General features: G+C 61.9%; 48 protein-coding genes and 2 pseudogenes (1 of these 50 only partly in view). 19 read left to right on the top strand and 31 right to left on the bottom strand.

What is annotated here, in order from left to right; genetic code table 11:
• Positions 1–94: 94 nt before the first annotated feature.
• Genes M5B99_RS09800 through M5B99_RS09790 form a run of 3 tightly spaced genes read right to left on the bottom strand, consistent with a single transcriptional unit; the run spans position 95 to position 4,193 of the window.
• Positions 95–1,429: an MFS transporter gene (locus M5B99_RS09800; RefSeq protein WP_248803842.1), complete on the bottom strand. Its 1,335-nt coding sequence runs from the start codon at positions 1,427–1,429 to the stop codon at positions 95–97.
• A 41-nt stretch (positions 1,430–1,470) separates the two neighbouring features.
• Complete coding sequence (locus M5B99_RS09795; protein ID WP_248803841.1) at positions 1,471–3,012, bottom strand: class I adenylate-forming enzyme family protein; 1,542 nt, start codon at positions 3,010–3,012, stop codon at positions 1,471–1,473.
• A 2-nt stretch (positions 3,013–3,014) separates the two neighbouring features.
• Complete coding sequence (locus M5B99_RS09790; protein ID WP_248803840.1) at positions 3,015–4,193, bottom strand: acetyl-CoA acetyltransferase; 1,179 nt, start codon at positions 4,191–4,193, stop codon at positions 3,015–3,017.
• Positions 4,194–4,342: 149 nt separating this feature from the next.
• Between M5B99_RS09790 and M5B99_RS09785 the strand changes: the two genes are divergently transcribed.
• Complete coding sequence (locus tag M5B99_RS09785; protein ID WP_248803839.1) at positions 4,343–4,915, top strand: LuxR C-terminal-related transcriptional regulator; 573 nt, start codon at positions 4,343–4,345, stop codon at positions 4,913–4,915.
• A gap of 5 nt (positions 4,916–4,920) precedes the next feature.
• Positions 4,921–5,100, top strand: a pseudogene (locus M5B99_RS09780) (peptidase); the annotation flags it as partial.
• Between the two features lie 19 nt (positions 5,101–5,119).
• On the opposite strand, the gene M5B99_RS09775 reads toward M5B99_RS09780, so the two are convergent.
• The gene (locus M5B99_RS09775) at positions 5,120–6,091 is read right to left on the bottom strand and encodes a LysR family transcriptional regulator (RefSeq protein ID WP_248803838.1); all 972 of its coding nucleotides are present in this window, start codon (positions 6,089–6,091) and stop codon (positions 5,120–5,122) included.
• A gap of 101 nt (positions 6,092–6,192) precedes the next feature.
• On the opposite strand from M5B99_RS09775, the pseudogene M5B99_RS09770 reads away from it, so the two are divergent.
• Positions 6,193–7,416, top strand: a pseudogene (locus tag M5B99_RS09770) (MFS transporter).
• Here M5B99_RS09770 and M5B99_RS09765 read toward each other — a convergent pair.
• Both M5B99_RS09765 and M5B99_RS09760 read right to left on the bottom strand, forming a co-directional pair.
• Positions 7,413–7,631 (bottom strand): hypothetical protein, encoded by a 219-nt coding sequence (locus M5B99_RS09765; protein WP_248803837.1) that lies wholly within the window; start codon positions 7,629–7,631, stop codon positions 7,413–7,415. The pseudogene M5B99_RS09770 and the gene M5B99_RS09765 overlap by 4 nt on opposite strands.
• A 60-nt stretch (positions 7,632–7,691) precedes the next feature.
• On the bottom strand, positions 7,692–8,501 hold the full coding sequence (locus tag M5B99_RS09760; protein ID WP_248803836.1) for a class I SAM-dependent methyltransferase: 810 nt from the start codon (positions 8,499–8,501) through the stop codon (positions 7,692–7,694).
• 383 nt (positions 8,502–8,884) lie between these two features.
• Here M5B99_RS09760 and pnuC point away from each other — a divergent pair, with 383 nt between their 5' ends.
• The 3 genes from pnuC to M5B99_RS09745 all read left to right on the top strand — a co-directional run bounded on the left by pnuC (position 8,885) and on the right by M5B99_RS09745 (position 12,133).
• Positions 8,885–9,478 carry a nicotinamide riboside transporter PnuC gene (gene pnuC / locus M5B99_RS09755; RefSeq protein ID WP_248803835.1) on the top strand — a complete coding sequence of 198 codons (594 nt, stop codon included), beginning with the start codon at positions 8,885–8,887 and terminating at the stop codon, positions 9,476–9,478.
• 173 nt (positions 9,479–9,651) lie between these two features.
• Positions 9,652–11,250 (top strand): lactate dehydrogenase, encoded by a 1,599-nt coding sequence (locus tag M5B99_RS09750; RefSeq protein ID WP_248803834.1) that lies wholly within the window; start codon positions 9,652–9,654, stop codon positions 11,248–11,250.
• A 397-nt stretch (positions 11,251–11,647) separates the two neighbouring features.
• Positions 11,648–12,133, top strand: coding sequence for a Spy/CpxP family protein refolding chaperone (locus M5B99_RS09745; RefSeq protein WP_248803833.1), 486 nt, complete (start codon positions 11,648–11,650; stop codon positions 12,131–12,133).
• A 55-nt stretch (positions 12,134–12,188) separates the two neighbouring features.
• On the opposite strand, the gene M5B99_RS09740 is transcribed toward M5B99_RS09745, so the two are convergent.
• Positions 12,189–13,103 (bottom strand): LysR family transcriptional regulator, encoded by a 915-nt coding sequence (locus tag M5B99_RS09740; protein ID WP_248803832.1) that lies wholly within the window; start codon positions 13,101–13,103, stop codon positions 12,189–12,191.
• 122 nt (positions 13,104–13,225) lie between these two features.
• Entirely contained in the window at positions 13,226–14,149 is a 924-nt protein-coding gene (locus tag M5B99_RS09735) for a LysR substrate-binding domain-containing protein (RefSeq protein ID WP_248803831.1), read from the bottom strand.
• A gap of 267 nt (positions 14,150–14,416) precedes the next feature.
• Between M5B99_RS09735 and M5B99_RS09730 the strand changes: the two genes are divergently transcribed.
• A complete protein-coding gene (locus tag M5B99_RS09730) occupies positions 14,417–14,890 on the top strand; it encodes a helix-turn-helix domain-containing protein (RefSeq protein WP_248803830.1) in 474 nt (157 codons plus the stop codon).
• Positions 14,891–14,968: 78 nt separating this feature from the next.
• Here M5B99_RS09730 and M5B99_RS09725 read toward each other — a convergent pair whose 3' ends face one another.
• Positions 14,969–15,538: a flavodoxin family protein gene (locus tag M5B99_RS09725; RefSeq protein WP_248803829.1), complete on the bottom strand. Its 570-nt coding sequence runs from the start codon at positions 15,536–15,538 to the stop codon at positions 14,969–14,971.
• Positions 15,539–15,866: 328 nt separating this feature from the next.
• On the opposite strand from M5B99_RS09725, the gene M5B99_RS09720 reads away from it, so the two are divergent.
• Entirely contained in the window at positions 15,867–18,668 is a 2,802-nt protein-coding gene (locus tag M5B99_RS09720; RefSeq protein ID WP_248803828.1) for an ATP-binding protein, read from the top strand.
• Here M5B99_RS09720 and M5B99_RS09715 read toward each other — a convergent pair.
• Positions 18,615–20,111, bottom strand: a complete 1,497-nt coding sequence (locus M5B99_RS09715) for an ATP-binding protein (protein WP_248803827.1) — start codon at positions 20,109–20,111, stop codon at positions 18,615–18,617. The two genes, M5B99_RS09720 and M5B99_RS09715, sit on opposite strands and share 54 nt — an antisense overlap.
• Positions 20,112–20,296: 185 nt before the next feature.
• Entirely contained in the window at positions 20,297–21,247 is a 951-nt protein-coding gene (locus M5B99_RS09710) for a GlxA family transcriptional regulator (protein WP_248803826.1), read from the bottom strand.
• Positions 21,248–21,470: 223 nt separating this feature from the next.
• On the opposite strand from M5B99_RS09710, the gene M5B99_RS09705 reads away from it, so the two are divergent.
• A complete protein-coding gene (locus M5B99_RS09705) occupies positions 21,471–22,193 on the top strand; it encodes a pirin family protein (protein ID WP_248803825.1) in 723 nt (240 codons plus the stop codon).
• 52 nt (positions 22,194–22,245) lie between these two features.
• Here the strand turns inward: M5B99_RS09705 and M5B99_RS09700 are convergent, their stop codons facing one another.
• On the bottom strand, positions 22,246–23,148 hold the full coding sequence (locus M5B99_RS09700) for a LysR family transcriptional regulator (protein ID WP_248803824.1): 903 nt from the start codon (positions 23,146–23,148) through the stop codon (positions 22,246–22,248).
• 106 nt (positions 23,149–23,254) lie between these two features.
• Between M5B99_RS09700 and M5B99_RS09695 the strand changes: the two genes are divergently transcribed.
• The 4 genes from M5B99_RS09695 to M5B99_RS09680 all read left to right on the top strand — a co-directional run bounded on the left by M5B99_RS09695 (position 23,255) and on the right by M5B99_RS09680 (position 30,239).
• Complete coding sequence (locus M5B99_RS09695) at positions 23,255–24,238, top strand: aldo/keto reductase (RefSeq protein ID WP_248803823.1); 984 nt, start codon at positions 23,255–23,257, stop codon at positions 24,236–24,238.
• Between the two features lie 191 nt (positions 24,239–24,429).
• Positions 24,430–25,956, top strand: a complete 1,527-nt coding sequence (locus tag M5B99_RS09690) for an efflux transporter outer membrane subunit (protein ID WP_248803822.1) — start codon at positions 24,430–24,432, stop codon at positions 25,954–25,956.
• Positions 25,957–26,057: 101 nt separating this feature from the next.
• On the top strand, positions 26,058–27,167 hold the full coding sequence (locus tag M5B99_RS09685) for an efflux RND transporter periplasmic adaptor subunit (RefSeq protein WP_248803821.1): 1,110 nt from the start codon (positions 26,058–26,060) through the stop codon (positions 27,165–27,167).
• A gap of 12 nt (positions 27,168–27,179) precedes the next feature.
• Positions 27,180–30,239, top strand: coding sequence for an efflux RND transporter permease subunit (locus M5B99_RS09680; RefSeq protein ID WP_248803820.1), 3,060 nt, complete (start codon positions 27,180–27,182; stop codon positions 30,237–30,239).
• A gap of 12 nt (positions 30,240–30,251) precedes the next feature.
• Here M5B99_RS09680 and M5B99_RS09675 read toward each other — a convergent pair whose 3' ends face one another.
• Positions 30,252–31,121, bottom strand: a complete 870-nt coding sequence (locus M5B99_RS09675; protein ID WP_248803819.1) for a LysR family transcriptional regulator — start codon at positions 31,119–31,121, stop codon at positions 30,252–30,254.
• A gap of 109 nt (positions 31,122–31,230) precedes the next feature.
• On the opposite strand from M5B99_RS09675, the gene M5B99_RS09670 reads away from it, so the two are divergent.
• The gene (locus M5B99_RS09670) at positions 31,231–32,292 is read left to right on the top strand and encodes an alkene reductase (RefSeq protein ID WP_248803818.1); all 1,062 of its coding nucleotides are present in this window, start codon (positions 31,231–31,233) and stop codon (positions 32,290–32,292) included.
• A gap of 117 nt (positions 32,293–32,409) precedes the next feature.
• On the opposite strand, the gene M5B99_RS09665 is transcribed toward M5B99_RS09670, so the two are convergent.
• From M5B99_RS09665 to M5B99_RS09655, 3 genes are all read right to left on the bottom strand, one after another.
• Complete coding sequence (locus M5B99_RS09665) at positions 32,410–33,285, bottom strand: DNA/RNA non-specific endonuclease (RefSeq protein ID WP_248803817.1); 876 nt, start codon at positions 33,283–33,285, stop codon at positions 32,410–32,412.
• 160 nt (positions 33,286–33,445) lie between these two features.
• Entirely contained in the window at positions 33,446–33,991 is a 546-nt protein-coding gene (locus M5B99_RS09660; RefSeq protein ID WP_248803816.1) for a DUF4123 domain-containing protein, read from the bottom strand.
• The gene (locus M5B99_RS09655) at positions 33,988–34,596 is read right to left on the bottom strand and encodes a hypothetical protein (protein WP_248803815.1); all 609 of its coding nucleotides are present in this window, start codon (positions 34,594–34,596) and stop codon (positions 33,988–33,990) included. Before M5B99_RS09655 ends, M5B99_RS09660 begins: the two co-directional genes overlap by 4 nt.
• Before the next feature lie 271 nt (positions 34,597–34,867).
• On the opposite strand from M5B99_RS09655, the gene M5B99_RS09650 reads away from it, so the two are divergent.
• From M5B99_RS09650 to M5B99_RS09640, 3 genes are read left to right on the top strand one after another with little or no spacing between them, the layout of a single operon-like run.
• On the top strand, positions 34,868–36,811 hold the full coding sequence (locus M5B99_RS09650) for an IucA/IucC family protein (protein WP_248803814.1): 1,944 nt from the start codon (positions 34,868–34,870) through the stop codon (positions 36,809–36,811).
• Positions 36,801–38,012, top strand: coding sequence for an MFS transporter (locus M5B99_RS09645; RefSeq protein WP_248803813.1), 1,212 nt, complete (start codon positions 36,801–36,803; stop codon positions 38,010–38,012). Before M5B99_RS09650 ends, M5B99_RS09645 begins: the two co-directional genes overlap by 11 nt.
• A 14-nt stretch (positions 38,013–38,026) precedes the next feature.
• On the top strand, positions 38,027–40,147 hold the full coding sequence (locus M5B99_RS09640; RefSeq protein ID WP_248803812.1) for a TonB-dependent receptor: 2,121 nt from the start codon (positions 38,027–38,029) through the stop codon (positions 40,145–40,147).
• Positions 40,148–40,176: 29 nt separating this feature from the next.
• Here the strand turns inward: M5B99_RS09640 and M5B99_RS09635 are convergent, their stop codons facing one another.
• Positions 40,177–41,031: a LysR family transcriptional regulator gene (locus M5B99_RS09635; RefSeq protein ID WP_248803811.1), complete on the bottom strand. Its 855-nt coding sequence runs from the start codon at positions 41,029–41,031 to the stop codon at positions 40,177–40,179.
• 101 nt (positions 41,032–41,132) lie between these two features.
• Here M5B99_RS09635 and M5B99_RS09630 point away from each other — a divergent pair, with 101 nt between their 5' ends.
• Positions 41,133–41,762 carry an FMN-dependent NADH-azoreductase gene (locus M5B99_RS09630; protein WP_248803810.1) on the top strand — a complete coding sequence of 210 codons (630 nt, stop codon included), beginning with the start codon at positions 41,133–41,135 and terminating at the stop codon, positions 41,760–41,762.
• Between the two features lie 359 nt (positions 41,763–42,121).
• On the opposite strand, the gene M5B99_RS09625 is transcribed toward M5B99_RS09630, so the two are convergent.
• The 6 genes from M5B99_RS09625 to M5B99_RS09600 form a co-directional block, all read right to left on the bottom strand.
• Positions 42,122–43,435: a purine-cytosine permease family protein gene (locus M5B99_RS09625; protein WP_248803809.1), complete on the bottom strand. Its 1,314-nt coding sequence runs from the start codon at positions 43,433–43,435 to the stop codon at positions 42,122–42,124.
• 111 nt (positions 43,436–43,546) lie between these two features.
• Positions 43,547–44,521, bottom strand: coding sequence for a biotin-dependent carboxyltransferase family protein (locus M5B99_RS09620; protein ID WP_248803808.1), 975 nt, complete (start codon positions 44,519–44,521; stop codon positions 43,547–43,549).
• On the bottom strand, positions 44,518–45,390 hold the full coding sequence (locus tag M5B99_RS09615) for a 5-oxoprolinase subunit B family protein (protein ID WP_248803807.1): 873 nt from the start codon (positions 45,388–45,390) through the stop codon (positions 44,518–44,520). The genes M5B99_RS09620 and M5B99_RS09615 overlap by 4 nt, the downstream gene beginning before the upstream one ends.
• Positions 45,387–46,760 carry an acetyl-CoA carboxylase biotin carboxylase subunit gene (locus M5B99_RS09610; protein WP_248803806.1) on the bottom strand — a complete coding sequence of 458 codons (1,374 nt, stop codon included), beginning with the start codon at positions 46,758–46,760 and terminating at the stop codon, positions 45,387–45,389. Before M5B99_RS09610 ends, M5B99_RS09615 begins: the two co-directional genes overlap by 4 nt.
• A gap of 10 nt (positions 46,761–46,770) precedes the next feature.
• Positions 46,771–47,016, bottom strand: coding sequence for an acetyl-CoA carboxylase (locus M5B99_RS09605; protein ID WP_248803805.1), 246 nt, complete (start codon positions 47,014–47,016; stop codon positions 46,771–46,773).
• 92 nt (positions 47,017–47,108) lie between these two features.
• Positions 47,109–47,867: a 5-oxoprolinase subunit PxpA gene (locus M5B99_RS09600; RefSeq protein WP_248803804.1), complete on the bottom strand. Its 759-nt coding sequence runs from the start codon at positions 47,865–47,867 to the stop codon at positions 47,109–47,111.
• Positions 47,868–47,992: 125 nt separating this feature from the next.
• Between M5B99_RS09600 and M5B99_RS09595 the strand changes: the two genes are divergently transcribed.
• Positions 47,993–48,910 (top strand): LysR family transcriptional regulator, encoded by a 918-nt coding sequence (locus tag M5B99_RS09595; RefSeq protein WP_248803803.1) that lies wholly within the window; start codon positions 47,993–47,995, stop codon positions 48,908–48,910.
• Between the two features lie 58 nt (positions 48,911–48,968).
• Here the strand turns inward: M5B99_RS09595 and M5B99_RS09590 are convergent, their stop codons facing one another.
• The 8 genes from M5B99_RS09590 to M5B99_RS09555 form a co-directional block, all read right to left on the bottom strand.
• Positions 48,969–49,772 carry an IclR family transcriptional regulator gene (locus tag M5B99_RS09590; protein WP_248803802.1) on the bottom strand — a complete coding sequence of 268 codons (804 nt, stop codon included), beginning with the start codon at positions 49,770–49,772 and terminating at the stop codon, positions 48,969–48,971.
• A gap of 127 nt (positions 49,773–49,899) precedes the next feature.
• Positions 49,900–50,865, bottom strand: coding sequence for an L-arabinose ABC transporter permease AraH (gene araH / locus M5B99_RS09585; protein WP_248803801.1), 966 nt, complete (start codon positions 50,863–50,865; stop codon positions 49,900–49,902).
• A gap of 18 nt (positions 50,866–50,883) precedes the next feature.
• Positions 50,884–52,398, bottom strand: coding sequence for an L-arabinose ABC transporter ATP-binding protein AraG (araG, locus tag M5B99_RS09580; protein WP_248803800.1), 1,515 nt, complete (start codon positions 52,396–52,398; stop codon positions 50,884–50,886).
• A gap of 86 nt (positions 52,399–52,484) precedes the next feature.
• The gene (locus M5B99_RS09575; protein ID WP_248803799.1) at positions 52,485–53,486 is read right to left on the bottom strand and encodes a substrate-binding domain-containing protein; all 1,002 of its coding nucleotides are present in this window, start codon (positions 53,484–53,486) and stop codon (positions 52,485–52,487) included.
• A 69-nt stretch (positions 53,487–53,555) separates the two neighbouring features.
• On the bottom strand, positions 53,556–54,374 hold the full coding sequence (locus M5B99_RS09570; protein WP_248803798.1) for an SDR family oxidoreductase: 819 nt from the start codon (positions 54,372–54,374) through the stop codon (positions 53,556–53,558).
• Between the two features lie 50 nt (positions 54,375–54,424).
• Positions 54,425–55,303 (bottom strand): SMP-30/gluconolactonase/LRE family protein, encoded by an 879-nt coding sequence (locus M5B99_RS09565; protein ID WP_248803797.1) that lies wholly within the window; start codon positions 55,301–55,303, stop codon positions 54,425–54,427.
• A gap of 28 nt (positions 55,304–55,331) precedes the next feature.
• Positions 55,332–56,480 carry a galactonate dehydratase gene (gene dgoD / locus M5B99_RS09560; protein WP_248803796.1) on the bottom strand — a complete coding sequence of 383 codons (1,149 nt, stop codon included), beginning with the start codon at positions 56,478–56,480 and terminating at the stop codon, positions 55,332–55,334.
• A gap of 48 nt (positions 56,481–56,528) precedes the next feature.
• Positions 56,529–57,044: the 3' portion of a 2-dehydro-3-deoxy-6-phosphogalactonate aldolase gene (locus tag M5B99_RS09555; RefSeq protein ID WP_248803795.1), read on the bottom strand. The gene runs 105 nt beyond the window's last position; only the last 516 of its 621 coding nucleotides appear in the window; the start codon falls outside the window, past its right edge — the gene reads right to left on this strand; the stop codon is at positions 56,529–56,531.

Genomic DNA, 57,044 nt, shown 5'->3' with positions numbered 1-57,044 from the left:
ATAGCGATTTTTCAGGCGACAACGATGTCGACTATCAGACCGCATCGCCAGCAAGCCGGCGCCTACAGGGGTTTGCGGCGTTCTCAAATACTCATTAACTGCTCGGCATTGGCGTTGCCACGCCCGGCATGGCTTGCCGGACCCTGCCGGTGCTGGCGACAAAGTCCCCCTGACGCAGCAGCACCAGCGCGATCAGCGATACCACCCCCGTGCCGACATAGAAGTACCAGGGCGAGGTAATGTCTCCGGTCATTTTGATCAGCCAGGTGGAAATCAGCGGTGCGCTGCCACCGAATACCGCCACCGGAATGTTGTACGCCACCGCGATGCCGGTAGAGCGGATACGCGTGGGCAACAACTCGCTCATCAGCGCGTAGGTCGACGAGGCATAGAGCCCGAAGAGGATAGCCACCGCCATCAGCGGCCAGAAAAACGAGGCCGCCGTCGCCGTCGGTGCCGACTTGAACAGCCAGTACATCGCCAGGGTCGCCAGGGTGCCCACCACCAACAGGAACGGCTTGCGCCCGTAGCGGTCGGTGAACGCGCCGCCGAACGGCATGACAAAGGCCGCCGAGAAGCTGGCGGTGAAGACGTAGAGCAGGGTCGTGCCGCTGTCGAACTTGAGAATGCTCGACATATAGGTCGAGGCAAAGGTCAGCACCAGGTAGAAGATCGAGCTGTGCAGGGTGATGATAAAGAACACCAGGGCAATCGCCCGTTTCCACTGCCAGACTTCCCGCAGCGGCGCCTTCGAGGTCTGCCCGGCCTGTAGCAAGGCGAGGAACTCGGGGCTGTCTTCCAGCTTCAGGCGGATGTACATCGAGATCAGACCCAGGGGCGCGGCCAGCAGAAAGGGAATACGCCAGCCCCAGTCCTGCATCAGCTCCGCACCCAAGGTCCAGGTCATGCCGTTGACCACCGCGCCGCCCAGCAACAGACCCAGCACCGCCGTGACCATCAGCCAGCAGGTGGCAAAACCACGCCGTCCGGGGCCGGCGTATTCGGAAATGAAACTGGTGATGGTGCCGATCTCGCCGCCGGCGGAAAAGCCCTGCACACAGCGGATCAGCACCAGCAGAATCGGCGCGGCGATCCCCAGCGTCCCGTAGGTCGGCAACAACCCCAGCAGGCAGGTGGAACCGGCCATCATCACCAGCACCGTGATCAGGGTCTTGCGCCGGCCGATCTTGTCCGCCAGCGGACCGAAGAACAACCCGCCCAGCGGTCGGATGAAAAAGCTCAGGGCAAAGGCGGCGAAGCTGGCGAGCAGACTGGTGGTAGGGTCGTCGGAAACGAAGAACGACCTGCCGATATATACCGCGAGAAAGCCGTAGACGCCGTAGTCATACCACTCGATCAGGTGGCCCGAAGTCGCACCGATAAACGCCCGGCGCCGTTGCCGGGCCGGGTCTGTGTGTTGCATACCCATAGAAGGGACTCCTGTCTGATGACTATCCATAAAGGGGGGGTTCAGGGAACAAGGGTGCCATCGGCGCCGGCCTTCAACCACAGGCGCAACTCGGTCTTGAGGACCTTGCCGTAGCTGTTTCTCGGCAACGCACTGCGAAACACGTATTTCTTCGGTTTCTTGAACGAGGCCATGCGCTCGATAAACCAGGTATTGAGCGACGACTCGTCAAGGGTCCCGGCCATGCGCGCGACCACGAACGCTACCACCGATTCGCCCCACTGTGCATCCGGTTCACCGACCACACAGACTTCAAAGACCCCCGGGTGTTGCGCCAGCACTTCCTCGACTTCCCGCGGATAGACGTTGCAACCGCCGGAAATGATCACGTCCTTGGAGCGGTCGGTGAGGGTCAGGTAGCCGGCATCGTCGACAAAGCCCACGTCACCGGTCAGCAACCAGCCCTCCACCAGAGTCTGGCGGGTCGCCGCCTCGTTACGCCAGTAGCCCTGCATGACAGTGGGCCCGCGCACGGCGATTTCACCCATCCGCCCGGACGGCAATGGCAGGTGCCCGGGGTCGAGGATGCTGATTTCCACGCACGACTGGGCCCGTCCCACGGACGCGGCCAGCAAGGCCCAGTCGGGGTGCTGGCGGTCGGCGATCAACTCCCTGGACAAGGCGCTGATGGTCATCGGGCTCTCGCCCTGCCCATAGATCTGCACCAGCCGTGGGCCGAAGGTGTCGAGGGCATCCTCCAGGTCCGCCAGGTACATGGGCGCGCCGCCGTAGACGATGGTCTTGATGCCCTCGCCGCCATAACCCTGCCGGCGGGCCTGCTCGACCATGCGCTTGAGCATGGTCGGGGCCGCGAACAGGCTGATGTTGCCCAAGCCACTCGCCAATGCGAACAGCTCGTCGGCCCTGAACCCTCGGGACTCCGGGACCACATGCCGTGCGGCGCGGCGCACATGGATAAAGTTGTAGAGGCCGGCGCCATGGGACATCGGCGCCGCATACAGCACCGCATCCTCGGCGCTGACCGGATCGACATCCAGCGGATAACACAACGACATCGCCGTCAGGTTGCCATGGCTGAGCATCACCCCCTTGGAGCGACCGGTGGTGCCGGAGGTGTAGAACAGCCAGGCGAGGTCATCGGCCTGCCGCGGCCAAGGCGTGAGCAACTGCGTCGAAGCGGTCGAGGCGAACTCGCCCATGTCCTCGCGATCCAGCTCTCGACAGCCCGACAACGGGGTATCCGGCGCGAACACCTGGCCGCCATCGGTGAAAATCAGCCGGGCCTCGGCGTTCTCGACAATCCACCCCGCCTCCACCGGGTGCAGCTTGCAGTTGATCGGTACCGCCACGGCGCCGACCCACCAGACGGCGTAGAGCAGCTCGAGGTATTCACAGCAGTTCTTCATGAACAGCGCGACACGATCGCCGGGAACAATCCCCTGCTCGTTGACCAGGTACGCCGCCCGGTGCCGGACCAGGGCGACAAAGGAAGCATAGTTGGCGACTTGCCGCTGCCCTTCGAACAAGGCCGGACGCTCCGGGCAACGCAGGCCGGCATCGTTCAGCCAATTGGCGATATTCATGCTCAGCTCCTGCGTGCCTGAAGGACCGAGGCGTAATTGGCGACCGCCATGCCGCCCATATTGAACACCAGGCCGAACTCCGGATTCGCCGCGGCCAGGCCGATGGGCTCGCCGGTCAGTTGGCGAAAGGCCAGGGCATGCATCGAGACCCCGGTCGCGCCCACTGGGTGGCCCTTGGCTTTGAGTCCACCGGAGAGGTTCACCGGCAACCGTCCGCCGGGGCGCACGGTGCCGTCATCCAGAGCCCGATGCCCCTCGCCCCGGGGCGCCAGGCCCATGGCCTCGTAGATCAGCAATTCGGCGATGGTGAAACAATCATGGACTTCGGCAAAACCGAGGTCGCCAAGAGTCACACTGGCACTGCGCAGGGCCGCATGGATCGCCCGCTGCGGTCCTTCGAACGCGAGGATGTCGCGGCGCGCGATCGGCAGGAGATCATTGACCTGGAAGGTCGAACGGATCCGCACCTCACGGCGGAACTGCCGGGCACGCTTGGCCGAAGCCAGCACAATGGCCGCCGCGCCATCGCTGATCAACGAACAATCGGTCAGGCGCAGCGACGGCGCGACATAGGGATTGCTCTGCGAGACGTTGTTGCAGTGTTCGAAATCCATCACCCGATGCATCTGCGCCAGGGGGTTGGCCATGGCATTGGCGTGGTTCTTCGCGGCGATGGCGGCCATGGACGCCATGGGGCAGTGGTAACGCTCACGGTACTGCTGCGCGGCAAGGCCGAACAGTTGCGGAAAACTCAGGCCGGCCTCCTCGCTGTCGTTCTGGTACCCGGCACCGGCCAGGGCCCGGGTGACCTCGGCGGTGGAGTTGGCGGTCATCTTCTCGGCGCCCACCACCAGCACCAATTCGGCGGAGCCCGAGAGAATAGCGTTGATCCCCGCCTGGATCGCCGCCGAGCCTGACGCACAGGCGTTTTCACAGCGGGTGGCGGGTTTGAAGCGCAGCCCCGGATCGGCTTGCAGCAGCAGAGAACTGGCAAAGCCGTCCGGAACCATGCCCGAATTGAAATGCCCGAGGAACAGCGCATCGATTTCGGAAGCGGAGATCGCGGCGTCGGTCAGTGCCTGGCGGGTCACTTGAACGATCAGATCTTCCAGGGTAGAACCGTCAAGACGGCCAAATCGCGAGTGGCCGGCCGCAACAATCGAGACACAATCATGAATCATGGTGATTTTCTTCTTGGCATGGATCAGGCATTGCTTACAATGGCGCACCGCAGGTACCGCTCGCCAGTTAGTACAATTACCTACCTGGGTACGTAGCGGCCCGGGGCTGGAAATCGCCAGAATCGGACAGACCTTGAGGCAGGATGCCAATGACCGTCTTCACGCAACAACTGAAAGACCTTCAGCGCCTGGCCTTCATGGTCTCGCCCGCAGCGCAATTGATCACCGGCAATCGCGTGATGCTCGATTGCAACGAAGCCTTCCTGGAATTGTTCGGCTACCCTCGCGAAGAGCTGCTGGGGCAGTTGACCCTGCTGATCTACCCGTCCCAGGCGGACTACAAGACCATCGGCAATCGCAGCCTTGGCTGGTTGCGCCGCAGCAAGAGCAGCTCCTACGCCGATGAGCGTTTTATGCAGCACAAGAACGGCGAGGTGTTCTGGGCCAGGTCCCAGGGCTATACCCTGACCCCGGATGATCCGTTCAAGCTGATGGTCTGGCACTTCGAGCGCCTGGACCGGGCGCATCACGCCACGGTGGACCTCACGCCGCGGGAACGGGAAGTGTCGATGCACATCGTCAACGGGCTGACCTGCAAGGAAGTGGCCCGCAAGCTGTCGATTTCCCATCGGACCGTGGAAGTCCATCGTGCCCGCCTGATGAAAAAGATGCAGGCCAAGAACAGCGCGGAGCTGGTGTCGAAGATCATTTTTGTCGATTGAGGTCAAAGGCCACGGTCCTCCATTCGCGTTTCCTGGTCCATCCGATGAGCTGGTATTTCAGCCAGCACTCGGTGGGCCAGCAACGGCTACGGGGGCACTTGTCGAGCCTGGACATTGACCTGGCGCGCTACGTGAATATCCACCAGATCGAAACCGCCGACGCCGCGACCCGGCTGGATATATTCAAAGGTGGGGGCAGTTGAATCATTGGGCGTTGCGGCTATCAGGCCAGACCTGAGCACGCGGTGCCGGCAGATCGCGCAGCAGTTCATCCGAGGCCTGACTGAAGCGCTCCACGAGGAAATCCAGCAGCGCACGCACCCGGGGCACCTGATAGCGGTTGGCGTGCAATACGGCATAGACGCCCGCTTCGCAGATGCTGAAATCCGCTAACAGCGCTTTCAGCGTACCAGCGCGGATGTCTGCGGCAGCATCCCAGATGGTCTTGCGCGCAATGCCGCGACCGGCCAGGGCCCAGGCTCGGGCAAGCGCACTGTCGTTGGTTTCCCAGGCCTGCTCCAACGGCACGGTATGACTCCATTCCTGCTGATCCACCAGAAAGTGGAACTCATTCAAGGGTCCCGCCGAAGTCACCAGCACGATGAATTGATGCCCGGACAGTTGCGCCGGAGTGCCGGGTTCACCCTGCCGTGCCAGGTAGTCGGGCGAGGCGCACAGCACTCGCCAGTTGGGTGCCAACTGCCGGGCCACCAGCGAACCGTCGCTGGGTCGCCCGAAGCGGATCGCCAGATCCACATCGTCTTGCAGCAGGTTCGACAAGGAATCAGAAAGTGTCAGGGCGATGCTCAGTTCCGGATGCCGCGCACAGAAGATCTCGAGCCATTGGTTCAGCAGGTTGCGCCCGAAATCGGCGGACGCCGAAATCCGCACTTTGCCGCGCACGCCCTGCTGACTCGCCTGAAGCCCCGCCTCCGCGTCGTCAATGGCGCGCAAGGCTACCGCGCAGTGTTGCAGGTAGAATCGGCCCTCGTCGGTCAACCGCAATTGCCGCGTGGTGCGATCGAACAGTCGGGTCCGCAGCGCCGTCTCCAACTTGATCAACCGCGCACTCGCGGCCGCCGGCGAAAGCCCGTGCTTGCGCCCGGCCACGGACAAGCTGCCGAGGCTGGCTGCCTCAACGAACAAACGCATGTCACCCAATCGGTCAGTAGCCATTTTAAATACAGATTTGAAAGATCATCAAATATTACGCCAATTATCAAATTCAGGAAAAGCCAGCAGACTCGCCTCTCCTTCAGCAATCGAGGCACACACTAATGACCGGCAAGCAACAGAGCGCGGCGGGCATGACCACTGCGGCCGCTGTCGAGCGGCTCCCCCTGACCGCCCTGTTGGCGCTGACCCTGGCCAGTTTTATCGCCACCGCCAACGAAACCCTGCCCGCCGGCCTGCTCCCGCAGATCGCCCAAGGCCTCGGCGTCTCACAGGCCTGGGCCGGTCAGTTGGTGACCTTGTGCGCCCTGGGTTCGGGGTTGGCGGCGATTCCCCTGACCATCGCCTTCGCGGGCTGGCGACGTCGGCGGGTCCTGCTGCTGGCAGGCGGTGCTTTCCTGATCTGTAATGCGGTGACCGCGTTGTCGCCCTACCTGGCATTGACACTGCTGGCGCGCTTCATGGCCGGCGTCGCTACCGGCCTGGCCTGGAGCCTGCTGGCCGGTTATGCCCGACGCCTGGTGCCGCCCCAGTTGCAGGGCCGCGCCATGGCACTGGCCATGCTCGGCATACCGCTGGCGCTGGCGTTGGGTGTGCCGCTGAGCACCTGGCTCGGCACCCTGTTCGGTTGGCGTGGCGTCTTCGCTGTTCTGTCCGGCCTCAGCCTGGTGCTGATCATCTGGGTACTGCTCAGAGTGCCGGATTATCCCGGGCAGGCGAGCGCTCGACGACTGTCGATGCGCAAGGTCCTGGGCACGCCCGGCGTACGTCCGATATTGGTGGTCGTGATGCTCTGGATCATGGCGCACTACACCCTTTACACCTACATCGCACCGTTCCTGGCGGCCATTGGATTGGCTGATCGACTGGACTGGGCATTGCTGATATTCGGCCTGGCCGCCCTGGGCGGTATCTGGATGACCGGCCTGCTGGTTGATCGCTGGTTGCGCGGTCTAGTCCTGCTCAGCCTGGGGGCTTTTGCCCTGGTCTCGCTGATACTGGGTTTCGGCGACACGCCGACCAGCGTGACCTTCATTGGCATCGCCGTGTGAGGGTTGAGCTTCAGCGGTGCGCCGACGCTACTGCAGACCGCCCTGGCCGATGCGGCCGGCGACGGCGCCGAGGCAGCCCAGTCGATGCTGGTGACCGTCTTCAACCTCGCGTTCGCCGCCAGTGGCGTGCTCGGGGGGGTGTTACTGGAAACCCTGGGGGCGGCGGCTTTTCCCAGGGTGCAGTTGGTCTTGCTACTGATTGCCCTGGTCGTGGCCTCGGCAGCCAGGAAGCATGGGTTCAAGGCCGGGCGGCGGCACCCGGACAGACTGTTTTAATATGCCCAGGTCAACTGATGCCCCCTGAACCAGTCAACCCCTAGTGCCTGGCCAGCTCCATGATCATGCGGCTCAGCAGATAGATCCGCGGGGCGTTGCGCATCGGCCTGGATCTGTTTATGGGGTCCGGCGCTCCAGGCCGGGGCGGTGAAACCGCAGGCGAGCGCCAGGCCGAGGGTGGTGGCCAATACGGTGCACGGGAGATTGAAGATCATGAACGGATCCTTGTTTTCTTGCGGCCGCGTTGCTGTTCGAATGCTTGCCTAGCGGCTACTTCATCCTTGCGACATCTTGATGCCTGTCAGGGTGTAACACATCGGCACCTCCCAATAACCGTCTTCATAGATGTCGTAGATCTCTTCTCGGTTGGAGTGCGGGTACTCCGAGAAATGACTGATGCGCAAACCGGCACTGATAGCGCCGGTGATGATTTCGCCGAGGCCATGAGGATGCCAGTAGCTGCAGACGCCGTTGGTCTCGGCTTGGCCTTCGTAGACGATGGCCTTGTCTTCAACGACTGGGCCGGTCTGGAAGTAGGAACTGGAAATTCTCCACGGATCGGTAGATTCAGGGTCCAGCATCTCCAGGAAGGGATGGGTCTCGTAAATCACCAGCGTGCCGCCCGGTCTGAGAGTCTTCGCCGCGTGGACGAAGAATGCCTTGATGTCCGGCATCCAGTTCAGGACGCCAATAGTGATCAGGGCGACGTCGAAACCCTCGTGCAGATCGGCCGGCAACTCATGCACATCGGATTCGACGAATGTCGGTGCATGCGGGGAGCGTGCGGTCAGCTCGCGTGCCTGATCGAGAAAGGCCGAGGCCTGGTCCAAGCCCACGACAGTTCGGGCGCCCAAGGCAAATAACGAAAGCGATTCGCGGCCGTTGTTGCAGCCCAGCTGGATAACGTCCTTGCCGGCAATCCCGACTTCAAGCAAGCGCTCGGTCAGGGTTGCATCCAGGCATGAAAAGTCCGGCATGCCGACGGACTCCAGGAGAGTCGCCCAGGCGCGGCTGCTTTTGTGGTGCTCGGCGGAGGCGTTCCAGGCGTCTCGATTACTGGTAATGACGCTCTTGGCGGATGACATGCTCTAGCTCCCTTAGAATGATTCTTCGTCTGCAATAAACCTTGCCCGAGCTGTCTAGCCCGGTGCGTACACTACGGTCGCCAGTCCAATGCAGAGTCGAAAGATCGTCAGAGCGTACGTCAATTGACCAACACTAGGAAGGCGGCAGGACTCCCCCTTCTCCCGGCTATCAGGGTGCGCGCAATCGTTGTTGCCCACTATGGGGGATAGAAGATTGGACGGGGCCGCCTCCTCAAGCAATGCATCCACCACTGCACGCGCGCCTTCCACCAGAATGTACGGCAATTCATTGATAAGTATCGACTTCGACACCAAACTAGGCCGAGCTCTCGCCCAGTGACGGGTCAAGCCACCGCCATTGCCGGCGTCAAGGAATCCCCCACATGTCCACACTTGAAATCATCGCTGTCCTGGTCAATGTTCTCGGCGTCTGGCTTACCGCCCGGCGCATTCGCTGGTGCTGGCCGGTCGGTGTCATCGCCGTGTTGCTCTACGCCTGGATTTTCTACGACGCCAAGTTGTATTCCGATACGCTGCTGCAGGGCATCTTCGCCGTGTTGCAGGGTTATGGCTGGTGGCGCTGGAGCCAGGGCGGGCTGAGCGAGGGCAAGGTCCATGTGGCCCGGTTGTCCTTGCGCGAAGGCCTGCTCGGCTTGCTTGGCGGTGCCGTGGGCGCGGTGCTGCTGGGCGGCCTGATGGTCCGCTTTACCGATGCGGCGGTGCCGTGGGTCGACGCCTCGCTCACCGCCTTCAGCCTGGTGGCCAGCGTCTGGGCGGCGCGCAAGTATGTCGCCAGCTGGTGGTTGTGGATCGTGCTGGACGTGATCTACGTCGGCCTGTTCCTGTTCAAGGACCTGCAGCTGACGGCCGCGTTGTACGCCGGCTTCGTGGTGCTGGCGATCTATGGCCTGCGGGCCTGGCAACAGGACCTGAGTGACCAGGAGCTGCAGTCCCTACCTGCGACGAGTGGGCTCTAGTCGATCATCATGGTGCCATGGAAATCCGGGGACAGAGTCTTGGGGCCTTCGATTACTGGCGCTTGACGTATTGAACAAAAGCGCCCTGACCTGCCACTGACAGCTTAAAGATATTTGTGTCGGCGTCGATACACTCCTGTACATAGAATAATTCTCTTGCCCCAGGAGGTTCCATGACAGGGATATCGTCGATCAATGTCTTGACGCTGAACCCTTCCCAGCTTGTTGGTAATCCGCCGGCTGGCGTCCCGTCCGTCGAAACCACCGCTGCCGTTTCCGCACCGGCGTCCAGCGTGATTCTCGGCCAGAGCAATGTGGTCGAAATCAATACCTACAATGCCCGTGGAGCCTTGCCCAACGCCGCGCAGCTACCCGCCTGGGAAAGCAGCCCGCTGGACAAGGTGTCGTTCACGATGGGCGGCAACCTGAGCAACAGCTCCAACTCCAACTCCGCCCGCCTTGCCGGCCTGGGTGCGGCGTTGCTGTCGCAGTTGGCCGAGGGCAGGAAGAATATCTCGCAATCGGTTGTCCAGCAGCCCGGCAGCAAACCGCTTAACGCCGCCGAACTGGCGGCCGCGCAAGCCAAACTGCACAGCAACAATGCCGACAGCACGATCAGCCTGACCCTCAAGACCGCCAGCGGCAAAACCGTGACCTTGAGCCTGGCGAATCAGGACGGTGGAATGGCCGTGCAGGCCCAGGTGGAAGGCGGCGAGCTCACGGATCAAGAAAGTGCGGCCCTGGCCAAGATGGCCAACGGCTTCCAATCCGCGATCGACGGTTTGACCGCCGAGCCGCCTCAACTGAAGTTGGATGCCCTGACCCAGTTCGACTCGAAGGTATTTTCGTCGGTCGACCTGAGCACCAAGCTCAAGCTTGACGACAAAAACGTCCAGACCCTGGAGTTCCACGCCGACAGCCAGAAACGCTCGGTGAGCATGAGCGGCCCTTCAGGTGATCTGCAACTGTCCGTGGACCTGAAGAGCCAGGCCATTCTCGGCAATGCCAATCAACAGGCCAAGGCGCTGCAGAGCTACCTCAAGCAGATCGATGCCGCCGTCGCGCGGGGTCACGCTGACCGCGATTTGATGTCGATGTTCAAGGATGCGTTCTCCTCCCTCAACAGCAACTATCCCGCCACTCGAGCGAGCTCTACGCCGGCAACCGTCGACCCGCTTGCACCCAGTACTCTGGACCGCAACCTGTTGACCGGCCTGGCGGACTTCTCCGCGTCGATGACGCAGACAAGCCAAGCGAGCAACCCGATGCATCCCAGCGAGCGCGATACCTTCGCCTATAACGTATCGCAAACCACTCGACTCAAAGGCAGTGATCCGCAGAATCGCGCCATTGAGCAGGACCAGCAATCGAGCCTGAACGCCAGCTATCACCAGGCCCTGTCCGCGGGCCAGAAGCTGAAGCTGACCAGCAATGCGGACTCGCAGAACTACCTGTTCTACCAAGTCAGCGACACCGCCAACAGCCAAACCAATATCGCTTATGAAAAGGGTGAGTTGACCCGGGCGTCGGTGAGCCAGTCGGCCAGCCAATCCACCCGGATTTCCAAATACGTGATGGGCCATCTGGTGGAGCGGACAAACACTCCCGTCAACACATCGAAGACCCAGAGCTTTCTCGACGTGCTGGAACGGGCCTTGCACCCGGAGAAGGCGGACAAGACGCCCTCGGGCGTCGCGCACTTGAAGGAACTCCTGGCCGGCCTCCAAGACAAGGTACTGCTTGATTCATACCCGAAAAAAATCAACAGCTGACCCCGGCTACAAGGGCAACAGGGCGGGCTTTACCCGCCCCGTTGCCGTGGACCTAGCTGCGATATTCCTGACTTCCGCCTCGCTCGTGGTCGTAGTAGCGGCCATGTTCATGCCCGCCACCGTGCCCGCCATCATGCCAATACGGCCAACAGCCCCCCAACAGAAGGGCGCCGGAAAGTACCAGGATCCATAGGGTTGTGCGTTTCATTTGATCGTTCTCCAGTGCAACGGATTAGCGGCTGCTCTGATTGCCATGGGCAAGTGTCATTGGCACAGCAAAATCCCTGAATGCCGGGTAAAGAACGATGACATGCCAACGGCAGTTCGTCGGTTCGCTGCCGCGCTTAGTGGTAAGGTTGCAGATATAGATGCCGCCCCTTAATCCGGATAGACGAATATGAAAAACTTCGCATTCAAAGCGGGCATGCCCGCCGTGTTGATGCTGGCCGCCCTCAGCGCTTCTTTCTCGACACAGACGATGGCGGCAAGCAGCTCTGACGCCGTCTCGCAGGTGGCCGCCCGTCACGCCAAAAAATACGAAGACCTGGTGGAAAAGCGGATCAACGAACTGCACGCCAAACTGAAGATCACCGACAAGCAGTCCGTCCAGTGGGAGGCCTATGCGAAAACCATGCGTGACAATGCGCATGTCATCGACAAGGCCTATCTGGAGCGGGCGCAGAAGCAGCCTTCGTTGAATGCCGATGAGGCAATGCAGTCCTATGCCAGGCTGGCCCAGATGCACGCGGACAATCTGCATAAGCTTGCCACTTCATTCAGCGCGCTGTACGGCACGCTTTCCGCCGATCAGAAAAAGACCGCCGATAAACTGTTTCGCAGTGAGCGCGGGGAGCGGCGCGAAGTCGCGGACAGGTTTCATTGATGGGTGCTGCGCGTGCCTTGGCGAACAGAGCCGTCCAGCGGTTCCGGGGGCGCACTCAAGTGTGCCGTGCGTCTGGACCGGGGGTAACACTGCAATCCAGTCGTTCACGCAAGAACTCGATCAGCGCCCGTACCGGCCGAGAGCCCTGGCGATGCTGCGGATAAACCGCTGATAACGCCAACGGTTCAGGGCAGAACTCATCCAGCACCGATACCAGCCGCCCATCCTGCAACGCCGAGGCGACAATGAAGGTCGGCAAATAGGTAATGCCCATGCCGGCGATGGCCGCGTCCTTGAGCAACTCACCATTGTTGACCCGCATCCTTCCCGTGACATTGACGATCAATGGCTTGCCCTGCCCTTCGAAACGCCACTGCACCTGGCGGATGTGGCCGTAAGGCAGGCAATCATGCCCCCGCAAATCCTCGGGTCTGGCCGGAGTGCCGCGCTCGGCCAGGTAAGCGGGACTGGCGCAATAGACCCGCTGGATGGAACCGATACGCCGGGCAATCAGCGTCGAGTCTTCCAGCACTCCAATCCGCAAGGCCAGGTCGTAACCCTCACCGAGCAAATCTACCGGTCGGTCGCTGAGATCGACTTCAACCGTGACGTCTCGATAACGCCGCAAAAACGCCGGCAATACCTCGCCCAAATGCGCCATGGCAAACGACAGCGGAGCGCTCAAGCGAATAGTGCCACGGGGCTCGATTGTCTGGCCGGCGATGCCCTGTTCCACTTGCTCGATTTCGCCGAGCAGACGCACAGCCGACTCGTAATAACTCTGCCCCAGGGGTGTCATGTCCAGCCGCCGGGTCGAGCGATTGATCAGGCGCACGCCCAGGCGCTCCTCCAGTTGCATCAGACGCCGGCTGACAAACTGCTTGGACAGGCCCAATTGATCCGCCGCGGCGGTGAAACTGCCGGAGTCCATGACCTGGCAAAAAATACGCATATCTTCGAACGGGTTCATTGTCACGCCCTGGTTGACAGTCAACCACGTTATAGCGGCTTTTCTCCTTTCTGGCAGCTGATCAATCGATGTCCATGGCGCGTTTGCTGTCCGGACGAAATCGGCGTCGGCGCAACGGCGTCCTATGCGCTTGTGATGTTCAAGGGTTCCGACATGTACTGACTGATCCGCGAACGCAGCCAGCGTTCGGCCGGGTCGTTGTCGTGCACGCCGCTCCAGGCCATCGACAACTGCGCCGCTTCGATGGGAAACGGTGGTTCTTCAGCTCTCAAGGAGCAGCCTTCGACCAACGCGCAAGCCGCATAGTCGGGCACGGTGGCGATCATTTCGGTGCCGGCGAGCATCGCCCGTAAACCACTGAATTGCGGAACTCCCAAGACAACGCGCCGGGTGCGGCCGACCTTGGCCAGGTCAAGATCGATGTTGCCGCTCAGGTCGCCGGAAAACGACACCATGGCGTGGGGCCGCCGACAGTACTCATCGAGCGTCAGCGCATCGGGGCGATTGTCACCGCGCAACACCTTGCAGGCGATATCGCGCAGCTTCCTGCGCTTGGCATTGGCCGGCAGTTCGGTGGTGTAACTGACGCCCACGGAGATTTCCCCGGACGCCAGCAAGGCCGGCATCAACAGGTAATTGGCCCGACGCACCACCACCACGATCCCCGGCGCCTCCAACTGCAGCTGACTCAACAATGGTGGAAACAGGCCAAACTCGGCATCGTCCGAGAGGCCGATGCGAAACACCTCGCAGCTCGTCGCCGGATCAAAGGCCTTGGCCCGGCTGACGGCTCCCGAGATGGTGTCCATCGCCGGTTGCAGCTCCTTGAGAATCGCCAATGCTCGCGCCGTCGGCTCCATCCCGCGGCCATTGCGCAACAGCAGCGGGTCGTCGAACAAATCCCGCAGGCGTCCCAACGCCGCGCTCACAGCCGGTTGCCCCATGAACAGTTTTTCCGCCACCCGGGTCAGGTTCTTTTCGAACATCAGGGCCTCGAAAATCACCAGCAGGTTCATGTCGACACGGCGCAGATCGCTACGGTTCATCACACACTCCCATGAGCAAAGCGGTCGCGAAGGACCGTTATAGGCCTCCAATGTTGCACTTGAACGCGCCGCCGCAATTGCAGCGGCGTGCTGACTTGCCGTTGTTTCTTGCCCTCGCCGGGCGAAGGAATTAACAACGTTTAACTCGCCCGCCAGTCCCCCGCGACCAAGAATGAAGCCCTCTGTGCAGACCTGTTTTCCAAAGCGGGAAGCTGCTGACTCCGCGTGCAGTGCGCCAGCGCATCCCCACCGACACGGATATATGTGATGGCCTACGTTCAGCCCAACACCGTCCGCGCATCAGTGACTGAAGCGCGAAAAACCACCCTGGGTGGTCTCTCCCCCTGGCGGGAAAACCTGGTCAAGAAATTGATCCTCGACGGCCTGAGTGAGACGCTGGAGGTGACCGAACTCGCTAGGGCTTGCGCCCTGTCCCGCAGTCATTTCTCCAGAGCCTTCAAGTGCAGCACCGGCCTGTCGCCGCAGGACTGGATTCGTTGCCAGCGCATCGCCCGGGCCAAGCAACTGATCCAGGAGACCGACCTGACGCTGACGCAAATCAGCCTGGAATGCGGGTTCTGCGACCAAGCGCACTTCTGCCACATGTTTACCCGCAGCGAAGGCATCAATCCGTTTGCCTGGCGTTGTCGGATAATGCGTACCACTCCAGGCCTCAGCAACACCAGGGCGCGACACAACGCTCAGCAAGGATTCGGCACCGATCAACCTCAAACTCAGTAGCGATCAATGAATGCGCCACGTCTTCAGGTCTTCGCTGAAGTCGGTTTCCGAGAATGCCTTGATGCCGTCTCAAGCGCTCTATGGATGGCCCAGCCGTTCGGCCAGGCGCGCAACCCGCTCCCCCAGGTGCGCGGCGGTGTTGCGATCTTCGGGAGGCGGGGCGTGGTCGGGAGGCAGATCGACGTTCGACTGGGCCATGGCCCCCAGGGAGCTGCCAAGACGATTCAGCTGCCCATCGAACACACCAATGCCGGAACGTGCCGGCAGCAGATCGAGACCGACCCAGATCATCGAATGCTGCGCGGCGAAGACGGCCATCTGCAGCAAGGTGTTGAGTTTGTCGCCACACAGGCTGCCGGAATTGGTGAAGCCGGCGGCGAGTTTGTCTCGCCAGGGTTGGGCCAGGTAGAACGAGGCGGTGGATTCCATGAATCCTTTGAAGGCCGCCGAGGCGCTGCCCATATAGGTCGGGGCACCAAAAATGATTGCATCGGCCTGGTGCAGGCATTCCCAGCGCTCGTCCACTTCCTCGACCGGAATCAGACGGCAGACACTGCCCAGGTGCCGTTCGACCCCCCGGGCCACGGCCTCGGCCATGGCCCGGGTATGGCCGTAGCCACTGTGATAGACCACCACCACATTGCTCATTCCGGCATCCTCCAGAAGTGTTCATCCTTTTGCGACACGAAGCACGAAAAGCATTGCCTTCGGTTGATGGACTTGAAGGATTGGATTTTTGGGCGTAGACCGGATGCGGGGCGAGTTAAACGTTGTTAATTTTCAATGCGGTACCAAAATATCCCGCGCCCCTCTCTGTCGGTGCCGCCCCCCCGCAAACACGGCGCTTGCGCACGCGGCGCAAGACACCGGGGCGGTTGCGCACACGGATAGTCGTTCGGCCAGTGCGTTGCGCTGAGCAAAAAATCTACGGAACATGCCCGAATACCGCGTGACAGAGGCGAGCAGGAGTGACCCGTTGACCCTTTCCCCCGAACAGGCCGTGCATTTCGGTCCCTACCGGATCTACCCCGGTCAACGCCTGGTCATGGAGGGCGATCAGCCCCTGCGCCTGGGGCGGCGCGCCATGGACATTCTGTTGATCCTGCTGGAACACGCCGGGAATGTGGTCAGCAAACAGCAATTGATCGCCCGAGTCTGGCCCAGAAGTGTCGTCGAAGACACCAATTTGCGCGTGCACATGGCCGCACTGCGCAAAGCCCTCGGCGACGGCCAGGCCGGCCAGCGCTACATCATCACGGTCGCCCAGCGTGGCTACAGTTTTGTCGCACCCTTCTCTCTCGAGGCCATCGAGCAAAGCCCCAGGAGCGCCTCGGAGCAGCCGGTGGGCCATAACCTGCCCGTGCGCCGCACCCGTATGATCGGACGTCACGCCCTGCTGGACAGTGTCGTGACACAACTGCCCGGCCAGCGCTTCATCACCCTGGTCGGCCCAGGCGGCATCGGCAAGACCACCGTGGCGCTGCGCGTTGCCGAACAACTGATCGGTCACTACCGTGACGGCATCCGACTGTTGGACCTGGCCCCGATCCATGATCCCCGGATGATCACCGCTCATCTGGCAACGCTACTGGACCTGGCGCTGCATGACGGCGAGCCGATGAACTGCCTGGCAACGTGCCTGCGCGAGCGGCAGATGCTGCTGGTCATCGACAACTGCGAACACCTGGTTGATGCCATCGCGTTGCTCTGCGAAAGCATCCTGCGTGCGGCGCCACAGGTGCATATCCTGGCCACCAGCCGCGAGAGCCTGCGGGCCGAAGGCGAATTCGTACAACGTCTGGAGTCGCTGGACTGCCCACCGCCCATCGCCGTGCTCAACCGCACTCAGGCCTTGGGCTTTTCGGCTTTGCAATTGTTCGTCGAACGGGCGATGGCCAGCCACGACAGTTTTGAATTGGCCGACCACGAGCTGCCCTTGGCGATTGAAGTCTGCCGGCGCCTGGACGGTATTCCCTTGGCGATCGAGCTGGCGGCGGCGCAGGTGGCCAACCTGGGGCTTGAGGGATTGCTGACGCAACTACAGGGCAGTTTTCGCCTGCTGACCCAGGGTTCCCCTATGACACTGGGCCGCCATCAGACCTTGCGTGCCACGCTGGACTGGAGCTTCGAGCTGCTCAATGCCTGCGAGCAGGCCTGTCTGCGCCGGCTGGGCATCTTCCGGGGAGGATTCACCCTGGCGTCGGCGGCGGCGGTGATCGTCGGCGAACACATCGCCCCCGAGCTGGTTTTTACCTCGATCACCCAACTGGTGGCCAAGTCCTTGCTGAACGTGGAAGTCGGCGACGAGGAGGTGTTTTATCGCCTGCTGGACACCACCCGCAGCTACGCCCTGGAAAAGCTCGACCAGGTCACCGAGCTGGCAGAGATCCGCGAACGTCACGCCGAACGTTGCCTGGCCTTGATGCACCAGGCTCAAGACGACTGGGAGCTGACCCCGTCCGAGCTATGGATCGAACGTTACGCCCGAGGCCTGGAAGACATCCGCGCCGCGCTCGACTGGGGCTTGAAGGGTGACGGCCCGCCTTTGTTGGCGATCCGGTTGACAGCCGCCTCGACGCCGCTGTGGCAGGAACTGTCGCTACTCAAGGAACACGGCGGGTATGTACGCAAGGCTCTGGCCCGACTGGAAGACGCTGCGCAACCCTGCCCTCGCTTGACCATGGCCCTCAAGCTCGCCCTCGGCAGTTCCTGCTACCACGCCCAGGGCGGCACCGCCGAAACGATCGAGGCCTTCGTGAGCGCCCGGGCCCTGGCCGAACGCTGTGCCGATGTGGCCGGTCAGCTCCGCGCGGTATCCGGGCATATGGCGGTCAATCTCAGTTGCGGTAACTACCAACTGGCCCTGGAGCAAAGCCAGCAGTTCGACCGATTGGGCCTGCTCGACAACGGCGCCGCCGCGATGTCCCTCAGCACACATCGCTTGCGGGTGCTGGCCCTGCACTTTGCCGGGGATCAGCCACAAGCGCGGGAGAATGCCGAGCAAGTCATCCAGCGCATGGCCCAGAGCGGCCACCTCAATCGTTTCACCCGCGGCTTTGGCGTGCAGTACGACCAGAGCGTCGCCGCCCTGACGATCCTGGCGCGGATCCTATGGCTGCAAGGCCATCCGGAAAAAGCCTGGCACACGGCTCGCCAGGCCCTGGATATCGCGATCCAGATCAACCACGGCACCTCCATCTGCTACACCCTGGCGTTGTCCGGCTGCCTGATCGCCCACTACAACGGCGACACCGGGACCGCCCGTGAACTCTTGCGCCTGCTGCTGGAGCAAGCACAGAAGCACTCGGTGCTGCTGTTCTACACCTGGGCCCGGCGCTATGCCCAGGTGATCGATGGTGCCGCGGAGTACGCGTCGCCGCCGGCCGGCAGCGGGCTGATCAAGGACATCATGGTGACGCTGGACACTGGCTACGTCGATGATGCCTTGCTGGAGCGGGCCGAAACCGGCATGGCCGGCTGGAGTACGGCGGAAATCCTTCGGGCCAGGGCCAATCGACTGCTGACCGCAAACAGCGCGAGCGCGGCCGAGACGGTTCTGCTCAAGGCGCTGGCCGTGGCAAAAGCCCAGGGCGCCCTGGCCTGGGAGTTGCGCAGTGCCACCTCACTGGCACAACTTTGGCAGCGCCAGGGCCACTTCCAGCAAGCACATGACCTGCTCGCACCGATCTACGCGCGTTTCACCGAAGGCTTTGCCACACCGGACCTATCCAAAGTCCGCCAGTTGCTCGACGAGTTGCAGCGACACAGGAACGCCTGACGTCCAGCGGGCCGGGCTGACGTAGCGGGCATAGCGCATTTCAAAGGCCCGCAGCAATCCACTGTGTTCCAGCTTATCCAGAGCGAAAGCGCGGGTGGTGTTGAGCAGCCGGTAACGTGTCATGCCATTGCCCTGCTCCACCGACAGCAGCGATTTACGCGCCAATCGTTCCACCACTTCCACCAGGCTGGCGGGTCGCAGTACCACGCAACTGATGGCGCCGACGGCAGCCTCCAGGGTAAAGGCCATTTTGAACACCGCCAGCCCCTGTAACACGGTTTGCTCCAGTGGGCTGAGCCGCTGATAGCTCCAGTCCAAGGCGGACTTGAGGGTCTGATGCCGCGCCACGGCGGTGCGTCGGCCTTGAGTCAGCAGCTGCAAACAGTTGCCCAACTGGGCTTGCACTCCCACCAGTGCCAGCGCATCGATCTGCGCCGCCGCCAGCTCGATGGCCAAGGGCAAACCATCGAGTCGACGGCAGATTTCGCGCATGGTTTCGAGGTCCCGCTCGCGCAAGGCAAAGGCTGGTTGACGGGCCCGGACCCGGCTGACAAACAGCTGCACTGCCGAATAGCCCATGACTTCATCCACACTGTGCAACGCCGACGCGGTCGGAACGGCCAGAGGCGGCACGCGCAGCACTGTTTCAGCCAGTGCCCGCAGCGGTTCGCGGCTGGTGATCAGGATCGACAACCGTGGCGCCGCAACCCGCAATGCCTCGACGACTGTCCGACAGCCTTCGAGCAAGTGCTCGCAATTATCGAACACCAGCAAGGCGTGCCATGACACAAGGGTGTCCACACCGCGCTCCAACTCAAGGGTGTGAGCCAGATAGCCGATGATCCGCGCGGGATCATCGATTGCCGCCAGATCAATCATCCAGACACCGTCACGGTAGTGCTGTAGCAGCAATTCAGCCACACGCAACGCCACGGTGGTCTTGCCAATGCCGGCTGGGCCAACCAGGGTCATGAAACGGTGAACGGGCAACTGCCGGACCACACTGTCGACCATCGAGTCTCGACCGGTGACGGCAGTCAGCCGCGCAGGCAGGTTGTGCTGGCGCTTGTGCAAGGTGTCGATCGAGACCGTTGCACCTTGCGCAATCCTCTGCACCGGGGCGATGAACACGTAACCGCGCTGGGGGATGTTGACGATGTAGCGTCGCCCCTCCTGGCCATCAGCGAGAGCCCGACGCAGGGCGGCGATGTGAACGCGCAGATTGATTTCCTCGACCACCGAGGTCGGCCAGACAAGCGCAATCAACTCATCCTTGCCGACCACGTTGCCAGCGCGCTCGACCAGCACCTGCAAAATATCCAACGCCCGCCCGCCCATGCGCAGCGGCCGGTCGCCGTCCAGAATCAACCTTTGCCGCGGGTGGAGTACATAGGGGCCGAAGCGCAGCGGCCCATCGCTGTTTAAATCTCTGAGGCTGTTCATGCACGCTTATGTGCTGAAAACCTGGTTCGGCCCAAAGTACTGCATGCTCCGTTGCGCGCGTTCACCCAGGCTCCCGCACCTCCATGGCTAAAGTTCATGGGTATCTTGGCAGGCGTAGGTGACCGCACAACCGCCATGGGAGGAGCGTTACGGCCATCCCAGTGCTCAGGACGGACAAGAGGGCTCTAACTGAACTGTTCGCGGTACTGGCTGGGGGTCAAGCCGAGTTTTTCACTGAACAGAAAACGCATGTGCCGCACGCTGCCGAAGCCGCTTTTGTAGGCCACGGTCTTGAGCGGCAAGTCGCTGGTTTCCAGCAGACGCCTGGCGCAATCGATGCGTGCGTTTTGCACAAAAGCCATCGGTGTCATATTCACTTCCCGGGTAAATATCCGGGCAAAATGCCGCGCACTCATGTTCGCCAGGCCGGCCATGCGTTCAATGCTGAAGCTTTCATCAAGGTGTTCGAGCACATGATGCTGAACCCGGGTGACCGGGGTTTCCTGGGGCGACACCGCCGCCATCAACGGACTGTACTGCGCCTGTCCGCCCTGGCGCTTCATCACCACCAGCAACACCTTGGCCACGTCCTGGGCGATTTTCTTGCCGTGGTCCTGGGCAACCACCGCCAGGGCCAGGTCAATGCCGGCAGTGACGCCACCGGAGGTGATCAGGTTGCGGTCCTGGACGTAGATCTGATCGATCTCCACCGTCGCCCCGGGGAAAGCCTTGATCAACCGCTCCGTATAGTGCCAATGAGTCGTCACGCGATAACCATCCAGTAAACCGGCATGCCCCAGCACGAAGGCACCCGTGCAAATCGAGCCATGACAGGTCGCCCGGTGGACAGCATTCTGAAGCCAGGCGAGCAATGACGGACGTCTCTCGTTGTAGGCACCAGGGCCACCAGGCACCAGCAACAGGTCATAGCCCCCCTCCGCCTGATCGATGTGCGTGTCAGCCTGCACCCGGACACCGTTGGAAGCCCGCACCGCCTCGTGCTCAGTACCGATCAGCAACAGCTGATAGTGCTCGTCCGGATCCAGATAGCGATTGGCGATGGAAAACACCTCCATGGGCCCGGCCATGTCGAGCAGGAGAAAGTCCGGGAACAGCACCATCGCGACTGTTTTCATGGTTTATAAGCCACTGATATAAAAGGAATAGAAGCCTCACGCCGACACTGGATAGTATGACCGGATATGGCGCGACCAGTGGCTGAGAATACGTGACTTTCCGCACAAAATTGTCAACCTGAAAGAGACAGTATTTCAATTTTCATCTACTTATTGCACCCGGCGGCAAACATTAACCTTCTCCTCACTCGGACGAATCCTCGTCCCTACCGGAGATTTCATCATGCTGACCCTTCGCAAAGCCTCTGATCGTGGCGTCGCCAATCACGGTTGGTTGAAGTCGTTCCATACCTTTTCCTTCGCCAATTACCGCAACCCGCGGGAGCAGGGTTTTTCCGACCTGCTGGTGATCAACGACGACCGGGTGGCCGCCGGCAAGGGTTTCGGTCAACACCCACACCGGGATATGGAGATTTTCTCCTATGTGCTCGAAGGCGCCCTGGAGCACAAGGACACCCTTGGTACCGGTTCGGTGATCCGCCCCGGCGACGTGCAACTGATGAGCGCCGGCAGTGGCGTGGCCCATAGCGAGTACAACCACTCGGCAAACCGGCCGGTGCACTTCCTGCAAATCTGGATCGTGCCGGACGTCAGCGGCGCCAAACCGCGTTATCAGCAAGAGCACTTCAGCACCCAGAAAAAGCGCGGTCGGCTGCAACTGATCATTTCGCCTGACGGGGCCGACGGCTCGCTGACCGTGCGTCAGGATGCGCGGGTTTATGCCGCGCTGATTGATGGCAAGGAAAGCACCACCCTGGAGCTGGCCGCTGATCGCTATGCCTATGTGCATGTCGCCCGGGGCCATGTCGAACTCAACGGCGTGCAACTGCAGGAAGGCGATGGTGTGCGGGTTCGGGATGAACAGGTACTGACCTTGAACAACGGCGCGGATGCCGAAGTGCTGGTGTTCGACCTGCGTCCCCAAGAACTTCCAGAAATGCCTTGAGTGTAGCGAGCCCGGGGGCCTGCCCCCGGGTTTTATTCATTTCCCCCATCATTCAAAGCCCTTGGTTTGCCCACTCCCTCACGGCCTGGGCAAACAAGCCGAGCACCATGGGCGGGTGTCGATTGGCCGGGTAATAAAGACAGAGCCCGGGATAGTAAGGGCTCCATTCCGGTAGCAGCCGAATCAAGCGCCCGGCCTCTACGTGCTCCGTCACGTGTACCTCGGGCACCCAGGCCACGCCGATACCTGCCAGGGCCGCCTCGACCATCAGATTGAGGTTGTCCATGGTCATCGGGCCGTCCACGTCGATGCTCGCGCTCCGGCCCAGATGCTCAAGGTCCCAGCGAAATAGCGCGCCACTGGCAAAACGGAAACGGATGCAGCGGTGCCGCTTGAGGTCATGGGGCGCCTTGGGGGCTTCGTTGCGCTCAAGGTATTCGGGCGATGCGACGGCCACAAAACGAATATCCGGACCAAATCGCACAGCGATCATGTCCCGCGGCACATCGTCGTACAGGCGGATACCGGCGTCAAAACCATCGGCGACAATATCCACCAGGCGACCATCGGCCACGCACTCGATATGGATCTGTGGATTGGCGGCGAGAAAGCCTGGGATGACATGGCGGATCAGTGGTCGAAAAGAGGATTCCGAGGCGCTGAGACGAATCGAGCCCGAGGGAGTATTGCGCGCCGAGGTGACTTCATTCACCGCACTTTCCAGATCCCCCAGCAAGGGCCTGACCCTCTGGAACAACTGCCCCCCGGCTTCGGTCAGGGCGACGGATCGCGTTGTGCGGTTGAACAGACGCAGTTCCAGGCGCGCCTCCAGGCCACGCATCGAATGACTCAGCGCCGACGGCGAAACACCCAGTATGCGCGCCGCGCCACTGAAACTGCGTTGCTCGGCAATGGCAACGAACGCCGTCAACTCAGGTAATCCTGCACGGATCATTCATGAAACCTTCTCAATAGCCCATGAAACACTAGCCCAATTGTTGAGATGGATACAGCAATTTAAGCTACTTCTATTCATCCCATCCTTACGAAGGAGATAGAGCATGCGCAAACGTCAATTAGGTAACAGCGGCCTGGAAGTTTCAGCCATGGGCCTGGGTTGCATGAGCTTGAGCTACGGCTATGGGCCGGCGCAGGAAACGGCAACGGCGATCAAGCTGATTCGCCACGCGTTCGACAAGGGCGTGAACTTCTTCGACAGCGCTGAAGCCTACGGCCCCTTGGCCAATGAGACCCTGCTGGGTGAGGCACTGGCGCCCATTCGCGACCAGGTGGTGATCGCCACCAAGTTCGGTTTCAAGAACGGCCTGGTCTCGGAAGGCCTGGACAGTCGCCCGCAGACCATCCGTACCGTGACGGAAGCCGCGCTCAAGCGCCTGCGTACTGATCATATCGACCTGCTCTATCAACACCGGGTCGACCCGAACGTCCCGATCGAGGACGTGGCCGGGACCGTCAAACAGTTGATAGCAGAAGGCAAGGTCAAGCACTTCGGCCTGTCCGAAGCGGGCGTGCAGGCGATTCGCCGGGCCCATGCGGTTCAACCGGTCGCCGCGGTGCAGAGCGAGTACTCCTTGTGGTGGCGCGAGCCGGAAGCGGAGATCTTGCCGACGCTCGAAGAACTGGGCATCGGCTTCGTGCCTTTCAGTCCCCTGGGCAAGGGTTTTCTGACAGGCACGATCGACGAGCGAACCACGTTTGCCGCCGATGATTTTCGCAACCTGGTCCCGCGTTTCTCTGAAGAAAACCGCAGGGCAAACGCCCATCTGGTCGAAGTGCTCGGCCAGATCGCCGATGGCAAGGGCGCCAGCCGTGCACAGATTGCCATCGCCTGGCTGCTGGCGCAAAAGCCCTGGATCGTGCCGATACCGGGCACCACCAAACTGCATCGCCTGGAAGAAAACATCGGCGCGGCCGAGCTTATCCTGACGGCTGCGGACCTCAGCGCCATCGAGTCAGCCCTGGCGCTGATTACCGTCGTGGGTGAGCGTTATCCCGCGCACTTGCAGCAGCGCGTCAATCGCTGAGTCCGCGCCTACCAGAGAATTCACTTGACTTACCGGTCATTAACTCAGCAATTAGTCTTCTGTTGGGCCATAGCGCCTTGGGCCCGGCGCTACCCGCCTCCCGAAGTTTGCGCATAAATCATCGCTCAAGGAGGCAAAGGGTGCAGGCTTGATCTATTCATAAACTAACTAATGGATTAATTAGAGAGCCCATGAAAGAGCAACCCCGGCGGCAGGCGACTTCTCGCACCTGGCAGGCGCTTGCTCCTGCCGGTGTACTTTGCATCGCCATGCTCACGGGCTGCGCCGTGGGCCCGGACTTTACCCGGCCCGGTGTCGCTAAAAGCGCCGGTTATTCGCCGGAGAAACTGGCGACGACGACCGCCTCGGCGGACGTGGCGGACGGAGGTGCCGCGCAAAAGCTGGTCGAGGGCATGGATATTCCCGGCCAATGGTGGATGCTTTTTCGCTCGCCGACATTGAACGCGCTGGTGGAAGAGGCATTGAAAGCCAATTCGGACGTGGCCGCCGCTCAAGCGGCCCTCCACCAGGCCAACGAACTGGCTTACGCCGAGCAGTCTTCACTGTTTCCCTCCCTGAGTGGCGGTGCATCCAAGACACGACAGCTGCCATCGACAGCCAATACCTTTGGTTCGCCCGCGCGGATTCTCACCGTCAATTCAGCATCGCTGAGCGTCTCTTACGACCCGGACGTGTTCGGGGGCGGCCGACGCCAGATAGAATCCTCCACGGCGCAGGCCGAGTATGAACGCTACCAACTGGAGGCGACTTACCTCACGCTGACCTCCAATGTCGTCAACACGGCTGTGACCCTGGCTTCCCTGCGCGATCAGGTGACGGCCACCCAGGCAATCATTCGCCTGCAGAGCGATCAGCTCGATCTCCTGCAGTCGCAGCGGCGGCTGGGGGCGATCGCCAATACCGACGTGCTCACGCAGCAGGCGGCACTGGCCCAAACCCGCGCGACCTTGCCACCCTTGCAAAAGCAGCTGGCCCAGACCCGTAATCAGTTAATGGTCTATCTCGGCCGTTTTCCCAATCAGGATCAGGGGGAGAGTTTCGACCTGGCCTCCCTCCATCTGCCCGAGCAGTTACCGATCAGCCTGCCCTCGACCATCGTCGAGCAGCGACCCGATGTGCGCTCCGCCGAGGCGCAACTGCATCAGGCCAGCGCCAATATCGGCGTGGCCGTCGCCAATCAACTGCCGCAATTCAGCATCACCGGCACCCTGGGTTCCAGCGCGCTGGGCGGCACCCGGCTGTTTTCCGCAGGCACGGGGTTCTGGAGTCTCGCCGGGGCGGTCAGCCAGACGCTCTTTGACGCCGGCGCACTCGAGCATCGCAAACGGGCTGCCGTGGCCGCCTATGACGAATCCGCCGCACGTTATCGCAGCACCGTGATCGCCGCCTTCCAGGATGTCGCCAATGCGCTCAGGGCGCTGCAAGCGGACGCCGATACGCTCAACCAGCAGGTGCAGGCCGAACAGGCAGCTCGTGAAAGCCTGGATCTGGCCCAGGCGCAGTTCCGCCTTGGCGCCGTGGGTTACCTGAATCTGCTGACGGCGCAACAGAACTATCAGAACGCGGTACTCACCCGCGTCAAGGTGCAGAGCACCCGCTACAGCGACACCACCGCCCTCTTCCAGGCACTGGGCGGCGGATGGTGGAACCGAACCGATGTGGCCCCTGCCTCCCTGGGCAGCCCCGACCGTTTTTGAAACAGCGAGAAAAAACCATGGCTGACGCCAACACTGCCGCTGCTCCATCGCCTCAGCCGACTGAACCTGGCGGTGCACGCAAACGCCGGTTACTCAAGCCCATGCTCATCATGATCGCGGTGGTCCTGGTCATTGTCGCCATCATCGCGGGGGTGAAATTCACCCAGATCTCGAAGCTGATCGCCCAATCCAAGATCCCGCTGCCGCCCGCCGTGGTGACGGTCATGCGCGCCGAGTTCGCCGATTGGCAGCCGAACGTTTCCAGCGTGGGGTCGATCAAGGCGGTACGGGGTGTCGATGTCACCACCGAGGTCGGCGGTATCGTGCGCACCCTCGGTTTCAAACCGGGCCAGGAGGTGGCGGCTGGGGAGCTGCTCGTCCAGTTGAATGCGGATTCGGACATCGCCCAGCTTCACTCCCTCGAAGCCACCGCCAGCCTGGCCGGCACGGTCCTCAAACGCGACAAGGCACAACTGGCAGTGAGCGCCGTGTCCCAGGCGCAAGTCGAAGCGGACGAGGCTGACTTGAAAGCCAAGATGGCCGCTGCAGAGCAGCAACGGGCGTTGGTGGCGAAGAAAACCATCCGGGCGCCCTTTGCCGGCAAGATCGGGATCACCAGTGTCAATCCCGGTCAATTTCTCAACCCTGGCGACAAGATAGCCACCCTGCAGACCTTCAACCCCATCTATATCGACTTCAACGTACCGCAAGCCCAAGTGGGTGCGATTGCCCTCGGCCAGCCCGTCGCGGTCACGGCGGGCGGCCTGCCCAAGCAGACCTTCGCCGGCAAGGTCACGGCCATCGACACCCGGTTCGATCCGACCACGCGCAATATCACGGTTGAAGCCACCATCGACAATCCGAAGCAAAGCCTGGTGCCCGGCATGTTTGCCCAGGCCGTCGTGGAGTCCGGGGCGAAACAGCGCTACCTCACCGTGCCACAGACCGCCGTCACCTATAACCCCTACGGGACGACCGTCTTCATTGCGGTGCAGAAGAGCGACCAGGGCAACGATATGCTCACGGCGCAGCAGACATTCATCGAGACCGGGCCGACCCGCGGTGACCAGGTGGCGATCCTGTCCGGGGTGAATGAAGGCGACCAGGTGATCACCAGTGGCCAGATGAAGCTCAAGAACGGCTCGTCGGTGAAGGTCGATAGCCATAACGCGCCGTTGAACGACGCGGCCCCCAAGCCGCAAGAACAATAGGTCGCCGCGCCCATGAAGCTTACCGATACCTTCATCAAACGACCGGTCTGGGCCGTGGTCATCTCGATGTTCATCCTGATACTGGGGCTGCGCTCGATCTTCGGGCTGCCGGTCAACCAGTGGCCGCATACGGAAAATACCGTGGTCACCATCACGACCGCCTACTACGGTGCCGACGCGGCCACTGTCGCCGGCTTTACAACGCAACCCCTGGAAGCGGCCATCGCTCAGGCGCAGGGCATCGATTACCTGTCCTCCTCGAGTATCACGGGGCTTTCGACCATTACTGCGACGCTGCGGCTCAACTACGACTCCAGCAAGGCTCTGACGGAGATCAATACCCAGATCAACTCGGTCAAGAACCAACTGCCGCCGCAGGTGCAGGAACCGGTGCTCTCGGTGGCGGTTGGACAGACCACGGACGCCATGTACCTGGGCTTCTACAGCGACGTACTGCCGACGAACAACATCACCGACTATCTGTTACGGGTCGTCAAGCCGAAGCTCGATTCGATCGAAGGCGTGCAGACGGCCGAGATTCTCGGCGGGCGCCAGTTCGCCATGCGCGCCTGGCTCGACCCCGGCAAGCTGGCCGCCCATAGCGTTTCGGCACAGGACGTTTCAATTGCCTTGTCCAATAACAACTATCTGTCCGCCCTGGGCTCGACAAAAGGCCAGATGGTCACGGTGGACCTGACCGCCGGCACCGATCTGCACAGCGTGGATGAATTCAAACAACTCGTGGTCAAGCGGAACGGCGATGCGCTTGTGCACCTGGAGGACGTGGCCACGGTCACCCTGGGCGCGGAGAGCTACGACACCAGCGTCGCGTTTTCCGGCAAGCGCTCCGTGTTCATCGGTATCAAAGTGGCCCCGAATGCCAACATCCTGACAGTCGCCGGCAGCGTCAGAAGAGCCTTCCCCGACCTGCAATCCCAGCTGCCGAATGGCGTCAGGGGCGAGATCGTCTACGACTCCACGGCGTTCATCAATACATCGATCTACGAGGTGGTGAAGACCCTCGTCGAGGCGATGATCATCGTCTCGATCGTCATCTATCTGTTCCTCGGCTCCTTTCGCGCAGTGATTGTTCCACTGGTGGCGATACCGCTTTCGCTGATCGGGACCTTCTTCATCATGTTCCTGCTGGGGTACTCGATCAATCTGCTGACCCTGCTGGCGCTGGTACTGGCCATCGGCTTGGTGGTTGATGACGCAATTATTGTGGTGGAGAACGTCGACCGGCATATCAAGGAAGAAGGCAAAGGAGTACTGGAGGCAGCCATGATCGCGGCCAGGGAGCTCGGCGGGCCGATTGTCGCCATGACAGTGGTGCTGATTGCCGCGTACGTCCCCATCGGGCTGCGCACCGGTCTCACCGGCGCACTGTTCAAGGAGTTCTGTTTCTCCCTGGCCGGCGCCGTGACCGTGTCGGCCGTGGTGGCGCTGACCCTCTCGCCGATGATGACTTCGCGGCTGTTCAAACCGGGGCAGGAAGAAGGTCGCTTCGCCCGCCGGCTGGATCGCTATTTCGACCGGCTGCGCGGACGATACCATCGGGTGCTTTCAGCCGGACTGGACAGTTGGCCGGTGCTGGTCACCTTTGGCTTTATCCTGTTCCTGCTGGTGGCCGCCAGCGGCATGACCGCCAAGAGCGAGCTGTCGCCGACCGAAGACCAGGGGCTGGTGTTCATGCAGGTCAAAGGCGCGCCGACGGCTTCACCACAGCAGATGGAGCAGCTGGCTGACCAGGCCTTCAAGATCGCAAAAACCGAACCCGAGTACGCGCAGATGTTCCAGCTCACCGGGGTTCCTTCGCTCAACTCGGGGCTCGGCGGCGTGCTGCTCAAGCCCTGGGGGGAGCGCAGCCGCTCGCAGGCAGAGTTGGTGCTGGACCTGCAACAGAAGTGGAACCAGGTGGCCGGGGCCAAGATGGCGGCCTTTCCACTGCCGTCGTTACCGGGCGCCCAAGGCTTGCCGGTGCAGTTCGTGATCACCACCACGGAGTCCGTCGAGAACTTGAATGAAGTCGCCCAGGCGGTCCTGGCCGAAGCCCAGAAGCAAAAACTGTTCTGGTTCTCGGACCTGGACCTGAAGATCGACAAACCGCAAGCCAAGTTGGTCGTCGACCGTGACAAGATCGCGACCCTCGGGATGACCCAGGCCGATGTCGGCGCGGCACTCTCGGCGGCGCTGGGGGGCAATTACGTAAACTATTTCTCCACGGCCGGGCGCTCGTATAAAGTCATTCCCCAGGTACTGCAGGTCGACCGGCTCAACCCCGATCAGATTCTCGATTACTACATTCGCACGCCCTCCGGCGCAATGATCCAGGCGCGCACGGTGGCGCATATCGAGACCTCGACGGAGGCAGAGTCCATCAACCACTTCCAGCAGCTCAACTCGGCCACCCTGTCCGGGGTGAGCGGCTTGTCCCAGGGAGAACTGCTGGCGAAACTGGACGGCATCCTGCACAACGTCGCGCCTTCGGGCTACACCTCCGATGCGTCGGGCGAGTCGCGTCAGTTCATGCAGGAATCGGGTGGCTTCGTCGGCCTCCTGCTGTTCTCCATTCTGATCGTCTACCTGGCGCTGGCCTTTCAGTTCGAGAGCTATCGCGACCCGGTCGTGATCCTGTTTTCGGTGCCGCCGGCACTCTTCGGCGCCCTGGCATTCATCACCATGGGCTTCGCCTCGATCAACGTGTACACCCAGGTGGGGTTGGTGACCCTGCTCGGGCTGATCACCAAGCATGGGATTCTGATCGTGCAGTTTGCCAACGAACTGCAGCGCGCCGGGCACAGCAAGCGCGAGGCCATCGAAGAAGCCGCGGCGGTACGCCTGCGGCCGATCCTGATGACCACCGCGGCCATGGTGCTGGGCGTGGTGCCGCTGGTCTGGGCCTCCGGGGCCGGTGCGGCCGGGCGCCATGACATGGGCCTGGTGATCTTCGCCGGCCTTTCAATCGGTACCCTGCTGACGCTGTTCATGGTACCGGCCATGTACCTGTTCATTGGCACCACTCACCATCAGGAGGCAACCGAACAGCCGCTGTCTACACCGGTGGCCTAGCGGTCACCGCGCTCACGCCAGGCGTGCGCGAAGAAACTCGATGAAACGCTGGGTCTTGGCCGGCAGCAAGCGGGTCTCGGTGACGGCATAAACCGTCACCGGCTTGCCCTGCCATTCAGGCATGACACGACGCAGTTGGCCATTACGCAGTTCATCGGCAACGATTTCCTCGTTCATCAGCACGATGCCCTGGTCGAGCGTAGCCAGCCGCCGCAGCATCCCGACGCTGTTGACCATGAAGCGCCCTCCTACCCCTACCGAGAGGGTTTGTACGCCATCAGTCAGCGTCCAGGCCCCGGCCTTCTGAATATTCAGGCACTGGTGCCGTTCGAGATCATTCGGTGTGCCGGGCACGCCCGACACTTCGAGATAATGCGGCGAGGCGTACAAATAGGACACCAGGGAGGCCAGGGGTCGTGCGATCAGCTGCGAGTCTTGCGATTCGCCAATCCGAATGGCGACGTCGAAGGGCTCGCTCACCAGGTCGACGCGCCGGGAGGTCAGGTCCAGATCGAAGGTGATCCCCGGATAGAGGCCGGCAAACTCGGCGATCAAGGGCGCCAGGTAAGTGACCGCAAAGTCCACGGGGAATGAGACCCGCAGCACACCGCTGGGTTGCGCGAGCATCTCGCCGAGCTGCTCATGGGCCAGCCGGGCCTCATCGACAATGCGCTTGCAGCGCTCGAAGTAGATCTGCCCGGCCTCGGTCACCTCGACCTTGCGCGTGGTCCGATGCAGGAGCCGCAAACCGATCGCCTTCTCCAGGGCACTGATACGCCGGGACAGGGTCGAGTTCGGCATGCCCAGCACCTCGGCCGCCCCGCGAAATCCTTTGGCTTTGACGACCTCGACAAACAACGCCATATCGTTCAGAAGTTCCACGCCAATTGCTCCACATATGGATCAATCAAATCCAGAATGCCATATTTATCCCATAAACAATAAAGCTGATGATGCGTCTCCAGCAACACACACTTTTGAGGATCGCACCATGAGCTCACTCTTCACCCCCATACATGTCGCAAACGCCACGTTTTCCAACCGTCTGGTCATGGCCCCCATGACCCGCAGTCGCGCGGAATTCGATGGCACCCCAGGGGAACTGGCCGCCGAATACTATGCCCAGCGCGCCAGCGTCGGCCTGATTGTTACCGAGGGTACACAGCCGTCCGACGATGCTCAGGGCTACCTCACCACACCGGGCATCTATAGCGACGCCCACGTGGCCGGTTGGAAAAAAATCACCGCCGCGGTACACGCCCACGGTGGGCATATTTTTATCCAGCTGATGCATGCCGGTCGCATGTCGCACCCCGATAACACGCCCCATCATCGCCAGGGTGTGGCACCGTCCGCCATCGCACCCAATACGCCCATGTTCACTGTCAAAGGCATGCAGGACATCCCGGTGCCACGGGCGTTGAGCACCGAGGAAGTGCGTCAGACCGTCGCTGATTTCCGCTTCGCCGCGCGCCGGGCCGTTGAAGCCGGGGCCGACGGTGTTGAAATCCATGGCGCCAACGCCTACCTGGTCCAGCAGTTCCTGGCCCCCAGCGCCAACACCCGAACCGATGAATACGGGGGCTCGATCGAGAACCGCGCACGCTTTGCCATTGAGGTCGCGACCGCCATCGCCGAGGAAATCGGTGCCGACAAAACCGCCATCCGCCTCTCGCCGGGTATCACCATGTGGGGCATCGATGAGGGCGAAGAAAGTCCGAACCTCTACCGCTACCTGGTGGCCGAACTGAACAAGCTGAACCTTGCTTACCTCCACGTCATTCACCAAGGCAACGACTCGCTTCTGGCGGACATCCGCAAGGCCTGGAGCAACACCCTGATGGTGAATCGCCCTGGCCGACCACGGGAGCAGATTGGCGCCGACCTGGCTGCCGGGCTTGCGGATATGGAGGCCTACGGCCAGATGGTTCTGGCCAACCCGGACTTTGTCGAACGCTTGAAAGCTGATGCGCCGCTGAACAAGGCGGACAACACCACCTTCTTCGGCGGCACTCAGAAGGGATACACCGACTACCTGGCCTTGAGCGCTTGAAGGCAACGAAAGGAAACAGCCAGGGCATCCTGTTGCCCTGGCTTGCCCCGTCAGACTGGAGACGGCGAGTGCGCCACCGACTTTTTCAGCCCATCGAAGGAAGCGAACGCTCGACGCTCAAGAACGCACCACCGAGCCCGAGACCGGCAGATTGTCCAGCAGTCTGAGCCCGGTGGTTTTCACGAATGTCTCATAGTCCATCGGCTTCTCGATGCGGGTTTCCGCATTCGGTAGCACATAGGCCCAGGCTCGCTTGGAGGACACGTCATAGACCAGCTTGAACAAGCGGGTGGGCACCCAGACCTGATCATCGCCAATGGTCCCATGGCCCTCGTCAAAGATCGGACCGGTAAAGACAAACACATTGCCCTCGGCACGCGCCGCGAACTTTCTGACGTCGGCCTCGACCTTGCTCCAGATCTTGCGGTTGTTGGTGGGGTCCTGCGGTACCATATTCGACAACGCGAAAGACTGCGCCATGGCATTCGAATTCGGCGCATCGGCCGCCGGCGCCTGATGACCACGGTCCACGGCCGGGTGTTGCGCCCGGTAGTCGCTCAGCTCTGCTCGCGCGCCCTTGGGAATGCGCGGGTCCGGGTAGAACTGGTTGGTACGCTCCTCGCCCTTGGCATCCTGTAGCTGCGTCGCGCTCAGGCGTTCCACCACCACGAGCGGTGTCTTGCTGGTTTGCGAGTACAGCACCGCAAAGCTGTCGGAACACAGGGCCATGGGTTTCATGGTGGCCGGCACACTGGCCGTGCTGATCGGCCGGGCACCCGGGAACAAGTCGGCGCAGCCGTCAAAGGAAGCCTGCTGCTGTTGGCGCGAATACAGGTCAATCGCCGCGCCCTGGCTGATGGCGCCTGAGCGGTGCCCTTGTTTCTCATGTTGGCCAGGTGGGTCGATAAGGTCCAGCAGGTTGCGCGCTTGTGCGGCGCTGGCGGAAAACAACACAAGGGCGGACAGCCCCACTGCGATACGGCGTAGGTTCATGCTTGGATTCTTTGGATTGGAGTGCGGGGATACAGATGACAAAGCCCTCTGGATGAGGGCTTGGGGGGGCGTTTTACGCGTTATGAGCGGAAATTGCCAGAGACATGAACCTATGCCCCCCAGCCATCAGGATGGATCGTCGGGCACTCCACGGGGTTGATTATTGCCGGCCAGACACGATCCGCATGGCTTGGTCTTCCAGGTCAAACAGGTTCCACCGCGCCCCTTCGTCCAACTCCACGAGCAGACGGTTCAATGGTCCGAGGAACTTTGTGAACTCCTCATCGGTGCAGGTGGGCAGGAAGACCGATAAAACCCGTGGATCGTAATACCGGAACATGAGCAGCTTTTTATCTTCGGTTCGCACGCGAAGGAATTTCTTCAGATGCAGACGTATGACGAGCATCGGCAAGACTGGCGGAGCAAGGATAAATATCCCCCAAGCATGGCCCCAGCCTCGCTCCAGCAGCTCCCGGGTGGAAGGCGACGTGGGTATCAGCCGGACCAGGTGAGGGGCTGCCGCCTCGAGGCTCGGTGTCAGTTGGCCCGAATACAGGCACGAGAACTCGAGTCCACTGCGTCGAACCGAGTTGACGATCTCGGGATCACGTGCCCCATCGAGCAACCAATAGACAGCATCGCCAGACAAGTCTTCTGCGTTTGGCCAGAGCAACGTCATCAGTGGGTCGAGTGCGGCTGAACTCATTCAGTCGCCCCCGCTGCCAGGCGCGCGGCTTTATTGCGTTCACATATTTCACAGAAAGGCGTCGCGCTCTGCGCAGCAGCCACCAGTGTCGCCGCCTGATTATCCTGCACGGCCTTGATATCGTCTTGTTGCGCGGATTCAGGTTGAACGGAGGGTGGCGGACTGGGTGCGGGCGTATCCGGTTCCACACTGCGCTTTTTTGGCGGACGACGAGTCGAGGGGCTTGCCACGGGCGCATCCCTCCGCGCCACCGCACCCGACACCGGTACTCGGGTACGCGCCACGGGGACGTAGGGATAAACGTAGGCACACAAATGCCCATTCTGGAGGTTGCAGGAGAATTGTCTCAGGACCTCGGCGTCGGGCAGACGGTAGTTATGAGCCGACTGGCTGGAGAGCAAAGAGCGCACACGATGCATCTCCCCGGCCCCCTGAAAATATCGACGAACAAAACGCTCCACCTGCCACGTCTCGTTCAGGTCCATCTTGACCGCTCGCTGGTCGTAGGTTCTGTTGCTCGTCTTGGTATCGAACGGGTCAGAAGCAAACCCGGCCCTGTCGCCAATCTCGATGCGGTCCAATCCGTCAAAAAAACATAACCGCATAGGCAGCAGGCCCTTAAACGGGATGAAAGATCATTTGTAGCATAAGTGGCCAGGTGTGCGGTCACGTGAAACCCTTTTTATCCGAACGAGGTGATCGAACACACAACCTCCCCCCGAAAACCCCGAAACACCTGGACCAGAGTGGTTTTATCGAGCGCGGAAAGCGCCCGTCTTTTTTGAGGGAAGGCAAATTCAAAAACACCAATAGCAATGATTATCATTGGTTTTATTGTTTTTAGTCGCTATCCTCCGCGTGCTTTCACCCAAGGCCATGCACAAGGAGCCCGATTTGAAGAATGGATACAGCAAGAAACCGCAAGCACTGCTGAGTCGCTGGAGCGAAGCGCTCGGCAGTCCCCTCTTCCAGGCCAACCACATAGCCCTCGATGCTCTGGTCAACACCCTCGCGCCCGCCGCCGAGCGCAGTTTCCAGCGTCTGATCCAGGCGCTGTTTCGCGAAGGTCTGCTGGCTGCCGGCGCTCTCAAGTACGACGAACAGCATCGATGCTGGCTGACCCTTGCCGACCAGACCCGCCTGTGCTTCGACCATTTGCTCCCCGGGCGCATGAGCAGTTGGGACCTGCGTGGCGACATCACGGCATATGGTGATGATCATCCACCGCACAAGATCCAGTTTCCCTCGGAACTGCTGACCCTGCTCAACAATGGCCTCGAAACGTCCGCCGATGCACAAGTGCTGCGCCGTCTCAATGAAGAACTCGACGACAGTTTCGCCAACGATACGTTATGCCTGGCCTTCCACGAGCGCTGGACCCTCCAGCTGCACGAGTCCATGAACCCGGCCCATCGCGACAACCTGCTGAGCTGGCTCAAGGATGATGCGAGCGTTGCCAACCCCACTTCCCTGCTTGAACAGTGGGGTACCCTGGGCCATCCATGGCACCCCAACTACAAGACCAAACTGGGCTTGAGCACCGATCAGGTCATCGATTTCTCACCGGAGTTCGAAGCGCGTTTCCCGGTGATCCTCTGCGCATTGCACCGCCAGTTTGCCCATGTCGAATCACTGGCCGGCACCGCGGATTACTGGCAGTGGTGGCAAGGCCACTTTCCCCAGGCCGCACGGCAGTTGAGCGCGGAATTGACCCGTCAGGGCCTGGAAACCAGCGACTACTTGCCACTGCCGGCCCATCCCTGGCAGGCACGCGAGGAGCTGCCGCAGACCTTCGCCAACGAAATCGGCGACCGCTTGCTGGTCCTGACCGACATCGTCGCGTTCAGCGCCCACCCGACCATGTCGTTCCGCACCGTATTGCCTGAAGGCCGGCGTGACGCACCGATGGTCAAGCTGCCGGTGTCACTGCGCCTGACCAGCGTGCAGCGCACCGTTTCGCCACGCTCGGCGCGCATGGGCCCGCGCATCAGCCACTTGATGCAAACCATCCTGGCGCGCGAACCCGGAATCCAGAACATTCTCGGCATCGTTCCCGAACGCATCGGTGTGCACTTCAAGCCGCAGCCGGTTGATGACGAACGTTCCCGCCACCTGGCCGTGCTGTATCGGGACAATCCGCTGAGCCAGTTGCAACCCGGCGAAATGGCCATTCCGGTCGGCAGCCTGTTTGCGATCGACCAGCACGGCCAACCGCTGTTGCGGCAGTGGGTGCGCCTGGCCAAGGGCAAGGACGATGGCGACGCCATGCAAGCGTTCTTCCACGACTACGTGTCGATTGCGGTACCTGGCCTGCTCGGCATGTACCTGCGCTACGGCGTGGCGTTCGAGGCCCACCAGCAAAACAGCTTCATGATCATGGCCGCCGACGGTCAACTGAGCCGCCTGCTGCTGCGTGACTTCGGCGATATCCGTATCGACCGCAAAACCTTGCACGCACAAGGTCTGGATATCGAACTGCACGATCCGAAGATGACCCTTTATGACGATGCCGGCTTCGTACGCGACAAGCTGCTGCATACGGTCTTCATGTGTCATCTGGGCGAACTGGTGTTGCTCAGCGCCCGCCACTTCGACATCCCCCAGGCCCTGCTCTGGGCTGAACTGGCGATGCAGGTCAGCCAGTGCTTCGATGACTTGCGCGAGCGGGTCGAGCCACAGCGCTGGGCGAGCGAACGTCAGGCTCTGTTGGAACAGGACTGGCCGGCCAAATCGTTCATGCGCATGCGCCTGCTCGACAGTCACGCCGATATCGTCGGGCGCCTGCGCAACCCGCTGAGCGTCAACGCCGATGGCTGCTAAGGACAGCGCATTGCGGTTGCTGGTCGGGATCCAGCTGGTGTCCATGGGCGCCATGGAAATGAGCGGCCCCTTCTGGCCCCTGCAGATCCAGAAGCTGCTCGGCGCCAGCAATGCCCAGTACACCGGCCTGCTTTCCGCGCTGGTGTACGCCGGGCCGATGATGGCGGCGATGATCCTGACCCCCTTGTGGGGGCGACTGGGCGATCGGACCGGGCACAAGCCGATGATCCTTCGCGCGCTGCTGGCATTGGCGGTATGCCAGGCGCTGGCCGCGGTCACCTTCAATCCCTGGCTATTGGTGGGCATCAGGGTGATGCAAGGCGCCCTGGCCGGGTTTATCGCCGCGGCCCAGGCCTATGCCCTGGCCTGCTGCGGTGCCGGCGGGCGGGGACAGGTTCTCGCCCGACTGCAATCGGCCACGGCCGTGGGCTCGCTGGCCGGGCCGGTGCTGGGCGGCTGGCTGATGGATGTCTCGGGGTTCGCGTTGCTGTGCTACAGCGCCACCGCGATTTGCCTGTTGTGCGCGCTGATCAGTCTGTTCCTGCCCAGCGACACGCAACGCCTGCCGCCCAAGCAGAAACCGGCGCATGCGGCGCTGCCCAAGGGTTGGCTGGGGGCAATGCTCGGCGTCATCGTGCTGATCCAGGCCGCCAAGATGATGCCGCAGCCATTCTATGCCTTGTACGTGGCAGACGTCCTGCATGCGCCCGGATGGCTGATCGGCGCCAGCTATGCCGCCAGTGCCGCCACCCTCGCTCTGTCCGCGCCACTGTGGGGGCGACTGTTCGACCGCCATCAGCCCGCGCACACCTTGCGCGTCATCGAATGGGTCGCCTGGGCCTGTGCCTTGACCCTGGCATTCACCGCCGTGGCCAGCGAATGGATGGGCTTTCTGGCCAGCCGACTGCTGTGGGGCGTGTGGCAAGGCGCGCTGCTGCCCGTCGCCTACACCCTGATCGCCAACACCGTTGCACCCGGCCAGCAGGGTTTTGCCCTGGGCCTGGGCAACAGCGCCGCCAAAGCCGGCGCCTTGTGCGGGGCGTTGCTGGGGGGCATCGGCATGGGAGTCGTCGGCTTGGCTCAGAGCTTCTGGCTGGTCGCACTCACCTACGCCATTGCCGCCCTGGGTATCCGTGCAATCCGCACATTTTCACGAACGCCGCAAACCAGCGTTTTATCGATCAACAATTCTCAGAATTGAACAAAGAAAGAGCCATGAAAAAAAACCGACTGTCCATCCTGCTGCCCTTTATCGGCTCGCTGAGCACACCGGCCTGGGCCGATCAGAGCGAACCCGCCCAGGCGGCCCCCCCCACCCTGCAACTACAGGAAATGGTGGTTTCCGCCACCCGTAGCGAAACCAGCATCGCCTCGATTCCAGGCTCCGTGCAGGTGATCAATGAAGAACAGATCCGCCAGCAGACCGGCGCCGGCCGCCGGGTCGCGGATATCCTCGGCCAACTGGTGCCGGGCATTGCCCCTTCCAGCGGCGGCATGAGCAACTTTGGCCAGACCCTGCGCGGGCGCAACACGCTGATCCTGATCGATGGGGTTTCCCAGAACGCGACGCGGGACAACTTCCGCCAGCTCAACAGCATCGCCCCGGAGAGCATCGAGCGCATCGAAGTGATCTCCGGCGCCAGCAGCGTCTACGGCGCGGGTGCGTCGGGCGGCATCATCAACATCATCACCAAGCGCAACAAGGGCGAGGAACTGGCGTTCAGCAGCAGGATCGGCATGACCACCGGTAACAACCTCAATCGCAAGGGTTTCGCCTACGACGCCTTCCAGAGCGCCACGGGCCGCAAGGATGCGCTGGACTGGTACGTCTCGGCCAATACCGTGCAGCGCAACGACCAGTTCGACGGCACTGGCCGGCGCATCCCCCAGGACACGTCCCAGGGCAGCAACATGGACACCAGCACCTACGACCTGCAAGGTCGTTTCGGCTACGCGCTGGATGCCGACAAGAAGATCAGCCTGTCGCTGCAGGACTACAAGGACCAACAGGACACCGACTACACCAAGGACCCGCGCAACAGCAACAACGCCGTCGCGATCAAAGGCCTGCAGCTGGATGACCAGCCGTACACCCATAACCAGGCCGTCAACCTCAACTACACCGACAAGGACTTCCACGGCCAGGGGTTGCAGGTCGAAAGCTACTGGCGACGTGCCGATGCGCTGTTTTTCCCGGACTTGTCACGGGGCCGGGCCGGGGTCTCCGACAACAACAGCATCCAGGATGTCTACGGCCTGCGGGCGGCGATCGAAAGCCAGATGCCGGACCTCGGCCCGGCTACCGGCACGCTGGTCTGGGGCGCCGACTATGATCACGAAACCTCGCGCCAACGCGGTGATCAGTATCGGGTCAATGGGCTGACCTACACCAAGACCGGCACCACCTTTGAAATGGGCCCGGACGTCGCGACCGCCACCAAGGCCATTTTCGGCCAGCTGTCCTACGACATCGGCGACTGGACCTTGCGTGGCGGCGTGCGCCGCGAATGGATCGACAGCGAGATTGCCGACAGCATCGCCTACGGCGAAATCGTCCAGACCGGCAATCGCGCGACGCTGCCCGGTGGCACCCTGAAATACAACGACACGCTGTACAACCTCGGCGCGGTGTATCACCTGAACGAAAACCAGGATGTGTTCGTCAACTTCAGCCAGGGCTTTTCCCTGCCGGATATCCAGCGCTTCCTGCGTGACGTCAGCAGCACCTACGACATCCACCAACTCAACGCCCAGGCCCTCAAGGTCAACAGCTATGAACTGGGCTGGCGTGGCAACTGGGACAAGTGGCAGGCCAGCGTCACGGCGTACGAAAACACCTCGGATGTCACCCAGTTCTATGACGCCAACGACCGCGTGCTGCGCCTGATCAACCAGAAGGAACGCGTGCGCGGCGTGGAAACCAGCCTGAGCTACAACCTGACGGACCAATGGTCGGTGGGCGGCACCTACGCTTACGCCAAGGGCGAGACCGATCAGAACGGCAAATGGATCGACTTGCCCGCCACGCGCATTTCCCCGGCCAAGACCACGGCCTTCGTGGGGTATGACCGTGGCGACTACAACCTGCGTCTGCAAGGCATGCGCCTGTCGGACTATGACGCGGCCTTCAAGGACAACAACGGCCGCGACATCAAGGGCTACACGCTGTTCGACCTGCTGGGCTCGGTAGCGCTGCCGGTGGGCCGCCTGGAAGGCGGCGTCTACAACCTGACCAACCGCAACTACCAGAACATGTTCGCCCAGGCCAACGCCCGCGCGCCCTATCCGAATGCCGAAGGTCGTACCTTGAGTGTGAGCTACGCGGTCGATTGGTAAAGCGCGGCTGGCTGCACTGACTCGGCCCGTCAGTGACGACGGCTGGCGCCATAGCGGACGATCACCCGGGTAATGGCCTCGATAATCCGCGGGTCCGCCTCCGGCGCACTGAATAAACGGAACTCGGCATCGGGCAGCGGCGGCAAACCATGCTCGGCACCGAGGACCGCCAACCCTTGGGAGACCTGGCTGCGGGTCATCGGCGCGATGGCAAAGCCCGCCAGGGCAGCGGCCTGCAACGCGGCATAGCTGGTGCAGAGCATGGCCGTGCGCTGCGCGATCCCGGCCTGGGCCAGGCGCGTCAAGGCGGCCTCCCGGTAAGGACAAGGCTCCGGGAACAGGGCCAATGGCAGCGGTGTCGGCAAGCTGCCGGGCGGTTGTGCGGACCAGGCCCAGACCAGGGGCTCCTGCCACAACGCCAGACCGGGCTCGCTGGACTCGCACAACGAACCGACCACCAGCTCCAGTTCGCCCTGCTTCATCAGGGTCAACAACGCGCCGGGAATACTGACCTGCACGTTGATCCGCATACCCGGATAGTCGGCGGCGAAGGCCTGCAACTCACGCAGCAGGCGGGCATCGGCGAAATCTTCCGACAGACCGATGCGCAAATTGCCTTGAAACGCCGAACGGGTCAACTCGGCCCAGGCATCCCGATTGAGGGCCAGAATGCCCCGGGCATAGGCCATCAACCGTTCGCCATCGACCGTCAGTTGCTGGGAGCGGGTGGTGCGGGTGAGCAGCGGTTTGCCCACCTGCTCTTCCAGGCGCCGCAAATGACCGCTGACGGCCGACTGGGTCAGGTGCAGGCGAGCCGCGGCGCGACTGAAGCCACCTTCATCCACCACCGCGACGAAGGTCTTGAGCAACAAGGCATCGAACATATTCTGATACGTGATTAATCATGCGTATAAATACAATTTATATTTCATGTGACGCTATGTTGCAATGCCCGGGTCTTCTATCCCCTTCCCTGAGGCCCGCCATGACCGTCCTTCTGCACATCGAATGCTCCCCGCGCAAACAGCGCTCCGCCTCCCTGGAAATCGCCCGCCAGTTCATTGCCCGCTATCAGCGTAACGCCCCGGGTACCGAAGTCATCACCCTGGACCTGTGGAGCCTGGACCTGCCGGAATTTGACGGGGCGGTGATGGAGGCCAAATACGCCGGACTCAGCGGCACCCCGTTGACCGAGGAACAGGACATAGCCTGGACGGCGCTGAAAGCACTCGCCGCTCACCTGCATCAGGCTGACGTACTGGTGTTCTCCGTGCCGCTGTGGAACTTCGCCCTGCCCTACAAGCTCAAGCACTTTATCGACGTGATATCGCAGAAAGACATACTGTTTGAATTCAGCCCGGAACATGGCCTCCAGGGTTTGCTGCACAACAAGACGGCCGTGAACGTGTATGCACGCGGTATGGACTTTTCCGAACCGACCACACAACAGATGGACTTCCAGAGACCTTATATGGAGGCCTGGTTGGGCTTTATTGGCGTGACCGACGTGCATTCGCTCCATGTAGAGAAAACCATTCTCGGGCCCGACGTCGACCGCGCCTCTCGCCGGAATACCACCGAACAGGCCCTCGCGCTGGCCGATCGTCTGGCCTGAGGGAGGGTAAAAAACGACCCGGCCGAACCGGCTGGGTTCGTGATAGCGCAGCATTTCCCCGCAATACTCGGCATCAGTTCTTACTTGATAAAGCAGGTTCCTGGTGCTGCTGACGGTGCTGTTCCATGTATTCAAGCTGCAACCGACAATGCCAGCCAAGGTGCGGGGCGTTTGAGCTCTTGATCGCGTAACACCGAAAAGGCGAAGCCTTGGCTGAATAATCGCACTGCTGCTCACACAATCGCAGCAGCAGTGCGCAACTGCTTCGGCCCTACATCCACGGGGTTCCTCAAATGGGGCCGAAGGACGATCAAGGCTCGCTCAAAGGCCACTGAAACGCCAGACAGCAAACGCAGCCATCAGGCCAATCGTAACCGCCATTGACGGGACAACCCCGCCTGCAAGGCAAACGCCAGGATCACCGTCGAGGGGGCGGAAAAGCTGCTCAGGCCGCCGCCGGAAAACATCAAGGCAAGCCCCAGGGCAGTGGCGCCAAACCAGGCCGTCAAACCCACCGGATTGAACGCGGCGACGCGTTCCGGCGCGGCGATGTCATTGCGACCATGGAGAATCTGCGCCAACGCCACGCCGACCCAGGCCACCACGAAAATGCCCTGATAGGCCAATGCCTTGAGCAAGTAGGCAAACACATCGGCGAGCATCAAGCCGTACACGATCACCCCCACCGCCAGTGCCCACATCAGGTACGAACCGCGCAGGCCAAAACGCCCAAAGAATGCCTGCATGTTCAGTGTCGCCAGGTAGTAATTGGCGGTGTTGATCCGGGTCTGCGTGGCCCAGACAAACAACAGTCCCCACAACCCCATCAGCTGCAAAATCGCCATCACCACCGAGACTTCGTTCAGCGCGCCTTCATGGGGAATGCTGCTGACCAGGTAGATGCCCGCCGCGCCGTTGAGCAGGAAGGTCACCCCGTAGAACGGCATGCCGAAGTTCCAGCGACCGTGATACTCCGCGTCCTCAGGCTTGCCGAAACGGGCGTAGTCAAAGGTGAACAGCATCAATACCCAGACGCCCATGTAAGCGCCGAAGCAATTCCACCAACCGGATGCACTGGGCGTGGCCGGGCCGAAATCCAGCCATTGCGGCTGGTAGCCATAACGCCCGATCGACAAGCCCACCGCCACCAGCAAGCCGCCCAGATACACCGGTAGCAAGACCCCATTGAGCTTGTCCAGCCAGTGCTGCACGCTGCCCAGAATCATCGGCACGCTGTACAGCACCACCAGCAATGCGGCCAGCGGATAGACCAGCTGCGGATAGAGATGATTGAGCGCCACGGCGATGACCGAGCCTTCAAACACCGCGTAATAGATGGCGGTTGAAAAGAAGATCAAGGTTGCCAGACAGGCCCCGGTATTGCCAAACAGCAGTCGCGAAAACAATGCCACCGACAAGCCGCTGCGGATCGCGAAGCGACTGAGCACACTGTTGACCAGTCCATAGCTGATCACCGACAGGACCATTCCGATCAGCGCGTTGCGGGCGCCGTAAGACAACGCCAGCGAAGCCCCCACCACGATGTAGAACATCGCACTGCACACGGCCCACCAGGCCATGGTCAGGGACAGTTTGCCCATGCGTGCGGCGGGCGGGACAGGATGATTGGCCGGGTCTTGCCCGGTTTGACTCGAATGCGATAAAGCAGCCATCTGCGTGAACTCCAAAACCAGTCAAAGGTTGAAGCGCGGGCAGCCGCCGCCACACCCACGTGTGGCGTTGGCTTACCGTTTGGCGTTACCCGCGCGATGCGGCGGGCAGAATCAGGAAGGGAACAGCTTGCCCAGGCAACTGAGCTTTTTCTTATAGGATCGTCGCGCTTCCAGCGCCTCTTCCAAGGTGACCGCTTTGAAGCGGGCCTTCTGGTTGGGTTGCATCTGGCCAATCAAATCGAGGTCGGCACTGATCACCGTGCCGATCATCGCGTAGCCACCTCCCGACACCGCATCGCGGTGCAGTACGATGGGCTCTAGTCCGGCAGGCACCTGGATCGAGCCGATCGGATAACAACTGTCGACGATGTTCGATGGGTCGGAACCGGCACCGAACGGTTGCTCACGGGGTTGGAAACCCAGGGCGCTGCCGCCCTTGAAGCGATAACCGATGCGGTCGGCTTCCGAACCCACCGTCCAGGGTTCGGCGAAAAAGCTCTTCGCCGCCGAGTCGGTCAGGCGGTCGTAGTACAGCCCCGGCACGACGCGCAGGGTGATTTCGCCGCCCAATGACTGCCGTAAAGCCATGGGCAAACTGGCTCCCGCGCGGCCCTTGCCACTGGCGATGCCAACCGGCAGCTCATCGCCGGCCACCAGCCTGCGTCCTTCAAAACCACCCAGTGCTCCCAGCGCATAGGTGGATCGACTGCCGAGCACCAGCGCTACGTCAATGCCGCCGGCCACCGCCAGATAAGCGCGAGCGCCAACCCTGGGGAAGTCAAAGCGCAGCACTTGTCCGGCCTTCACCGTGAACGCGGTGTCTTGGTGCATCTCCAGGCCGTCGACCCGCGGTGTCATGTGCGCACCGCAAACCGCCACCAGGGCATCCTGCTGAAACTCCAGCTCCGGCCCCAGCAGCGTGCATTCCAGCGCGGCGGCGCCAGGCGGATTACCGACCAACTGATTGGCGGCACTCAGGGCGTATTGATCCAATGCACCGGAGGGCGGGATGCCCAAGTGGTAATAACCTTCGCGCCCCAGGTCCTGGACGGAAGTGGCGAGACCGGGTTTGAGTACCGTGATCATGCCAGCACCTCCTGCAACGACTTGGGATAGCCGACGGGATCGGCCAGAAAGGCATCCAGCGAGAACTCCAGCGGACGAATCCGCAGGTCGAAACGCCCTGCTTCCACTTCCGCCACGGCCAGGTCATACGCCTCGCGGTCCATCGGCTTGAACTGCACGATGTCGCCTGGGCGGAAAAACACCATGTGCTCCTTCAGGTAGGCCAGATTCTGCTGCGGGTCGTAGATCGGTGCGGGTGTGACCCCGAACATTTGATAGCCACCGGCACCACGCACCGAGTAGATGCAGCCAAAGCAACCGCCGTGCCCCAGGGTCAATTTCGGCGTGTCGGTGCGCGGGCGCAAGTATTTGGGCACCTGCAGCTGACGCTCGCGCTCGACCATCTGGAACATGAACGGCAGGCCCGCGACAAAACCGACCATCGAGACGAACCAGGGGGCAGCACTGTGGGCCGCGATAAACGCCTCGACGTCCGTCAGGCCGTTGATCCGCGCGGCGTACTCCAGGTCAGTGGCGCCCGGGTCCTGATGACGGTCACGAAAGCGCATCAGCGTCTCGTGGGTCCAGGGGTCGTTGTAGAGTACCGGAATCTCGATGATGCGCGTGTGCAGGGTGCGCTCGGCGACCGCTTCGGCCTCGGCGCCCTTTACCGCTTCGAGCAAGGTGTGAGGGGCGATGCGATCCGGGTCGAAACGGATCTGGAATGACGCATTGGCCAGGCACACATCAAGCACGCCATCGAGCGCCAGGCGCTCCACCGCGCGAGTGACCGCCATGCCCTTGAAGAAGGCCTCAAGGGACATGCTGTCGCTGACTTCGGCAAACAGATGCTCGTCAGCGCCAAAGCTGTAACGGATCGGATGACTCATGCTGCACCTGCGCAGCGGCGTTCGGCCAGCCAGGCTTCCAGTGTGCCGGTGTGGAAGTCGGCGCGGTGCAGCCACGGCTGCTCCAGCAGTTCGCCATGCAGCGCCAAGGTGCTGGCCATGCCGGAGAGTGTGGTCTGCTGCAATGCCAACCGGGCCCGGGCCAATGCCTCGGCACGATCGGCACCCTGCACGATCAGCTTGGCCAACAGCGAGTCATAGTACGGTGGAACGCGATAGCCTTGATACAGGTGAGTGTCGACCCGCACGCCCTCGCCTTGCGGCCAGATCAGCGCCTCGACCAGCCCCGGGCTGGGAAAGAAATCCCGTGCGGGGTCTTCGGCGTTCAGACGCATTTGCAGCGCGGCACCGTTGAGCCGGATGTCGCTCTGCTTGAGGCCCAGCGGCTCTCCACCGGCAATGCGCAGCATCGCCTGCACCAGATCGATACCGGTGATCAGTTCGCTGACCGGGTGTTCAACCTGGATTCGCGTGTTCATCTCGATAAAGAAGAACTCGCCCGTCGCCTCGTCATACAGGTACTCCAGCGTCCCCGCGCCTTTGTAGCCGAGGGATTCGGTCAGGCGCACGGCACTGGCACAAAGCGTCTCGCGTTGTGGCTGGCTGAGTACCGGCGACGGAGCTTCCTCAAAGATCTTCTGGCGCCGACGTTGCAGCGAGCACTCGCGCTCGAACAAGTGCACGGCGTGCCGACCATCGCCCAACACCTGCACTTCGATGTGCCGGGCCCTGCCGATGAAGCGCTCCAGATACACCGCGCCATTGCCAAACGCCGCCTGGGCTTCGCGTTGCGAACGGGGGAATTCCTCGCTCAGTTGTTGGGCGTTTTCAGCCAGGCGGATACCCCGTCCGCCACCACCGGCCGAGGCTTTGATCAGCAGGGGAAAACCGACCGACTGCGCCGCTTCGAGTGCCGACGCGACATCGAACAGTTCGCCGGGCGACCCCGGTACCACAGGCACCCCGGCTTCTTCAGCCGTGCGCCGTGCCTCGGCCTTGTCGCCCATGCGCCGGATGGTGTCCGGGCTTGGACCGACGAAAATGACACCGGCCGCCAGGACCGCTTCGGCAAAGTCCGCGTTCTCCGAGAGAAAGCCATAGCCGGGGTGCAGCGCATCGGCCCCCGTGGCTTTCAAGGCGCCCAGCAACGCCTGGACATTGAGGTAACTTTTATCCGCGCGGGCCGGGCCGAGAATATGCACCTCGTCGGCCATACGCGCAGCCTGGGAGTCGATGTCCGCTTCGCTGCAGGCGGCAACGGTGGAGATGCCCAGGGCCTGGGCGGCACGGATAATCCGCACGGCGATCTCGCCACGGTTGGCGATCAGGAGTTTACGAATGCCTTGAGTCATGATCGCGCCCTCACTCGTCGTCGAGTGTTGCGACGACCTGACCCGGCTCCACCGGATCGCCGTCTTCCACCAGAAATGCGCCAAGGCGACCCGCCGTCCCGGCGGTCAGTTCGGAAAACTGCTTCATGACCTCGATCAAGCCAATCACCGTATCGGCGCTGACCAGGGCCCCCTCTTCGACAAAATTCGCCGACTCCGGGGTAGCCTTGCGATAGAAGGTCCCCGGCAACGGGGTGATTACAGTATGTTCGGCCATGTCTGTTCCTCTTGGAATAGTTGTAGAAAGGCAGGCAAAAATAAAAGGATGTTCAAACCCCGGCGTCTCGGCGCCTGGTGTTTGGCAAGGCTTCAGCGCGGCACGCGGACGTTGATCCCGGCGCCATCGAGCGCGTTGCGCGTGGCCTCGCCCAATGCCAGTGCCCCTGGCGTATCGCTGTGCAGACAGATGGAGTCGAACTCGATCGCCAGGTCCTGCCCCTCGACCGTGCGCACCACACCCTCCTGGCAGGCACGCAGCACGCGCGCGGCGACCTGGACCGGATCATGAGCACGGACGTTGCGGGTGAAAACGATAGAGCCGCTGAGGTCGTACTCCCGGTCGGCGTAGAACTCGCGGATCACTGGTTGGCCCAGCTCCCGGGCAATACGCCAGATCACGGAGTCAGGCATGCAATACAGCAGCAACTCCGGCTCCAGTCGCTGCAGGTTTTCCACCAGCAAGCGAGCCGCCTCCTCGTCCCGGGCCAGATGCATGTAGAGCGCGCCATGGGGTTTGATGTGCTGCAGCGCCACGCCCTGGACACGAGCCAGTTCACGCAGGGCACCCAGCTGATAAAGCATGTCGTCGACCAACTCCTGGGCCGGAGCGTTGATGTGCCGGCGGCCGAAACCCACCAGGTCGCGAAACCCCGGATGCGCGCCGATGCCCACGCCCAGGCGCTTGGCCTGCTCGACGGTGCGGCGCATGGTGCTGGGGTCGCCGGCATGAAAACCGGTCGCGATGTTGGCCGAGCTGATAAAGCCCATCAGCTCATTATCAATGCCATCGCCGATGGTCCATGGGCCAAAGCCTTCGCCCATGTCCGAGTTGAAATCTACTGCCTGCATGCCGCTTGCTCCTGACGCTTGTGACTTCATGCAGGCCACGTTAAATTCCAGCCACCCCCTTGGGAAGATCTATTAACAGATAGGGTATCTTCTGAAAAACAGATACCCATTCGTTCGGAGTGTTCATGTCACTGACCCTGCGCCAGGTCCGCTATTTCGTCGCCACCGCCGAGATCGGGCAAATCTCTCAAGCGGCGATTCATTTGAATATTTCCCAGTCGGCGGTCACCACCGCGATCAAGGAACTGGAAGCCATGCTCGGCACGCTGTTGTTCCAGCGCTCGGCGCAAGGCATGAGCCTGACGGATGCCGGGAGACACTTTCTCAACCGGGCCTACGTGATTCTGCGCAGCGTCGATGATGCCCTCAACAGTCCGCTGCCCGACGTGCGCGCCAGTGGGCGGCTGCGCCTGGCGGCCAGCTATACGGTGATCGGCTACTTCCTGCCGCACCATCTGCAACGGCTTGAACACTGGCATCCGGATGTGGCCATCGAGGTCCATGAACAAGAACGGCAAGCCATTGAACAGGGCTTGCTGGAGGGCCGGTTCGACATGGCGGTAGTGCTCACCGCGAACCTGACTCACCCGGATATCGTCTCGGAAATTCTCTTCAACTCGGAGCGCCGGCTTTGGCTGCCCAGCCATCACCCGTTGTGCGAACGCGCGGCCGTCAGCCTCGCCGACGTGGCGAAGGAGCCTTATATCCTGTTGACCGTCGATGAAGCCGAACAAAGCGCCATGCGCTATTGGGAACACGCGCGGCAACAACCCAACGTGCGGGTGCGTACCAGCTCCGTGGAGGCCGTGCGCAGCATGGTTGCCAACGGCAGCGGCGTGGCCATCCTCTCAGACCTGGTGCACCGGCCCTGGTCGCTGGAAGGCAAACGCATCGAAACCCTGACGGTCACCGACAAGGTCACCCCAATGAGCGTCGGCCTGGCGTGGCATCGCGAGCGTGATTTCAGCCCGGCGATGAACGCATTGCGCAATTACTTCCACGATGCGTTCCTGGCGCCGCAACAGCTTTCTGCACGACGTTGAAGAGAATGAAAGCCCATTGGGATGGGGTCGGGCAACGACCGCAGGCGGAGCGGGCGACTCAGGACTTGGCCCCCAGTTGCGCGGAAATCCGTGCGGCGGCGCTTTTGATCTGCGGAATCAGCTCGGCCATTTTCTCCAGCGGCATGTAGGGCACCGTGCTGGCGATACTGATACCGGCAACGATTTTCCGGCTGGCATCGCGTATGGGCGCGGCCACGCAACGGATCGACGGTTCATTGTCTTCCAGGTCGAAGGCATATCCCCCCGCCACATACTCCAGCATGCGCGTGCGGAACTGCTCCCAGGTCTGCTCCACATGCTGGGGCCACAGGGCGTTCCTGCCGCCCACCGGCAAGCTGACCTGATACAGGCGCTGCCATTCCTCCTGCGAACAATCGAGCATCAACGCCTTGCCGATCCCGGTCCGCGCCAGCGGCATGCGATGGCCGACCCGCGAACGCATTTCCGGACCATTGCGCCCCGGATTCTTGTGCAGGTACAGCACGTCATCGTCTTCACGAATGGCCAGGTGGATGGTGTCGCCGGTCAGCGCCGACAGTTCATCCAGGAACGGCGTGGCCAGGGTCACCAGCGGCAGGGCCTCGCGGGCCTGGAAGCCCAGCTCGATCAGCTTGGGTCCCAATAGATAGCCGACTTGCGGCACCACCCGCAGATAACGCTCGTCCACCAGGCAGCTGGCCAGCCGATGAGTGGTGCTGCGCGTGGTCCCGATAAGCCGGGCAATCTCCTTGAGATCGCGGGCGCCGTTGGCCACCGCCTGCACCACGCCGAGGCCCCGGAGCAGCGTCTGGGTACCGGTGGGGGCGCAGTCCTTGGCATTTTTTGGGGTGTCGTCCAGCATATCCAGCCTTATGAAAGGGTCTACGAAAACGAGGGCCATTATGGCCGCTCACTGGCCCGCTTGCATGTCACTTTTCCGGCCTTCAGTTCACTGCGCGAGAAGCGCTTCAATCTGGCCTGGCGTCTGTTCAGCGCTGCTTGAGGCGGTCGATGATCACTGCCCCGAGGAGAATCGAGCCACGAATGACGTACTGGTAAAAAGTGTCGATGTTCTTCAGGTTCATCGCGTTCTCGATGATTGCCAGAATCAGCACACCGGCGATCACATGGCGGATCAGCCCGATCCCGCCGCTCAGCGACACCCCGCCCAGCACGCAGGCGGAAATCACCGTCAGCTCGAATCCCTGGCCGATCATGGGCTGGCCCGAGGTCATGCGCGAAGCCAGGATCACCCCGGCCAGCGCGCCGATCAGCCCATGTACGGCGAAGATGATGATCTTGGTCCGATCCACATTCACCCCGGCCAGCAGCGCGGCTTCCTGGTTGCCGCCGATGGCCATGGTATTGCGGCCGTAGGTGGTGTAGTTGAGCAGCCAGCCGAAGAACACAAAGCACAGCACAGTGATCAGGATCGGCACCGGTACGCCGAACAGCTGCCCGTTGCCGAAGACGAAGAAACCTTCGTTCATCACCCCGACGGCCTTGCCGTTGGAGAAGATATAGGCCAGCCCGCGCACAATCTGCATGGTCGCCAGGGTGGTGATCAGGGCGTTGACCCGCAGCTTGGCGATCACGATACCGTTGATCAGCCCCACGCACAGGCCCATGGCCAGTGCCGCCGACACCCCGAAAAACACGCTGTCGGTATCGCGAATGACAATACCGGCGACCACTCCGGCACAGGCGATCACCGAACCGACCGACAGGTCGAAGTGCCCCGAGGCCAGGCAGAACAACATGGTGCAGGCGGCGATCCCCGTGGTGGAAATCGCCAGGCCGAGGCCGCGCATGTTCAGGGAGGACATGAAGTTATCGATAAACAGCGCACAGAGCACAAAGATGCCGATGGCCGCGAGCAGCATCACCCAATCGTCGAAGAACTTGCGCTGGTTGAAGCCGAGCCAGAATGCATGTGTATTTTTAACCTGTGACATAAACACCTCGATAGGTTTTCAGTCCCGCGAACGCGGGAGGGCCAGTTGCAACAGACTGGCTTCATCAGCTTCGCTGCGTAACCGTTCGCCGGTAATCGCGCCTTCGCTCATGACCAGGATGCGATCGGAAATGCCCATGACCTCCATCAGGTCGCTGGACACCACGATCACCGCGATCCCCTGCTCGGCAAGGTTGTAGATGATCTTGTAGATCTCGGCCTTGGCACCGATGTCGATGCCGCGAGTCGGCTCATCGAGCAGCAGCACCTTCATCGGCATCGACAGCCAGCGGCCCAGAATCGCCTTCTGCTGGTTACCGCCGGACAGGTAGAGGATCGGTTGGCCGGCCGAAGGCGTACGGATGTTCAGCGCGGCGATTTGCCGTTGGGCATTGTCCCGCTCCCAACCACCGCGGATCAGCCAGCCGAAGCCGGCGTGATGGGTGCGGGCGCTGATATTGATGTTCTCCGCGACACTGGCACGGGGCACGATGCCTTCCTTCTTGCGATCCTCCGGACACAGCAGCACACCCGCCGCGATGGCATCGCGCGGTGATTTGAACGCCGCGGCCTGCTCATGCAGCACCAGGCGTCCGGCCTTGCTGCGGGACAGCCCCGCCAACAGCCGCAACAGTTCGGTGCGCCCGGCGCCGACCAGGCCGAACAGCCCGAGTATCTCGCCCTTGTTCACGCTGAAGCTCGCCGGTTCCAGCACGCCCGGGCCGAGCAGGCCTTCGACCCGCAAGGCCTGGCCGCCTTGCGGGCGAGGACGGTAGTCATAGATGTCCTTGATGTCGCGGCCGACCATGCTGCTCACCAGCCGGTCGACGCTCAGTTGTTGCATGTCCTCGAAGGTGCAGACAAAACGCCCGTCCTTGAACACCGTCACCGCATCACAGATGCGGAACACTTCCTCCATGCGATGGGAGACATAAAGAATCACCCGCCCCTCATCCCGCAGCCGGGCTATGATCACCATCAGCCGCTCGATCTCCCGCGCCGACAGGCTGCTGGTGGGCTCATCGAAGGCAATCACATGGGCATTGCGCGACATGGCCTTGGCGATCTCGACCATTTGCCGCTGGCCCAGGGACAGGCTGCCCAACCGGGCATTCGGATCGATCTCGTCAGCCAGGCCCTTGAGCAGCTCACGGGCCCGCTGCACCAACGCCCGGCGGTTGACCATGCCCAGGCGCGAGGGCATATGCCCCAGCAGCAGGTTTTCGGCCACGGTCATTTCCGGCACCAGTTGCAGTTCCTGATGGATCACCGCGACGCCGTGGGCAATGCTGTCGGCCGCCGAGCGGAAACTCATGACCCGCTCGCCAATCTGCAGGTTGCCGCTATTGGGCGAATAGAACCCGCCGAGGATCTTCAACAGGGTCGACTTGCCGGCACCGTTCTCGCCCATCAACGCATGCACGCTGCCGGGTCGGGCCTCGAAACTGATCTGCGCCAGCGCCCGCACCCCGGGAAACTCCTTGCCGATACCATTGAAGCGCAGGCTCGCGACCGCCTTCGATTGTTCCAACATAGCCTATCTCCCGCACCGGGCCGCGCGCTGCGCGACCCACAGGGTGGACGTCAGGTGCAAGGTCCAGCCCTTGCGGCGGCGCAGAGTCATTTCCACAACCCGATCTTGGTCAACTCTTGCTGGAAGTTGGCGCGGGTAATCAAGGTCACGGTGTCCAGAGCGGTGTACTTGGCGGGCTCCTTGCCGGTACTGACCCAGGTGAACATTTGGCTGGCGGTTTCATAACCCGAGGTATCGGGGCTCAACAGCATCGAACCGTAGAAGCCGCTGTCGGTCTTTTTCAGTTCGCCGATGGCGTCGGTGCCATTGATGCCGACACCGATCACATTCGCCGCCTTGAAGCCGGCGCTTTCGGTAGCCCGCACGCCGCCCAGCACGGCACTGTCGTTCATGCCGCCGACGATCAGGTTCTTCGCCGCCCCCGGAAGCTTGACCAGGGCCGAGTTGGTGGAGTCCATACTGCCGGGGACATCGAGGGTTTTCTGCGCCGTGAGGAGGATATGGTCCGCCGGCAGGCCCGCGGCCTTGAGTGCGTCCACCGAACCGTCGGTGCGCTTCTTGCCGGTGTCCAGTTCATCGAAGGTGTTGATCACCGCGTAGGTGGCGCTCCAGTCCCAACCACGTTTTTTTGCTTCAGCGGCCATCGCCGCGCCTTGCTTCTGACCGATCTTGAACGCCGCCAGGCCGACATAAGGCACGTCCTCCATGGGCTTGCCGTGGGCGTCGACAAAGCGGTCATCGACGGCCAGGACCTTGAGGTCGTTGAGCTTGGCCTTGGCCATGATCGCCGGGCCCAGCGAGGTGTCCGACGGGCAGATGACAAAACCCTTGGCGCCGCTGGCGGCCAGGGTGTCAATGGCCGCCAGGGTCTTCTCGCCATCGGGGACGGCGATCTTGATCACCGTGAAGCCCTTGTCCTTGCCGGCCTTTTCGGCAAAGGCCCATTCGGTCTGGAACCAGGGTTCCTCGGCCTGCTTGACCAGAAAGCCGATCTTCACTTCTTCGGCCGAGACCCAACCGCTGAAACTGCTGGCCGCGACCAGCGCCGCGGCACAGGTCAGAGAGCGGATGTTGCGCTGAATGAACATAAGTAACCCTCTTGTTGTTATTGGTTCGTTACGTACGAAAAACTGTCCGGCCTCGCGACCGGCTGGGTGTCACTCGTGATAAAGCACTGAACGGCCACCATCGATCATGATGCAGGTGGCATTGATGAACGGCGCCTCGTCGGTCGCCAGGAACAGCGCCGTCATCGCCACCTCGACCGGCTGGCCGATACGCCGTGGCGGGTGCAGGTCGAAGGCGCGCTGGCGCTCGGCGTGGGGGTCGTCGAAGCCGTTCCAGTAGTCGACATTGAGCTGGGTTTCGATGTAGCCCGGTGCAATGGCGTTGACCCGAATACCCTTCGGCGCGTACTCGATACCCAGCGCCCGCGTCAGCCCGAGCAGGCCATGCTTGGCCACCGGGTAGGGAAAGCAACCCGGGATGATGTGGCTGGAATGGGTCGAGGCGATGTTGATAATGTTGCCGATGCCCTGCTCGATCATATGTGGCAACACCGTGCGGCAACCGAACCAGGCGCCGTCCAGGTCGATGGCGAAGCAGCGGCGCCAATCCTCGTCGCTCATCTCCAGCGGGTCGCGAAACACATTCACGCCGGCACAGTTGACCAGCACGTCGACGCGCCCGAAACGCTCGATCGCCAGGTCCACCAGGGAGCGCCATTGCTCCTTGGACGTAATGTCCACGGCCTGGGCATGGACCTGGGCGCCGTGTTCACGCCAGCGGGCCGCTACTCGCTCGACTTTCTCGCCCTGGATATCACCTATCACCAGCCGCGCCTGCTGCGCCTGGAAGCAGGCGACAATCGCCTCGCCGATACCCTGGGCCGCACCGGTCACCACCACCACTTTGTCTTTCAGCCGGTCGCCGTAGGTGGGCTCCGGAACCTCAGGTAAAGACAGCGCTTCAGCCATGTCAAATACTCCTGTAAATAAAGTGTTCAGCACTTTGGGCACGTCGTGCTTCAGCCCGCAAAGCGCTGGCAGGCCAAGCCTTTCACCCCGACATCGGCGCTCAACAGGGCACCGTCCAGCGCCGCCCCACTACCCGCCGGCCGGGCGCTGGTGACGTAAAGCGTGGACAGATCGGCGCCGCCGAAAACACAACTGGTGGGGTACCGCACGGGTAATTCGATCACCCGGTCGAGCGTACCGTCGGGGGCATAGCGGATCAGGCAATGACCATCCCAGCGGGCATTCCAGACATAGCCCTGGCTGTCCATGGCCGAACCGTCCGGCACACCGCGGCTGGACGGTTGCGCCCAGGGGCTGCGCATGCCCAGGGAGCCATCGGCCTCGATGGCATAGCGATAGAGTTGGCCATCGAGGCTGTCGGCGCAGTAGAGCTGTGTGCCCGTGGCATCCCAAAGCAAGGTGTTGACGATGCCCTGCCCCTCCAGCAACGGGGTGACATGCGCATCCGGGTCGACCCGGAACAGTCCCCCCGAACGCCGGTTGATCGGCAAATCGCCGCCATCGGCCGCCAGGTTGTTTTGCATGCTGCCCAGCCACAGCCGTCCCCGCGTATCGCAACGGGCCTCGTTCGCCCGGTTGCCGCTCACCGGGTCGGCCACGCAAAACAGGCTCAGGGCCGGTTGCTGCGACGGCGAGTCGAGGTCAAGCCGATAGACCCCACTGGCCAGGGTCACCAAGGCATCACCGCGCTCGCACGGAATGAATGCCGACACGGCTTCAGGCAGCTGCCATTGCTGGTAACGCCCGCCACTCAGGCGGCAGGCCAGCCGAGCGGCAATATCCACCCAGTACAAGGCCTGGGTGGGGCCGTCCCAGAACGGGCCTTCGGCCAACATGAAGCGCTGTTCGCTCAGCGGCTGCCATTGCATGATGAATCCTCCTGTCTGATCCATGGCCTTACCACTCGGCAAAACTGCCGTCGGCATGGCGCCAGATCGGGTTGCGCCAGCGGTGGCCGATGGCTGCGCGTTCGATGACGTACTCCTCGTTGATCTCGATGCCCAGGCCCGGGCCGTTGGGGATCTTCACGAAGCCCTTGTCATAGTCGAACACCCGCGGGTCCTTGACGTAGTCCAGCAGGTCGTTGCTTTCGTTGTAATGGATGCCCAGGCTCTGCTCCTGGATGAACGCGTTGTAGCAAACCGCATCCAGCTGCAGGCAGGCCGCCAGCGCAATCGGACCCAACGGGCAATGCAGGGCCAGGGCCACGTCATAGGCCTCGGCCATGTTGGCGATCTTGCGGGTTTCGGTGATGCCACCAGCATGGGAAGCATCCGGCTGGATGATGTCGACATAACCTTCGCTGAGTACCCGTTTGAAATCCCAACGGGAAAACAGGCGCTCGCCCAGGGCAATCGGCGTCCTGGTCAGCGGTGCCAGCTCTTTGAGGGCTTCGTAGTTTTCGCTGAGCACCGGCTCTTCGATGAACATCAGCTTGTAGGCGTCGAGTTCCTTCATCAGCACCTTGGCCATGGGTTTGTGGACCCGGCCATGGAAGTCCACGCCGATGCCGACATTCGGCCCCACCGCATCGCGCACGGCGGCGACGTTGGCCAGAGCCAGGTCGACTTTCTCGAAGCTGTCGACGAACTGCAGTTCTTCAGTGCCGTTCATTTTGACGGCGGTGAAACCGCGCTCGACGGCTTCCCTGGCCGCCCGGGCGGTATCGGCCGGACGGTCGCCGCCGATCCACGAGTACACCCGGATCTTGTCGCGAACCTGTCCGCCCAGCAGATCGCTGACCGAGACCCCAAGCGCCTTGCCCTTGATGTCCCAGAGCGCCTGATCGATCCCGGCCAGGGCGCTCATGTGCACCGCGCCGCCACGGTAGAAACCGCCGCGATACAGCACCGTCCAGATATCTTCGATATTGCGCGGGTCCTTGCCGATCAAATAGTCCGACAGCTCATCAACGGCTGCCGCAACGGTGTGGGCGCGGCCTTCGACCACCGGTTCGCCCCAACCGGTCACGCCCTCGTCGGTTTCGACCTTGAGGAACAACCAGCGCGGCGGAACGATAAAGGTCGTCAGTTTGGTAATTTTCATCGTGTCGTCTCTCTTGTTCAGAGGCGGCGCACAGGGCGCCAGAAAGTCTTAACGCAACGCGTTCCAGGCCTGCACATAAGCCTTGGCACGCACGGCCACTTCGTCAGGTGTCAAGCCCGGTTTGAACAGCCCGGACCCCAGGCCGAAACCGCTGACACCGGCCTCGACAAACACCTGCATGTTGTCCGGTGTGATCCCGCCTACCGGAATCAGCAAGGTGCCTGCCGGCAGCACCGCCAACCAGGCCTTGACCACCGCCGGCCCCATTTGCTCGGCCGGGAACATCTTCAGGACATCGGCGCCTTCGGCCAGGGCGGCAAAGGCTTCGGTCGGCGTGGCGACACCCGGCGACAAGTACAGGCCCGCGGCCCTGGCCGCGCGCAAGACCGAGGGATCACTGTGGGGCATGACGATCACCTGTCCGCCGGCCGCCTTCACTTGCCCGACCTGTTCCGCGGTCAGCACCGTACCGGCACCGATCAGGCAATCAGCGGGCAAGAGGCTGCGCAGGATGCGAATGCTTTCGTACGGTTCAGGAGAATTGAGGGGTACTTCAATGACGCG

It is taken from the genome of Pseudomonas sp. MWU13-2100 (genome assembly GCF_023242365.1).
Lineage (GTDB): Bacteria > Pseudomonadota > Gammaproteobacteria > Pseudomonadales > Pseudomonadaceae > Aquipseudomonas.
This window is presented reverse-complemented; position numbering and strand designations above follow the sequence as displayed.

Excerpts from the sequence above, each read along its gene's own strand:
- M5B99_RS09680 (WP_248803820.1), top strand. The coding sequence starts at position 27,180 with ATGAAGCTTACCGATACCTTCATCAAACGACCGGTCTGGGCCGTGGTC.
- M5B99_RS09565 (WP_248803797.1), bottom strand. The coding sequence starts at position 55,303 with ATGCAATGGCAGCCGCTGAGCGAACAGCGCTTCATGTTGGCCGAAGGC.
- M5B99_RS09795 (WP_248803841.1), bottom strand. The coding sequence starts at position 3,012 with ATGAATATCGCCAATTGGCTGAACGATGCCGGCCTGCGTTGCCCGGAG.
- M5B99_RS09660 (WP_248803816.1), bottom strand. The coding sequence starts at position 33,991 with ATGAGTTCAGCCGCACTCGACCCACTGATGACGTTGCTCTGGCCAAAC.
- M5B99_RS09640 (WP_248803812.1), top strand. The coding sequence starts at position 38,027 with ATGAAAAAAAACCGACTGTCCATCCTGCTGCCCTTTATCGGCTCGCTG.
- M5B99_RS09760 (WP_248803836.1), bottom strand. The coding sequence starts at position 8,501 with ATGTCATCCGCCAAGAGCGTCATTACCAGTAATCGAGACGCCTGGAAC.
- M5B99_RS09605 (WP_248803805.1), bottom strand. The coding sequence starts at position 47,016 with ATGGCCGAACATACTGTAATCACCCCGTTGCCGGGGACCTTCTATCGC.
- M5B99_RS09715 (WP_248803827.1), bottom strand. The coding sequence starts at position 20,111 with ATGAACAGCCTCAGAGATTTAAACAGCGATGGGCCGCTGCGCTTCGGC.
- M5B99_RS09690 (WP_248803822.1), top strand. The coding sequence starts at position 24,430 with ATGAAAGAGCAACCCCGGCGGCAGGCGACTTCTCGCACCTGGCAGGCG.
- M5B99_RS09620 (WP_248803808.1), bottom strand. The coding sequence starts at position 44,521 with ATGATCACGGTACTCAAACCCGGTCTCGCCACTTCCGTCCAGGACCTG.
- M5B99_RS09655 (WP_248803815.1), bottom strand. The coding sequence starts at position 34,596 with ATGCGGTTATGTTTTTTTGACGGATTGGACCGCATCGAGATTGGCGAC.
- M5B99_RS09625 (WP_248803809.1), bottom strand. The coding sequence starts at position 43,435 with ATGGCTGCTTTATCGCATTCGAGTCAAACCGGGCAAGACCCGGCCAAT.
- M5B99_RS09725 (WP_248803829.1), bottom strand. The coding sequence starts at position 15,538 with ATGAGCAATGTGGTGGTGGTCTATCACAGTGGCTACGGCCATACCCGG.
- M5B99_RS09700 (WP_248803824.1), bottom strand. The coding sequence starts at position 23,148 with ATGATCCGTGCAGGATTACCTGAGTTGACGGCGTTCGTTGCCATTGCC.
- M5B99_RS09800 (WP_248803842.1), bottom strand. The coding sequence starts at position 1,429 with ATGGGTATGCAACACACAGACCCGGCCCGGCAACGGCGCCGGGCGTTT.
- M5B99_RS09745 (WP_248803833.1), top strand. The coding sequence starts at position 11,648 with ATGAAAAACTTCGCATTCAAAGCGGGCATGCCCGCCGTGTTGATGCTG.
- M5B99_RS09600 (WP_248803804.1), bottom strand. The coding sequence starts at position 47,867 with ATGCAGGCAGTAGATTTCAACTCGGACATGGGCGAAGGCTTTGGCCCA.
- M5B99_RS09730 (WP_248803830.1), top strand. The coding sequence starts at position 14,417 with ATGGCCTACGTTCAGCCCAACACCGTCCGCGCATCAGTGACTGAAGCG.
- M5B99_RS09710 (WP_248803826.1), bottom strand. The coding sequence starts at position 21,247 with ATGAAAACAGTCGCGATGGTGCTGTTCCCGGACTTTCTCCTGCTCGAC.
- M5B99_RS09615 (WP_248803807.1), bottom strand. The coding sequence starts at position 45,390 with ATGAGTCATCCGATCCGTTACAGCTTTGGCGCTGACGAGCATCTGTTT.
- M5B99_RS09685 (WP_248803821.1), top strand. The coding sequence starts at position 26,058 with ATGCTCATCATGATCGCGGTGGTCCTGGTCATTGTCGCCATCATCGCG.
- M5B99_RS09635 (WP_248803811.1), bottom strand. The coding sequence starts at position 41,031 with ATGTTCGATGCCTTGTTGCTCAAGACCTTCGTCGCGGTGGTGGATGAA.
- M5B99_RS09695 (WP_248803823.1), top strand. The coding sequence starts at position 23,255 with ATGCGCAAACGTCAATTAGGTAACAGCGGCCTGGAAGTTTCAGCCATG.
- M5B99_RS09610 (WP_248803806.1), bottom strand. The coding sequence starts at position 46,760 with ATGACTCAAGGCATTCGTAAACTCCTGATCGCCAACCGTGGCGAGATC.
- M5B99_RS09790 (WP_248803840.1), bottom strand. The coding sequence starts at position 4,193 with ATGATTCATGATTGTGTCTCGATTGTTGCGGCCGGCCACTCGCGATTT.
- pnuC (WP_248803835.1), top strand. The coding sequence starts at position 8,885 with ATGTCCACACTTGAAATCATCGCTGTCCTGGTCAATGTTCTCGGCGTC.
- M5B99_RS09765 (WP_248803837.1), bottom strand. The coding sequence starts at position 7,631 with ATGATCTTCAATCTCCCGTGCACCGTATTGGCCACCACCCTCGGCCTG.
- M5B99_RS09670 (WP_248803818.1), top strand. The coding sequence starts at position 31,231 with ATGAGCTCACTCTTCACCCCCATACATGTCGCAAACGCCACGTTTTCC.
- M5B99_RS09650 (WP_248803814.1), top strand. The coding sequence starts at position 34,868 with ATGCACAAGGAGCCCGATTTGAAGAATGGATACAGCAAGAAACCGCAA.
- M5B99_RS09645 (WP_248803813.1), top strand. The coding sequence starts at position 36,801 with ATGGCTGCTAAGGACAGCGCATTGCGGTTGCTGGTCGGGATCCAGCTG.
- M5B99_RS09590 (WP_248803802.1), bottom strand. The coding sequence starts at position 49,772 with ATGCTGGACGACACCCCAAAAAATGCCAAGGACTGCGCCCCCACCGGT.
- M5B99_RS09785 (WP_248803839.1), top strand. The coding sequence starts at position 4,343 with ATGACCGTCTTCACGCAACAACTGAAAGACCTTCAGCGCCTGGCCTTC.
- araG (WP_248803800.1), bottom strand. The coding sequence starts at position 52,398 with ATGTTGGAACAATCGAAGGCGGTCGCGAGCCTGCGCTTCAATGGTATC.
- M5B99_RS09575 (WP_248803799.1), bottom strand. The coding sequence starts at position 53,486 with ATGTTCATTCAGCGCAACATCCGCTCTCTGACCTGTGCCGCGGCGCTG.
- M5B99_RS09740 (WP_248803832.1), bottom strand. The coding sequence starts at position 13,103 with ATGAACCCGTTCGAAGATATGCGTATTTTTTGCCAGGTCATGGACTCC.
- M5B99_RS09630 (WP_248803810.1), top strand. The coding sequence starts at position 41,133 with ATGACCGTCCTTCTGCACATCGAATGCTCCCCGCGCAAACAGCGCTCC.
- M5B99_RS09570 (WP_248803798.1), bottom strand. The coding sequence starts at position 54,374 with ATGGCTGAAGCGCTGTCTTTACCTGAGGTTCCGGAGCCCACCTACGGC.
- M5B99_RS09750 (WP_248803834.1), top strand. The coding sequence starts at position 9,652 with ATGACAGGGATATCGTCGATCAATGTCTTGACGCTGAACCCTTCCCAG.
- araH (WP_248803801.1), bottom strand. The coding sequence starts at position 50,865 with ATGTCACAGGTTAAAAATACACATGCATTCTGGCTCGGCTTCAACCAG.
- dgoD (WP_248803796.1), bottom strand. The coding sequence starts at position 56,480 with ATGAAAATTACCAAACTGACGACCTTTATCGTTCCGCCGCGCTGGTTG.
- M5B99_RS09705 (WP_248803825.1), top strand. The coding sequence starts at position 21,471 with ATGCTGACCCTTCGCAAAGCCTCTGATCGTGGCGTCGCCAATCACGGT.
- M5B99_RS09775 (WP_248803838.1), bottom strand. The coding sequence starts at position 6,091 with ATGGCTACTGACCGATTGGGTGACATGCGTTTGTTCGTTGAGGCAGCC.
- M5B99_RS09735 (WP_248803831.1), bottom strand. The coding sequence starts at position 14,149 with ATGAACCGTAGCGATCTGCGCCGTGTCGACATGAACCTGCTGGTGATT.
- M5B99_RS09595 (WP_248803803.1), top strand. The coding sequence starts at position 47,993 with ATGTCACTGACCCTGCGCCAGGTCCGCTATTTCGTCGCCACCGCCGAG.
- M5B99_RS09665 (WP_248803817.1), bottom strand. The coding sequence starts at position 33,285 with ATGAACCTACGCCGTATCGCAGTGGGGCTGTCCGCCCTTGTGTTGTTT.